Below are 57,671 nucleotides of genomic sequence, written 5' to 3' on the forward strand. Positions count from 1 at the left end.
GGAGGCGACCGTACGGATCTTGGTCCACTCGGAGTTGAGGACGGCGGGGAAAGCGGACATGGTCACTTTCCGCCCTTGCGCGTCGCCTCGAACCCGGCGCCCCAGGCGGGGACGTCGGCCGGCCGGGCCGGATTGTCGGCCGCCATTCCCGCGGGCACGCCGGTGGTGCCCGGAGCGTGGGCGTGGTACTCGACGGAGTCCGCCGTCATGCGCATGAACGCTTCCTCCAGTGAGGCCCGTTGCGGGCTGAGTTCGTGGAGCACGATCTGGTGCCGGGCGGCCAGCTCCCCGAGCCGCTCGGCGGCCACGCCGTCGATCTCCAGGGTGCCGGTGGCCGGGACGCTGATGGCGTCGATTCCCTCCGCGTGCAGCACTCCCTTCAGCCGCTCCAGCTGCGGGGAGCGAACGCGCACGTAACTGCGGGAGTTCCGCTGGATGAAATCGGCCATCGACAAGTCGGCGAGCAGCTTTCCCTGACCGATCACGACCAAATGGTCTGCGGTCAGTGCCATTTCGCTCATCAGGTGAGACGAAACGAAGATCGTCCTTCCCTCTCCTGCCAGCCCTTTCATGAGATTCCTGATCCAGAGAATTCCCTCGGGATCCAGACCATTGACGGGTTCGTCGAACATGAGGATCTCCGGATCACCGAGCAGTGCGGCGGCGATTCCCAGCCGCTGCCCCATGCCGAGCGAAAATCTTTTCGACTTCTGCCGGGCCACGGCCGTCAGACCGACCAGGTCCAGCACCTCGTCGACCCGGCGCGCGGGGATGCGGTTCGCCTGGGCGAGGCAGAGCAGGTTGTTGTACGCGCTGCGGCCGCCGTGCATGGCCTTCGCGTCCAGCAGCGCCCCGATGTACTTCAGGGGCTCCGGCAGGTCCCGGTAGTGCTTCCCGTCGATCCTGACGGTGCCGCTGGTCGGGTTGTCGAGGTCCAGCATCATGCGCATGGTCGTGGACTTGCCGGCCCCGTTGGGGCCGAGGAAGCCGGTGACCACCCCTGGCCGGACCTGGAAGCTGAGGTCGTCCACGGCGAGCTTGGCGCCGAATCGCTTGGTAAGTCCCTCAAGCTCGATCATTGGCTCACGCTAGAACGCCCGAGGGCCCCACGCCACCGCACAACGGGTGGCACGGGGCCCTCGGGCACACTGTTCCGCCGCCGTTCCCCTACCGGAGAGCAGGCACGGCTCGTACGGCTCGAACGACTAGCGGCTCTGCTGCGCCGGAACGCCGCGGGTGACCGGCTCGTCGTCGACGATCGGGTTGGCGGCGGCGACGGCCGCGCCCGTCAGCGTCGCCAGCATCTCGCGGACGTTGGTCAGCTGGGCGTTGATCGAGTCGCGGCGGTTGGTGAGCGCCGCCAGCTCGCGCTCGGACTCGCTGCGGATCCGGTCGGCCTTGGCGTTGGCGTCGGCCACGATGTCCTCGGCCTGGCGCTGCGCGGTCTCCACGGTCTGGCGGGCCCGGCGCTCGGCGTCCGTACGCAGCTTCTCGGCCTCCAGGCGCAGCTGCTCGGCGCGGTGCTCGATCTCCGCGAGGCGCTTCTCGGCCTTGGCCTGGCGGGAGGCGAGGTCACGCTCGGACTGCTCGCGGCGCTTGGCCAGGTTGGTCTCGAAGTCCGCGGCGGCCTGGGCGGCCTTGGCGCGGGTCTCCTCGAAGAGCGCGTCCGCCTCCTCGCGCTTGGAGGCCGCGTCCTTCTGGGCCTCGGAGCGCAGGGTGGCCGAATCGGCCTTGGCCTTCTCGACAATACGGACGCCCTCGTCCTCCGCCTTCGACTTGCGGTCGGCGGCGAACGACTCGGCGTCGTTGCGCACCTGCTGGGCGGCCGACTCGGCGAGCTCACGGTGCTGCTCGGCCGCGCGACGGGCCTCCTCGCGCAGGTCCTTCGCCTCCTCCTCGGCCAGGCGCAGGATCTTCTCGACCCGGGCGCCGAGGCCGGCGTACGACGGCTCGGCGTCGCTCACCTGGGCCTGGGCGTTCTGCGTCTCGAGGTGCAGTTCCTCGATCCGCTTTTCCAGAGAGTTGATACGGCCAAGTGCGCTGTCGCGGTCGGACACCAGCTTGGTAATGCGGTCGTCCACCTGACCGCGGTCGTAACCACGCCGCACGAGCTCGAAGCCGAAGGGGGAGTGAGAGTCGCTCATGGGGTTCCTGTCGAATGAGACCGGTGAGGTGCTACGTGAGGTGTTAGGGGAATCCTAGGCGCCCAGACGGCGTGTCATCGAGTCAATCCCCGTTTGATCTGGACAATGACACCCCTTTTGAGTGGCAAGGCGGCGGAATGCTTGTCACCCGTTCGTGTGAACCTTCATCAGGCGCACACAATCACGGGTCTCGACTAGCCCTCTGACGCCTTACCACCCGAACGAGTGGAACCCGCTGTCGCGCCGGCCTTCACGCCCCCCGCGCCCTGGCCGCCGACTCCGGGCTTCGCGCCACCCGAAGGCGCCTCGAATGATTCCAACGCCTCAAGAACGTCCTGGACACGGGAGATCTCCGCCTGAATGTCCTCGCGCCTGCGCACCAGGACCTCCAGCTCACGCCGCCCCTCCTCGACGAGCCGCTCCGCCTCCGCCCTGGCCTCCGCCAGCGTCGACTCGACCTCGCGGACCACGCCGGCCTTCTTCTGCTCGGCCTCCTTCAGCAGCGTCTCCGCCTTGCGGACCGCCGCGATGCGGACCTTGCTCGCCTCGCTGCTCGCGTCCGACACCAGCGCCTTGGCCTTCGCCTCGGCCTCCACGCTCTGCTCGGTCGCCGCGCGCACGAGCTTGTCCACGCGCTCGCCGGCCGACTTCATCTGCTCGGCCGACTCCCGGCGCGCACGCTCGTGCAGCTCCTCGACCTCGCCCTCGACGCGGGCGCGCAGCTCCTCCGCCCGCTCTCTTATGGCCGACGCGTCCGTCCGCGCGCCGACCAGCAGCTCGTCCGCGTCCGTACGGGCCTTCTCCACCAGGGAGTTGCCCTCGATCGTCGCCTCCGAGGTGATCCGCGCGGCCTCCTTGCGCGCCGCGTCGACCATCGCGTCCGCCTGCTCCTCGGCCGCCGTGGTGGCGGCGAGGGCCTGCTGCTGCGCGTCGGAGGTCAGCTTCTCGGCCTCCGCCGAGGCCTCGGTGATGAGCCGGTCCACCTGCTCCGCGGCCTCGGTACGGCGCTTGTTGGCCGCCTCGCGCGCCTCGTCCAGCATCCGCTCGGACTCGGTACGGGCCTGCGTACGGGTGCGCTCCGCCTCGCTCGCGGCCGCCGCCTTGACCCGCTCGGCCTCCGACCGGGTACGGGTCGCGTGCTCCTGCGCCGAGGCCAGGGCCTCCGACGCCTCCGCGCGCAGCCGCTCCGCCTCGGTGGCGGCCTCGCCGACCGTGCGCTCGTTGTCCTTGCGGGTCTGCTCGACGAGCTTGTCCGCCTCGGACGCCGCCTCGGTGATGAGCCGGTCCGCCTGCTCGGCGGCCTCGCTGCGCAGCCGGTTCGCCGCCTCGCGCGCCTCGTCGAGGGTCTGCTCGGACTCCCGCTCGGCGCTCTCCAGCGTCTCGCTCGCCGCGACCGTGACCCGCTCGGCCTCCGCGGTGGCCTCGCCGATGATCCGGCCGCCCTCCGCGCGGGCCTCGTCCAGGGACCGGGCCGCCTCCGTGCGCAGCCGCTCGGCCTCCGCCGCCGCCTCGCCGACCGTGGCCTCGTTGGCCACGCGCGTCTCGTCGACCAGCCGGTCGCCCTCGGTACGGGCGTCGACCAGGATCCGCGCCGCGTCCCGCTCGGCCGCGGCCATCGTCTCGGCCGCCTGCTTCGTGAGCCGCTCGGCCTTCGCCGTCGCCTCGCCGACCGTGGCCTCGTTCGCGGCGCGCGTCTCCTGCGTGAGCCGCTCGGCCTCGGACGCGGCCTCGGTGATGAGCCGGTCCGCCTGCTCGGCGGCCTCGCTGCGCAGCCGGTTGGCCTCGGAGCGCGCCTCGTCCAGGGTGCCCGCCGCCTCGGCGCGGGTGGCGTCGGCCGCCAGGGCCGCCTCGGTGGTCAGCCGCTCGGCCTCCGCCGCCGCCTCGCCGACCGTCACCGCGTTCGCGGCCTCGGTCTCGTCGGTCAGCCGCTTGGCCTCCGCCGTCGCCTCGGCGACGATCCGGCCGCCCTCCGAGCGGGAGGCCTCCAGGGACTCCGCCGCCTCGCCGCGGATGCGGTTCGCGTCGTCCCGGGCGTCCGCGCGGGTACGGGTCGCGTCGCGCTCGGCCGCGGCCAGCGCGTCCGTCGCCTCGGTACGCACCCGCTGCGCGTACTCCGCGGTGTCGGTGCGCAGCTGCTCCGCCTCGGCGATCGCGTCGCCGACCGTGCGCTCGGCCAGCGCCTTCGCCGCGTCCGTCTCGGCCCGCGCCTCGGCGCGGATCCGGTTGGCGTCCCCGGTGGCGCGCTCGCGCTCGTCGTAGGCGTCCGCGCGGACGCGGGCGGCCTCGGCCTCCGCCTCCGTCGTCGTACGCTCCGCCGCGTGCTCGGCGGCGCTGCGCAGCCCGGCGATCTCCTCCTCGGCCTGCTCGTGCAGCCCGGCCACGGAGTCCCGCACCTGCTGCGCGGTGGCCTCGGCCGCCGACACGACCTCCGACGCGCGCCGCTCGGCCTCCTCGGTCAGCCAGACCGCCTCGGCCTGCGCCTCCTCGGAGCGCTTGCGGGCCTGCGCCAGCAGTTCCTCGCTCTGCTCACGGGCCTGCGCCCGCTCGTTGCCCGCGTCCGTGCGGGCCGCGGCCAGCGTCTCCTCGGCCTCGCGGCGGCGCCGGGCGGCCTCCTCCTGGGCGGCGGCCAGCGCCTCCGCGGCCTCCGCGGAGACCCGCTCCGCGGCGGCCTTCGCCTCCGCGCGCAGCCGGTCCGCCGTCTCCTGGGCCTCGGAGCGCACCCGCTCCGCCTCGGCCTCGGCCTCGCCGCGCAGCCGTACGGCCACCTGCTCGGCCTCGGCGCGCACCCGGCCGGCGTCCTGCGCCGCCTCGGTGCGCAGTTGGTCGGCCTCCGCCTCCGACTGCGTCTGGAGGGTGCGGATCCGCTCCGCCGACTCGGCACGCAGCCGGTCGTTCTCCTCGGTCGTCTCCCGGCGGATGTTCTCCGCCGCCGCGCGGGCGTCGCGCAGCGTCTGCTCGGCGGTGGACAGCCGGCCCTCGGCGTCGGTGTGCAGCCGCACGAGCTCCTCGTCGGCCTCCGCCCGCTTCGCGGCCAGCGCCTGCTCGGTCTGCTCGCGCCGCTCGCGCGCCGCCGCGTCGGCCTCGGCCCGGACTGCCTCCGCCTGCTCCTCGGCCTCCGCGCGCAGCCGCTCGGCCTCGGCGCGGGTGCGCTCCAGGGTCTCCTCGGCCTGCCGGCGCAGCGTGGTGGCCCGCTCGACGGCCTCGGCGCGGACCCGCTCGCTCTCGGCGCTCGCCCCGCCGCGCAGCTCGTCCGCGTCCGCCTTGGCCTTGCCCAGCAGCTCCTCGGCGGTCTTGGCCGCCTCCTCGATCTGCTGGACCGCCTCGCGGCGGGCCTCGCCCCGGATCCGCTCGCCCTCGGCGACGGCCTCGGCGCGCAGCTGCTCGGCCTCGCCGCGCAGCCGCCGGGCCTCCTCCTGGAGTTCGACCGTGCGGGCCCGGTACTCCTCGGTGTCGTCCTTCGCGGCGCCCTTGAGCTCGTCGGCTGTGGCCGCCGCCTGGGCGCGCAGCCGCTCCGCCTCGGACTCCGCCTCGCGGCGGATCCGCTCGGCCTCCTCGGACGCGGCGCGGGTCGTCGCCCGGGCGTCCTCCGAGGCCTTGTTCAGTACGTCCTCGGCCGTGCGGGCCGCCTTCGCCAGCTGCGCCGCGGTGTCCTCGGCGGCCGCGGCACGCGCCTGCTCGCCGGCCTCGGTGCGCATCCGCTCCACGGCGGCGCGGGCGTCGGCCAGGGTCTGCTCGGCCTCCGCCTTGAGGACCTCGGCATCCTTGGTGGCCTCGCCGACCAGCCGGGCGACCTGCTCCTTGGCGGTCCGGGTGCGCTGCTCGTTGACGGACTCGGCCGAGGACAGCTGCCGGGCGGCGCTCTCCTTGGCGTCCGCGAGCAGCTTCTCGGCCTCGGCGCGGGCCGTGCGCAGCGCCCCGTCGGCCTCTTGGACGCGGGCCTCGGCCACCCGGCCGAGGTCCAGGGTCTGCTGCCGGGTCTGCTCGGCCTCGGCGGAGGTGGTGGAACGCAGCCGCTCCGCGTGCTCGCTGGCCTCCTGGGCCTGCGAGGACGCGGCGGTGAGCAGCCGCTCGGCCTCCTTGCGGGCGCGCAGCAGCGTGTTCTCGGCCTCGGCGCGGGCGGCCTCGGCGTCGGAGGTCAGCCGGCGGCGGGCCTCCTCGGCGAGCCGGGCGGCCTCGGAGCGGGCGGCGTTCAGCGCCTGCTCGGACTCGGCCCGGGACTCCTCCATGAGCCGGCGCGCCTGCGCCTCGGTACGGGCGCGCAGCTGCTCGGCCCACGCCACGTTCTCGTTGACGTGCGCCTCGACGGTCTGGCGGCGCTCGTTGAGCTCCTGGTCCAGCCGCTGGCGCCGGTTTACGGCCTCGGTGTGCAGCTCGGCCTGCAGGCGCGCCTGGTGCTCGGCGTGCTCCTGCAGGATGCGCTGGGTCTGCGCCCGGGCGTCGCGCAGTTCGCGCTCGGCGTCGGAGCGCATCTGGTCGGCCTGGATCTGGGCATTGCGGAGCAGCTGCTCCGCCTGGTAGCCCATGTCCGCACTGTCGTAGGCCGGACGGGACGCCAGGCTGCGGCGTACCTCGTGGAGCTTGGCCCGCAACACCTCGACCTGGTACCCCAGGTCCTCGGCGTGCTGGACGGCCTTCCCGCGCTCCTTCTTCAGCCGCTCCATCTCGGCTTCGAAGCGCGAGAGATGGTCGGCTTCAGCCTGATGGCTCTCCTGGCTTTCGTAGCCCCGCACAGCGCGGTCCCATCCGTCCCCTGGTCGCAAGCTCACTCCCAATTGAGCATCGCTCGCCCGCTGAACGACGCCCCCGGGGGAATGGTGTCAGATGGGGGCAGGGTCCACAGGCCCCGACCCCGTCTCCGCACCGAACCCCGGCCGAGCCACGGCCACTCTACCGGCCGGGGAATCGGGCCATCAGTGATCCGTCAGTGCTCGGGGTTGGAGGTGACCAGTTCGGTGAGGACTCCGTGGCAGTCCTTGGGGTGGAGGAAGGTGATGGAAGAGCCCATGGAACCGGTGCGCGGCTGGTCGTACAGGACCCGGACGCCCTTGCCGCGGATGGCCTCCGAGTCGCCCTGGACGTCCTCGGTGCCGAACGCGATGTGGTGGACCCCCTCACCGTTCTTGGCCAGCCACTTGCCGACCGCGGAGTCCTCGCGGGTGGGCTCCAGGAGCTGGAGGTACGAGGCCCCGCCGTCGGAGGTCTCGTTGATCTTGAGCATGGCCTCGCGGACGCCCTGCTCCTCGTTGACCTCGGAGTGGAACACCTCGAACCCGTAGGTGGCACGGTAGAACTCGACAGTCTTGTCCAGGTCGAAGCAGGCGATCCCGATGTGGTCGATTCTTGTCAGCATGGGACCAGTGCACCGCCGAGGAGGGTGGTCACGCAACGTGCCAGCGATCACACCGACTGCCGGGTGACGGGGCGGGTACCGCTCAGTACATTCAGGTAAACCCTCGTTCACTCCTCATCTGCAAGGGGCTGTGCCTCATGTCCGGAACGAACAACACCACGTCAGTGATCGTCGCAGGGGCCCGCACGCCCATGGGGCGGCTGCTCGGCTCGCTGAAGTCCTTCTCGGGCGCCGACCTCGGCGGCTTCGCCATCAAGTCCGCGCTGGAGCGGGCCGGGATCTCCGGCGACCAGGTCCAGTACGTGATCATGGGCCAGGTGCTCCAGGCCGGCGCGGGCCAGATCCCCGCCCGCCAGGCCGCGGTCAAGGCCGGCATCCCCATGAACGTGCCCGCGCTCACCGTGAACAAGGTGTGCCTCTCGGGCCTGGACGCCATCGCGCTGGCCGACCAGCTGATCCGCGCCGGTGAGTTCGACATCGTGGTCGCCGGCGGCCAGGAGTCCATGACCAACGCCCCGCACCTGCTCCCGAAGTCCCGCGAGGGCTACAAGTACGGCGCCATCGAGATGCTCGACGCCATGGCGTACGACGGTCTCACCGACGCGTTCGAGAACATCCCGATGGGGCTGTCCACCGAGCACCACAACACCCTCCTCGGCATCGAGCGCGCCCCGCAGGACGAGTTCTCGGCGCTCTCGCACCAGAAGGCCGCCGCGGCGCAGAAGAACGGCGTCTTCGACGCCGAGATCACCCCCGTCGAGATCCCGCAGCGCAAGGGCGACCCGGTCGTCTTCGCGCACGACGAGGGCGTCCGCCCGGAGACCACGGCCGAGTCCCTGGCCAAGCTGCGCCCGGCCTTCACCAAGGACGGCACCATCACCGCCGGAAGCTCCTCCCAGATCAGCGACGGCGCCGCCGCCGTGGTCGTGATGAGCAAGGCGAAGGCCGAGGAGCTGGGCCTGGAGTGGCTCGCCGAGATCGGAGCCCACGGCAACGTGGCCGGCCCGGACAACTCGCTGCACCCGCAGCCGACGAACGCCATCCTGCACGCCCTGAAGAAGGACGGCCTGGAGGTCGGTGACCTGGACCTCATCGAGATCAACGAGGCCTTCGCGGCGGTCGCCGTCCAGTCGGTCAAGGACCTCGGCGTGTCCCCGGAAAAGGTGAACGTCAACGGTGGCGCCATCGCGCTGGGCCACCCGATCGGCATGTCCGGCGCCCGCGTGGTGCTGCACCTGGCGCTGGAGCTCAAGCGCCGCGGCGGCGGCATCGGCGCGGCCGCGCTGTGCGGCGGCGGCGGCCAGGGCGACGCGCTGATCGTCCGCGTGCCCGGCAACGGCGCGAAGGCGTAGGTGCTGCTCGGATGACGACGGTGGACGTCCCCACGCTGGTGGCGCAGGCCCGCGAGGGCCGGCCGCGGGCCGTGGCCCGGCTGATCTCACTGGTCGAGGGGGCGTCCCCGCAACTGCGCGAGGTGATGGCGGCCCTGGCCCCGCTGACCGGCGGGGCGTACGTGGTGGGCCTGACCGGCTCCCCGGGCGTGGGCAAGTCCACGTCCACCTCGGCGCTGGTGTCGGCCTACCGCAAGGCCGGCAAGCGCGTCGGCGTGCTCGCCGTGGACCCGTCCTCGCCGTTCAGCGGGGGCGCGCTCCTCGGCGACCGGGTGCGGATGTCGGACCACGCCTCGGACCCGGGGGTCTACATCCGCTCCATGGCCACCCGCGGCCACCTGGGCGGCCTCGCGTGGGCCGCCCCGCAGGCGATCCGGGTGCTGGACGCGGCCGGCTGCGAGGTGATCCTGGTCGAGACGGTCGGGGTCGGGCAGTCGGAGGTGGAGATCGCCTCGCAGGCCGACACCTCGGTGGTGCTGCTGGCCCCCGGGATGGGCGACGGGATCCAGGCCGCGAAGGCGGGCATCCTGGAGATCGGCGACGTGTACGTGGTGAACAAGGCGGACCGGGACGGCGCGGACGCCACCGCCCGGGAGCTGAACCACATGCTGGGCCTGGGCGAGGCCCGGGGCCGGGACGACTGGCGGCCGCCGATCGTCAAGACGGTCGCAGCGCGCGGGCAGGGCATCGACGAGCTGGTCGAGGCGCTGGAGAAGCACCGGGAGTGGATGGACAAGCGCGGGGTGCTGGCCGAGCGCCGCACGGCCCGGGCGGCCCGCGAGGTCGAGACCATCGCTGTGACGGCCCTGCGGGCCCGGATGGCCGATCTGCACGGCGACGCGCACCTCGACGCGCTGGCCGCCCGGGTCGCGACGGGCGAGCTGGACCCGTACGCGGCCTCGGACGCGCTGCTGGCGACGCTGACGGAGGCCTGAGCGGCCCCTGGGCACACGCGAGCGCCGCGCCCCGGTTCCTTCCCGGGGCGCGGCGCTCGCGTGTCCGTACGGCGCAGCGGTCAGGCGTTGGGACGCTTGCCGTGGTTCGCCTTCTTCTTCTTGCGTGCTCGCTTCTTGTTGCCGCGCTTGGCCATGACGCCACTCCCTCGAAGATCGGGGTAATCCGGGCGTTCGCCAGTCTAGGGGCGCCGGGTCCGCCGCGCAGGCTCAGTTGTCGTTCTCGTCGTCGTCGTTCTCGTCGTTGTCCGAGTCCGACGAGGACACGGTGGCCTTGCCGGTCGTGGGATCGACGTGGACGTTCTTGGTGTCGCCGTTGGCGGACTTGATCTCCACGTTCCAGTAGTCGGAGCCGCCGTTGCCGTCGTCGTCCCAGTCCACCGACTGGACCTGGCCGGGATGGGCCTTGACGGCCGCCTTGATCGCCTGCTGGGCGGTGACCTTCGCGGCGAGCAGTTGCTTCTGCTCACCGGAGTCGTCGTCACCGTCGTCGTCCGCGTTCTCGGTGAAGACCTTGCCGCTGCGGGTGTCGACCGTCAGCTCGGCGTGCGTACCGTTCTTGCCGATCACGTCGACGTGCCAGACCGGGCCGTCCTTGTCGAGGGACTCGACGGTGCCGGGATAGTGCTTCACGGCCGCCGCGGCCGCTCCCGCGGCGTCGACGTCGACGCGCGCCGCCGCGGCGGAGCCGGTTCTGGCCGCGTCGGAGGGGGACGCGGCGACGGCCGCGGCCGGGCCCCCCACCATCAGGACCACGGCCGCGGCCGTCGAGATGTACGCGTTGCGCTGCATGGCTGACCTCCTCGGGCCGGCCGGGGCGCTTACGGTTGCTCGGCGGGCGGCCGGCGAGTGGGCGATACGGCCCATTCTCCGGGAAACCCGCACGGACGGCGCGCGGTCAGCCCTTGCCGCGGTTGGTCCGCAGGTGGTCGGCCACCGGGTTCAGCGACTCCCGCAGCGCCGCGAGGGCCTCCGGGGACAGCAGGTCGATGAAGTGCCGGCGGACGGACGCCACGTGGTGCGGGGCGACCTTCCGCATGAGCTCCATGCCCTCGTCGGTGAGCACCGCGAACAGGCCGCGGCGGTCGGACTCGCAGTTCACCCGGCGGACGAGGCCGGCCGCCTCCATCCGGGTGATCTGGTGGGACAGCCGGCTCTTGGACTGCAGCGTCGACGTCGCGAGGTCGCTCATCCGCATCCGCAGTCCCTCGGACTCCGAAAGGTTCACGAGGATCTCGTAGTCGTTATTGGTGAGTCCGAAGGGCTGGAGATCCTTTTCCAGCTGGTGCATCAGCAGTCTGCTGACGTCCAGATGGGTGCGCCAGGCGCACTGCTCGGCGTCGGTCAGCCAGCGCGTGGCCGTCTCGGTCTCCATGGTCTCCATGAATGAACTCTACCTAAGAAGTTGAATTACGTACAAAAACAGGAAGATCTGCGGTCGCTCCCGCGGGCGCTCACAGGCCGAGGCGCCGCTGCAGGTCACCCAGCTGTCCGGGCATCCGCGGAACGCCCAGCTGGCCACCCTGGCCACCCTGGCCGCCGTGGCCACCGCCGTACCCGGCACCCGGGACCCCGGCGGACTCCGCGCCCCCGACGGCGCCGATCGCCTGCTCCGCCATCAGCATCTCCGAGGACTGGAGCAGGACCGTCCCCGCGCCCACGAACTCGAACTGGTGCTCCTCGCCCGAGTTGCCGCCGATGCCCGTCAGCGAGCGCAGGCCGCCCATCACTCCCGTCATGTAGCCGTGGTCGTAGTGGTGGCACGGCGAAGGGCAGTCGGCCCAGCCCACCAGCGCCTGCGGGTCCACGCGCAGCGGAGGCTCCATGAACACCACTGGTCCGTTGGACGCCGCCACGAACTTTCCGGTTCCGATCAGCGTCAGGAAGCCCGGCACGATGGACTGCTTCAGCGCCAGCGTCGGCTGGTAGGCCAGCAGGTTGCCCGACCGGATCGTCAGGTTCCCATTGTCCAGGTCGTACGAGTTCACGTCGAACGCGCGGTCGGCCAGCAGCATCTTGCCCTGGCCCTCGGCCACCACCCAGTCGGCGGCGTGCATCGGCGAGTGGAAGCTGGTGCGCAGCAGCCGGTCGAAGCGGCCGTTGCCCACGCCGTTGAACTCGATGCGCCCGTAGTACGAGATCATCTTGCCCTTCTGCAGGAACCACTGGCTCCCCTTGAGCTCCACGCAGAAGGTGTACGGGTTCACGTTGTCGTCGGAGGGCAGGGAGTACGGGTCGAACACGGTCGGGCCGCCAGGCCCACCGGGCACGGGTCCAAAATTCACAGCTTCTCCTCCGAGGCCTGCACGTACACGGCGCCCTGGCCGGACAGCTCCAGCTGGAACGCCTCACCCGAACCGCGTCCCACCATGTCCCGCCAGCCGAGCGCGGCGGAGAGCTTGTTGCGGACCTCGCCGTGGTGGGCGACGTACGCCTGCGGGTCCACGTGCACCGGGCGCTGGGGGGTGATGGGGAGTTCGATGACCCCGCCGTGGGCCATCACGGCGACCGAGCCGTGGCCCTTGAGGGTCGTGGTGAACAGGCCCTGGCCGGTCACCTGGCCACGCACCATGCCCATGACACCGCCCTGCGAGCCCATGAACATCGTGCCCTGCTGGAGGGTGCCGTCGAAGGCCAGCAGCCGGTCGGCCTCGACGTAGAGCGTCTCGCCGGTCAGGCTGATCACCTGGATGTGGTGGCCGCCGTGGCCGAACATCACGGTGCCGCTGCCCTCGACCGTCATCAGCGGGGTCTGCTCGTTCGCCACCCGGCGGCCGATCATGCCCATCACCCCGCCCTGACCGCCCGTCAGGCTCGGGGTGAAGGAGACGTCGCCGCGGTACGCGAGCATCGCGCCGCGCTGGCTGTACATCTTCTGCCCCGGGATCACCTGGGCCTCGACCATTTTGGAGTTGATCTCGCGGAACGGCATCAGACGTCGCCCCCGATGGTGTTGCGCTCGCTGGGCTGCACGTACACCAGGCCCTCGCCCTCGAAGCGGATCTGGAACGCCTCGCCGGAGCCCTCGCCGATCAGCGTGCGGAAGTTCACGCCGGACTGGAAGGACTGCTGGAGGTTGCCGGTGTGCGCGATGTACGCCCCCGGGTCGACGGAGAGCGGGTACTGGGCGCTGACGCGCAGCACCACCGCCGGGCCGTCCGACATGATCGCCGCCTGCCCGGTGCCCTCGACGGTCGTGGTGAACAGGCCGTTGCCCGTCGCCCCGCCGCGCAGGCCGGTGAAGGTGGTGCCGGTGCGCAGCCCCGCGTCGGTGCACAGCAGGTTGCTGGACTCCACGTAGAGCTTCTCGCCGCGCAGGTCGACGAGGTTGATCTCGCTCGCGCGGTCGGCGAAGAAGCAGGTGCCGTGCCCCTGCACTTCCATCACGGTCATCTGCTCGCCGGTCAGCCGGCGGGTCACCATGCCGCGGAGGCCTTCGCCACCGCCGGTCATCTTCTTGAAGGCCATCTGTCCGTCGTACGCGACCATGGAGCCGTTCTTCGCTTTCACGGCGTCCCCGGTCAGGTCGACGGCGAGCACCTTGCTGCCTTTAAGTCGGAACTGAGCCACGGGATGACGTTATCGGCAGCGGGCGGCCCCGAACAGGGCCTCGTGGCCGATATGCGCCACACTCGGGCACCAACGGCCGTGCCGGGCCCCCTTCCGCGGCCCCGCCGGCCACCGCGCGCGCCGACCGGGACCCGGGTCAAGATCCCGCAAAGCGGCTGAGACACTGGAACGGACCTCCAGCCCCGTCCCGAAGGTTCCACGTGGACATCAAGACCGCCTCCGCCCTGCACCGGCTGCGCCTCATCTCCGTTCCGGAGGCGCTCTCCTTCCCGGCCCTGCTGATCTTCGGTTCGCTGCTGAGCCGGATCTCGGACGTCGACTACCTGATGATGCCGCTGGGGGCCCTGCACGGGGTCCTGTTCGTCATCTACGTGGTCTTCCTGCTGGATGTCTGGAACCGGGCCAAGTGGCCGCTGAAGAAGGCGGCCCTGTTCTTCGTCCTGGCGCTGGTGCCGTTCGGCGGCCTCTACGGCGACAAGCTGCTCAAGCGCGAAGAGGCGGACAGCGTCATCGCGGCCCGCGCGCGCGAGGCGGCCGAAGCGTGATCGTCGCGTTCTCGGTGACCCCGCTGGGGGTCGGTGAAGAGGTCGGCGAGTACGTGGCCGCCGCGGTCCGCGTCGTGCGCGAGTCGGGTCTCCCGAACCGCACCGACGCCATGTTCACCACGATCGAGGGCGAGTGGGACGAGGTGATGGACGTGGTCAAGCGTGCCGTCGCCGCGGTGGAGGAGCGCGCGCCGCGGGTCTCCTTCATCCTGAAGGCGGACATCCGCCCGGGCGTCTCCGACGGCATGACGTCCAAGATCGAGACGGTCGAACGCCACCTGGCCGGAGGCTGACGCAGTCACGGCACGCCGGCCGGGCGCCGTCCCTCACGCCGGCAACACCCACGCCGCCGCGAGGGCCGGCCCGAAGGCGCCGCCCAGTTGGTAGCAGAGCGTGAAGAGGCCGATCGCGGTGGGGCGCCCGCCCTCGGGCGCGGTCGACGCGGCGTGCGTCGAGAGGACGGCGTTCGCCGCGGCCGCGGTGAAGACCCCCGTGGCGAGGGCGGCGAGCAGCAGCGGGCCCGACGAGACGAACGCCGCGAGCAGCGCGGCCAGCGTGCCCGCGCCGACCAGGACCGTCCGTACGGCCACCCGACCGATCCGCGCCGAGGCCGCGGCCAGCAGCCAGGACAGCGCGGACCCGGCGAGCAGCGCCAGCAGTTGGCCCGCCCCGGCCGCGCCGCGCTCCCAGCCCGCGCGGTCGGCGAGCAGCCGTGACACGGAGAACAGCACGGTGAAGTAGGACGTCGACAGGGTCAGGGCCAGCAGCGCGGAGCCGACGAACAGCGGCGTACGGAGCAGCCCGGCGGGGACGAACCCCTCGGGCCTCCTGCGTACGTGCAGCGCGAGCGCCGTCGCGGTGACGGCGGCCCCGCCGAGCGCGGGCAGCGGCGCCGCCGGCAGCAGGACCAGGGCCGTGGCCAGCGCGGTCAGCAACCCGGCGCCCCGTACGTCGAACCGGCCCTCGGCGGGCAGCGGCGCCTTCGCGTACCGGCTCACCGCCGGGACCGCGAGCAGCGCGAGCACCGACACCGCGAGCGCGAGCCGCCAGGAGGCGGCCTGTGACAGCCGCGCCCCGAGCAGCGGGCCGACCGCGCCGACCATGCCGAACCCGGCGGTGATGACGCCCATCCGGCGGGCGGTGCCGGCGAGGCTCATCGCGCAGGCGGCCAGCCCGGCGCCACCCGCGGCCTGCCCGGCCCGGCCGGCGAGGGTGAGCGGCAGCCACGGGGAGACGGCGACCAGCGCCGTGCCCGCCAGGACCAACGCGGTGCACAGCCGCAGCGTGGTCCGCAGGCCGCGCCGCCTCAGCAGCCCGGCGAGCAGCGGGGTGCTGACGGCGACGGCCCAGCCGAAGGCGGTGACCAGCCAGCCCGCCGCGGCGGCGCCCGCCCCGAACGAGCGGGCCATGTCCGGGAGGATCAGCACCGGCGCGTTGGCCCCGGCGGCGAGCGGGGTGGCGAGCAGGGCCAGCCAGTGGACGGGGACGGGGCCCGGCCGCGCGGCGACGGGCCGGGTGCTCGCGCGGACGGCACTGATCGTGGGCAGGGGCATGCGGCGTCGCTCCGATTCATCTCAGAACTCAGAATCTCAACGTTGAGATAAAACAACGCCATTACCTCAACGTCAAGTGTCTTAACGTTGAGGTAATCTTCGTGAGGTCGGCGGGCACGCGTACGGAACGGGAGTGGTGAGCCGGATGAGCGACATGGTGGAGGCGATCCTCGGCCAGTGGACGGCCGAGCGTCCCGATCTGACCGAGGACCTGTGGCCCATCGAGACGCTGGCCCGCGTGCAGCGGATGAACCGGATCATCGAGAAGGGGCTCAAGGCCTTCGCCGCCGAACGCGGCCTGGAGGTCGGGGAGTTCGACGTACTGGCCACCCTGCGCCGGTCGGGTCCCCCGTACGCCCTCACCGCGGGCGCCCTCATCGGCGCCGCCATGGTCACCTCCGGCGCGATCACCCATCGCATCGACCGCATGGAGGCCAAGGGCCTGGTCGAGCGGGTCCGCGACGAGGGCGACCGGCGCTCGGTGCTGATCCGGCTGACGGATCGCGGCCGCGAGGTCATGGAGGAGCTGATGGACGCGCACCTGCGCCACTACGCCGAACTCCTCGCCCCGCTCGACCGCGAGACCTGCGCCACCGTCGCCACCGCCCTGCGCACCCTGCTGGAGGCGCACGGCGACAAGCCGTAGCCCCGGGGGCTCTGCCGCGCGGGGCTACGGCTCGAAGGTCCCCGTCGTCAGTGCGATCGCCAGCGGAGTGCGCTCGTAGTGGATCTGGTGCCCGTGCCGGGCCGAGATGAGCAGGCCCGCCCCGTGCAGGGCCTTCAGGTGTGCCGACACCGTGGACGGGGCCAGCCCCAGCCGGTGCGCGAGGGCCGTCGTCGAGGCCGGCTCCGTCAGGGCGCACAGCACGTCGGCGCGGGCCCGCCCCAGCAGCCGGGCCAGCGCCTGCGGGGTCGGGCCGGCCGAGGCCGTCCACAGCGCGCCGATGCCCCGGGCCGGGTAGACGAGCGTCGGCTGCCAGGGCGGGTCGTAGCCGCCGACCACCTCCGGCCAGACGAACGCGCTCGGCATCAGCAGCAACCCCTGCCCGTCCAGGGAGCGGTCGTGGTGGGTCGGGCGCCGGATGGTCAGCGTGCCGTCGCACCAGCCGAGGTCCGGGTGGAGGCCGTCGAACAGCGCCTCCAGGCCGCCCGCCGCCAGCCGGCGCGAGTGGAACAGGACGTCCGCCTCCAGCAGCCCGCGCAGCCGCGGCCAGTGCGGGGCGATCAGGGCGGCCCACGCCTGCTCGTACAGGTCGGCCAACTCCCGTACCGCACGGGCCGGATCCGCGAGCATCCGCTGCCCGATGTCGCTCTCCAGGGCGCCCGGGGTGCACACGAGCGCGCGCCGCAGGTCCTCGCGCACGGCCTCCGGATCGGCGGCGCAGGCGCCCCGTACCCGGGTCAGCTCCTCCTCCAGCGTGACCGAGGGCCCCAGCGGCGGCGGGCTCAGGAAGTCCGGGTTGTGCCCGCTGCGCGGCATCAGCAGCCACAGCGGTCGCAGGTCCAGCCCGTCGGCGGCCGCCCGGATCTGCCGCAGCCAGGGCAGGTGGTACGCCTGCCGGTGCGGGCGCTGGAGGGTCCGCACCGCCTCCTGGGTCTCCCAGCGCGGGGAGATGGCGAACCGGCAGCGCAGCAGGTCACCCGGCCCGAACCGGAAGTGGAACCCCATCGGCGCGCGCTCCCCGCTCTCCCGCCGTCCGGATGATTCGGACCTGGCCGAATCTCTGTCGCCCGCCACCGTAGCCCGCCCAGGCTGTGCGGCATGTCAACCGTCAACCAGGCGCAGGACCAGGTGCAGGCGCAGACCCAAGCCCCCGGCGCCGCCGGCTACCGCACGGTGTTCCGGATCCGGGAGTTCCGGGCCGTCTTCGCCGCGCACCTGCTGTCCGTACTCGGCGTCGTCATCGCCGAGATCTCCCTCACCGTCCTCGTCTACCGCCTCACCGGCTCACCCCTGATGAGCGCGCTCACCTTCGCCCTCGGCTTCCTCCCCTACGCCCTCGGCGGCACCCTGCTCGCAGGGATCGCCGACCGGTACCCCGCCCGCCGCGTGCTCGTCACCTGCGACCTCGTCTGCGCCGCCTGCGCCGCCGCGATGGTCCTGCCGGGCACCCCGGTCGCGGGGATCCTCGTCCTGCGGTGCGCCATGGCCTTCGTCGCCCCGCTGTTCCAGGGCACCCGCGCCGCCTCCCTCGCCGACATCCTCGGCTCCGGCGACCCCTTCGTCCTCGGCCGCTCGCTGCTGCGCATGGTGGCCCAGAGCGCCCAGCTCATCGGCTTCGGGCTCGGCGGACTGCTGCTCACCGTCCTCGCACCGCGCGGAGCGATCGCCCTCACCGCCGCCGGATTCCTCGGCTCCGCGCTGCTGCTGAGGCTCGGCACCCGGGCCCGGCCCGCCCGGGTGGTGGCGGCCGCCGCCCGGATGTCCGTACGGACGGGCTTGCGGGCCGTGCTCGGGGACCGCCGGATGCGGGCGCTCACCCTGCTGTTCTGGCTGCCGCCCCTCTTCGTCGTCGTCCCGGAGGCGCTGCTCGCCCCGTACGCCGACGGCATCGGCGCCGGCACCGTCGCGCTCGGGCTGCTGATGTGCGCGCAGCCCGTCGGCGCCATCGCGGGTGAACTCTGGGCGGGATCCGCGCTCACCGCCCGAACGCGTACACGGATCGTGATCCCGCTCGCCACCGCCGGACTGCTGCCGCTGCTCGTCTACGCGGTCCGGCCGGGGGTGCCGGTCCTGCTCGGCACGCTGCTGGTCACGGGGCTCGCCCACGCGTACACCCTCGGGCTCGACCAGATGTACGTGGACGCCGTCCCCGAGGAACTGCGCGGCCGGGCGATGACCCTGCTCAGCACCGGCCTGATGACCTTCCAGGGCGTCGGCATGGCGCTGGCGGGCCTCGCCGCCGAGTTCGTCCCCGTCCACGTGGTCGTCACGGCGGCCGCGCTCCTCGGCACGGCGGTCGTCGCGCTGCTGTTCACCGAACTGCGGATCGCGGCCCGGCGGTCGCCCGATTCGAGGGATGAGACGGGGCTCCCCGCCAAATGACCGCCCGGTAGGGTCTGATGCGTGCCCAAGCCGCTCAGTCTCCCCTTCGACCCCATCGCCCGCGCCGACGAGCTCTGGCAGCAGCGCTGGGGGCCGGTGCCCTCGATGGCCGCCATCACCTCGATCATGCGCGCGCACCAGATCCTGCTCGCCGAGGTCGACGCGGTCGTCAAACCGTACGGACTGACCTTCGCGCGGTACGAGGCGCTGGTGCTGCTCACCTTCTCCAAGGCCGGTGAGCTGCCGATGTCGAAGATCGGCGAGCGCCTGATGGTGCACCCGACCTCGGTGACGAACACGGTGGACCGGCTGGTCCGCTCCGGCCTCGTCGACAAGCGCCCCAACCCGAACGACGGGCGCGGCACCCTGGCCTCCATCACGGACAAGGGCCGCGAGGTGGTCGAGGCGGCCACCAAGGACCTGATGGAGATCGACTTCGGGCTCGGTGCGTACGACGAGGAGGAGTGCGCGGAGATCTTCGCGCTCCTGCGCCCCCTGCGGGTGGCCGCCGCCGACTTCGAGGAGAAGTAGCGGGAGCGGGAGAGGTGGGGGAGCGGCCGAGCAGCCGAAGTCACCCGGCCCCACGTCAAGATCGCGCAAAACGGACGGCTAGGCTCGTTCGCATGAAACGAAGCGTGCTGACCCGCTACCGCGTCATGGCCTACGTGACGGCGGTCATGCTCCTGATCCTCTGTGCCTGCATGGTGGCGAAGTACGGCTTCGACACCGGCGCCGACCTGACCTTCGCGGTCTCGCAGGCCCACGGTGTGCTGTTCATGATCTACCTGGTGTTCGCCTTCGACCTGGGCTCCAAGGCGAAGTGGCCGTTCGGCAAGCTCCTGTGGGTCCTCCTGTCGGGCACGATCCCGCTGGCCGCCTTCTTCGTCGAGCGCACGATCCGCGCCGAGGTCGAGCCGCTCGTCGAGGGCGGCCTGGCCACCGCCAAGGCCTGACCCCTCAGCCCTCCCCGGGCACTCCCACCCGAAGCCCGTCGCAGCAGCGGCGGGCTTCGTCGTGTTCGAGCTCAGCAGGGCTGGACGGCTTGGGCCAGGACCGGATTCGGCCAGTGGGAAGGCCTGGATCCGCCCCCGATCGACGGCGAAGATCTTCACATCGGCAGCGAGGAGCGGCCGAGGGAACCGGGACCGGCGCCACCGCGGGGCGCCCCTGGATCCGTGGTCCGGGGCACGTGTGACCGGGCCGCTCGGGGCTCCGTAGAGCCCACCGCTCCGCCTTCCCACCACTCGTGCTCAACCTTCGGGGGTTCCTCATGCCTGCTTTCGGGCGCCTGGCCGCACTGACGGCCGCCGCGGCGGTCAGTTCTTCCGTCATCGTCTTCGCCGGCTCCACGTCCGCCACCGCGGCCAGTGTCGCCACCTGGGACAAGGTCGCCCAGTGCGAGAGCTCGGGGAACTGGGCGATCAACACGGGCAACGGCTACTACGGCGGTCTGCAGTTCTCCCTCTCCACCTGGCGGGCGTACGGCGGCTCGACGTACGCCTCCTACCCGCACCAGGCCACGAAGAAGGAGCAGATCCTCACCGCGGAGAAGGTGCTGGCCGGTCAGGGCCCCGGGGCCTGGCCCAGCTGCGGGCGCTCGGCCGGGCTCGGCAGTGACCACGCCAACCCCTACCCCGAGGCGCCGAAGCCGCAGACGCCGGCCGCGTCCTGGAAGTCGCAGGTGCTGGTCGAATCCGGTGGCGGGCTGTTCCACGCGACGCGGTTCGACAACGGGACGTGGACGCGGTTCGGCAACGTCCTCGGCGAGACGACCGTACCGGGCGGGGTGCGGTCGATCTCCGAGGCGGGCATCGACGGGGACACCCACGTCCTGGCGGTCGGCAACGACGGGAAGCTCTTCCACAGCGTCAGGTCCGCCGACCGGACCTGGACCGCTTTCGGCAACGTCCACACGGCGGCGGGCGCCCTGACGAACGTCACCCAGGTGACGTCGGCGTCGATCGGCGGCGACCTGCACGTGGCCGTGGTGGCGGACGGCTCGGTCTACCACACGGTCCGGTACGCGAACGGTACGTGGGCGCCGTTCGGCAAGGTCGACCAGCCCGGCGGCGGCGCGGTCACCAAGGTGGCGATCGCCCGTACCGGCAACGACCTCCAGGTCGTGGCCCTGAGAGGCGGGGTGCTCCAGCACACCGTCCGCACCTCGGACGGGAACTGGACGGCGTGGGGCAACGCCTCGGCCGAGTCGGGCGCGGCGGCGGCCGGGATCACGTCGATCGACGACGTCGCGGTGGCCGGCACCGGTGCCGGTGACCTCCAGCTGGTGGTGACCGCGAACGGCGGCACGAAGCAGTTCCACGGCGCCCGCTACGGCAACGGCACCTGGACCGGCTTCAACGACCTGGGTTCCGTGTTCCCGGGCGTCACCGTCACCGACGTCGCGGCAGCGGCGGTCAACAACGAGATGCAGGCGGCGTTCGTGACGACCGACGGCCGGGTCCTGCACACGATCCGCCACACCGACGCCACCTGGACGGCCGCGGGCTCCGTGGACCTGGCCGGTGTCAGCGGCGACCACACCGGCATCGCCATCACCGCCACCTACAACTGACCGGCTCGCACACCACACGCTTCGGGGGGAATCCCATGTCCGTCACCACCCTCACCACCGTCAGCCGTCGAGCCGTGTCGTCCGCGACCGGTCTGGTACTCGCGGCCACCGGCCTCGTCGCCTTCGCGGCGTCCCCTTCCTACGCCGCGGGGCCCACGTACCAAATGCCCTTCGGCTGCGGCCAGTCGTGGCTCGGCAGCACCCGCGCCGGGCACAGCCCCTCCACGCTGGCGATCGACTGGACGCACGGCGGGAGCACCCACGGCCAGCCGGTGCTCGCCAGCGCCGACGGCACCATCAGCATCGCGGACACGCTGACCAACTCCGACGGTTCGTACCGCAGTTACGGCAAGTACGTCGTGATCGACCACGGCGGCGGCTGGAAGACCCTGTACGCCCACCTCGACGACTACAACGTCACGGAGGGCGCGCGGATCTCCCGCGGCCAGCAGATCGGCCACGTCGGCAACACCGGCAACTCCAGCGGAGCGCACCTGCACTACGAGCAGAAGTACGACGGGCAGGTCAAGCAGGCCACCTTCAACGGCAGCCCCTTCAACACGGGGAACCTGACCAGCAAGAACTGCGACACCGCGCCGGAGCAGCCGCCGGCCGCGCCGAAGCAGTGGCGGGCCCAGGTCGCGGTGGAGTCCGGCGGCGGGATCTACCACGGCGTCCGCAATGCCGACCGTACGTGGACCGCGTTCGGCGACGTGGAATCGCAGGGCGGGGAAGTCCCCACCGGGGTGCGGTCGATCTCCGAGTCGGGCATCGACGGGGACACCCACGTCCTGGCGGTCAGCAACGAGGGCAAGCTCTACCACACCATCCGGTTCGCCGATCAGTCGTGGGGCGGCTTCCGCGATGTACACGCCGTCGCGGGGCCGTTGACGAACGTCACGCAGGTGACGTCGGCGTCGATCGGCGGTGATCTGCACGTCGCGGTGGTGGCGGACGGCTCGGTCTACCACACCATCCGGTACGCGAACGGTACGTGGGCGCTGTTCGGGAAGGTCGACCAGCCGGCCGGGGGTGCGGTCACGAAGGTGGCGATCGCCGGTTCGGGCTCGAACCTCCAGATGGCCGCGCTGACCGGCGGGGTGCTCCAGCACACCGTCCGCAAGGCGGACGGCAGCTGGACGGCGTGGGGCAACGTCTCCGTCGAGACGGGCGCCGCGGCGGCCGGGATCACCTCCATCGACGACGTCGCCCTCGCCTCGACCGGTGCCGGTGACCTCCAGCTGGTGGTGGCCGCGAACGGCGGCACCAAGCAGTTCCACGGCGCCCGCTACGGAAACGGCACCTGGACCGGCTTCAACGACCTGGGCTCCGTGGTCTCCGGCGTGACCGTGACCGACGTCGCCGCGGCGCAGGTGGACGGCGAGATGCAGGCCGCGTTCGTCGCCACCGACGGCCGGATCCTGCACACGATCCGCCACACCGACGGCACCTGGTCGGCCGCGGGCTCCGTGGACCTGACCGGCGTCAGCGGCGACCACACCGGCATCGCGATCACCGGCACCTACAACTGACCGATCAGCCGATGAGGGCCCGGGACGAAAATCCGTCCCGGGCCCTTTGTGCTGGTCAGGGCGGTGCGCACGGGCCGGCGGCGGACTGCCGGAGGTTTGCCATCGACATTTACTAGGACGTCCTAGTAAATTCGAAGCATGGATGCTGACGCCATCGAGGAGGGCCGCCGCCGCTGGCAGGCCCGTTACGACAAGGCCCGCAAGCGTGAGGCCGACTTCACCACTCTCTCCGGCGATGCCGTCGATCCGGTCTACGGGCCCCGGCCCGGCGACGCGTACGAGGGCTTCGAGCGCATCGGGTGGCCGGGTGAGTACCCGTACACCCGAGGGCTGCACGCCACCGGCTACCGGGGGCGGACCTGGACCATCCGGCAGTTCGCCGGGTTCGGGAACGCCGAGCAGACCAACGAGCGCTACAAGATGATCCTGGCCGCCGGCGGTGGCGGGCTCTCCGTCGCCTTCGACATGCCGACCCTCATGGGGCGCGACTCCGACGACCCCCGCTCGCTCGGCGAGGTCGGCCACTGCGGGGTCGCCATCGACTCCGCCGCCGACATGGAGGTCCTGTTCAAGGACATCCCGCTCGGTGACGTGACCACCTCGATGACGATCTCCGGGCCCGCCGTGCCCGCCTTCTGCATGTACCTGGTCGCCGCCGAGCGGCAGGGCGTGGACCCGGCCGTGCTGAACGGCACGCTCCAGACCGACATCTTCAAGGAGTACATCGCCCAGAAGGAGTGGCTCTTCGAGCCCGAGCCGCACCTTCGCCTCATCGGCGACCTCATGGAGTACTGCGCCAAGGGCATCCCGGCGTACAAGCCGCTGTCCGTCTCCGGCTACCACATCCGCGAGGCCGGGGCCACGGCCGCGCAGGAGCTCGCGTACACCCTCGCCGACGGCTTCGGGTACGTCGAGCTCGGCCTCTCGCGCGGCATGGACGTGGACGTCTTCGCGCCCGGCCTGTCCTTCTTCTTCGACGCGCACCTCGACTTCTTCGAGGAGATCGCCAAGTTCCGCGCCGCCCGCCGGATCTGGGCGCGCTGGATGAAGGAGGTCTACGGGGCCAAGAGCGACAAGTCGATGTGGCTGCGCTTCCACACCCAGACCGCCGGCGTCTCGCTGACCGCGCAGCAGCCCTACAACAACGTCGTGCGCACCGCCGTCGAGGCGCTGGCGGCCGTCCTCGGAGGCACGAACTCGCTGCACACCAACGCCCTCGACGAGACCCTCGCGCTGCCGAGCGAGCAGGCGGCCGAGATCGCCCTGCGCACCCAGCAGGTGCTGATGGAGGAGACCGGCGTCGCCAACGTCGCCGACCCGCTGGGCGGCGCCTGGTACGTCGAGCAGCTCACCGACCGCATCGAGGCCGACGCCGAGAAGATCTTCGACCAGATCAAGGAGCGCGGCCTGCGCGCCCACCCGGACGGGCAGCACCCGATCGGGCCGATCACCTCGGGCATCCTGCGCGGCATCGAGGACGGCTGGTTCACCGGCGAGATCGCCGAGTCGGCCTTCCAGTACCAGCGTTCGCTGGAGAAGGGCGACAAGCGGGTCGTCGGCGTCAACGTCCACCACGGCTCGGTCACCGGCGACCTGGAGATCCTCCGGGTCAGCCACGAGGTGGAGACCGTACAGGTACGCGAACTCGCCGCCCGCAAGTCCCGGCGCGACGACGCGAAGGTCACGGCGTCGCTCAAGACCATGCTGGAGGCCGCGCGGGACGGGTCGAACATGATCCCGGCCATGCTGGACGCGGTCCGGGCCGAGGCGACCCTCGGCGAGATCTGCAACGTGCTGCGCGACGAGTGGGGCACGTACACGGAGCCGCCCGGCTTCTAGAGCCCGGCGGAACCGGCAACGGGGCGGGGCGTCCGCGCGGGAGGACCGCGCGGGCGCCCCGCCCCGTTGCCGTGCGCGGGGCGCGGTCAGGCCGGCCAGGCGCGGTCAGGCCGGCGGGGTGCCCTGGAGGCCGTGCATCAGGAGTGCCGTGAAGGTGGCGACCCAGAACTCGTCCACCGGCTCGGAGCTGACCAGCGCGCGGTGCACCACCGTGCCGGCGATCACATCGAAGATCAGGTCCGTGGTGTGGCCCGCGACGGAGTCGTCCTCCTCGTAAGGGAGTTCGCCGCGGGCCTGCGCCCGTTCGCGACCCAGTACGACGAGACGTTTCTGCCGGTCCACGATCGCCGACCGGATCCGGTCGCGCAGCGCCTCGTCCCGGGTGGACTCCGCGACCACCGCCATCAGGGCCGTACGGGCCTCCGGGCGGCGCAGCAGCTCCGCGAACTGGAGCACCACGTACTCGATGTCGGCTTCGAGGGAGCCCCGGTCGGGCAGTTCGAGGGAGTCGAAGAGCTCGGCGACGGCGTCCACGACCAGTTCGTTCTTGCCCGCCCAGCGCCGGTACAGGGTCGTCTTCGCGACGCCCGCGCGGGCCGACACGTCGCCCATCGTCAGCTTCGACCAGCCCAGCTCGACCAGTGCGTCCCTGGTGGCGGCGAGGATCGCCGCGTCCGCAGCGGCGCTGCGGGGGCGTCCGGTGCGGCCGGGTGGGGAGCTGATGCCGGGGCTGGGGTTGCGCATGGCGGTGACCATACCCGCCGGTAGGGGAACCGGCCCGGGCCTTGACGGTGTGGTTCAGATCACGGGGCGCGGCGGCCCGCGGGGAGTTACGCTACGGCTCGTAGCGTAAGAGCGACAACCACGCGAAGGCTACTGGCGCCAGGTGGGGACCCGGCGCCGCAAGGCAGCACTGGCAGGACCGTAGGACCAGCACAACCTGCACGACAAGAGGTGGGGCCGGATCGGGGCGGCAATTCGCGCGATCCTTTTCGTCGGCGCGCGCACTCGGGGGAGGATGTACGCATGCAGCCCAGAAACATGTCCATGAGCGGCGTCGTCGACCTCGCCGCGGTGAAAGCGGCCGGCGAGGCCAAGGCGAAGGCCGAGCAGGCGCGGGCCGAGTCGGCCCGGCAGGGCGGGGGCGGCGCGGGTTCCGCGGCCGCCGGCGCCGTGCCGCCGTCCGCGCTCGTCATCGACGTAGACGAGGCCGGCTTCGAACGCGACGTACTCCAGCTCTCCAACGAGGTCCCGGTCGTCCTCGACTTCTGGGCCGAGTGGTGCGAGCCCTGCAAGCAGCTCAGCCCGCTGCTGGAGCGCCTGACCTTCGAGGCGGCCGGCCGTGTCGTCCTCGCGAAGATCGACGTCGACGCCAACCAGATGCTGATGCAGCAGTTCGGCATCCAGGGCATCCCGGCCGTCTTCGCCGTGGTCGCGGGCCAGGTGCTGCCGCTGTTCCAGGGCGTGGTGCCCGAGCAGCAGATCCGCGAGACGCTCGCCCAGCTGGTCCAGGTCGCCGAGGAGCGCTTCGGCCTCGTCGGCCTCCAGGTCGACCCCGGCGCCGAGGGAGCCCCCGCCGCCGCGACCCCGGCCGCGCCCCAGGCCGGTCCGTACGACGCGCTGCTGGAGGCGGCCGTCGTGGCGCTGGACGCCGGTGACCTCGCCGGCGCGGTGCAGGCGTACAAGAACGTACTCGCCGACGACCCGGCGAACACCGAGGCGAAGCTGGGGCTGGCCCAGGCCGAGCTGCTCGCCCGGGTGCAGCACATGAACCCGCAGGCGGTGCGCGAGGCGGCCGCCGCCAATCCGCGCGATCCGCAGGCGCAGATCGCCGCGGCCGACCTGGATCTGGTCGGCGGGCACGTGGAGGACGCCTTCGGGCGCCTCGTCGACACGGTACGGGTGACGGCGGGCGACGACCGCGACGCCGTACGGGTCCGCCTGCTGGAACTGTTCGAGGTCATCGGGGCCGACGACCCGCGGGTGGCGAAGGCGCGCACGGCGCTCGCCCGCGTGCTGTTCTAGGACCCGCCGATTTATTGACACGTAGGTAAACAGCGGCCGCGTTTTGCCAAAACTTGGTAAATGCGGCCGCTGTTACTGCGAGTAAGACGAACCCCGTGAACTGTCCGGTTGGTTCACTCTTCCCCCGTTCTGTCGTGGCCTTGGGTGACACCCTGCGTGGCCCCTCGACGGCGGGGGGTCGCACTGTGGTTATCCACCCGTTACCCGCCAGTAACGAACCCCCTTGTGCCCCGGCCTGGAATGGACCACGATCGGCGACGCTCGGTCCTTCCCGCAGAGCCGCTCATCCGGAGCCGCGGTGGAGGGTCCCCACCGAGCCGGCCAGTGGCAGTGCCACCGGCCGTGGGACAGGGGGGTCTCTGCCACACCGGCAGGGCCTGTCCTCCAGGTTGCGCGAACGCGTGGCCCAGTGGTTGTCGCTCGGGGGTGAACGCCGGTGTATCGGACGCGGCTCGGCGCCGCGGCTCGGCCGCCTGCGCTCCTTCCCGAGGACGTAGCACTTCTCCCATCCCAGGACGGGTACGGCCCGGACCGGAGATGTACGTCCGAGAAGGAGGAACGAAAATGAGTTCTCAGGTTCGTGGCGGGACCAGATGGAAGCGCTTCGCGCTCGTCATGGTGCCGAGCATCGCGGCGACCGCCGCGGTCGGTGTGGGTCTGGCGCAGGGTGCCCTCGCGGCGTCCTTCAGCGTCTCCGGCCAGGACTTCAAGGTCTCGGCCGACAAGCTCGACGGTGACAACCTCATCCAGTACGGCGGCATTGCCGAGGGTCACGACCTCAAGGGCAACGCGGCGCACCACCCGGTGACCATCTCCGGGTTCAGCCACGCCGAGATCACCAACATGTGCCAGTCGCTGGTGACCCCGACTCCGCTGGGCAACATCACGCTGCAGCTGCGGACGGGCCACAAGGGCAAGCCGGCCGTCGCCGACAACATCTACCTGGATGTTGCCGAGCTCGACACCGACGCCGAGTTCAAGAACCTGGACATCGGTGTCGCCGTGGGCGACGCGAGCCACAAGACCAAGCCGCAGGCCGGTACGGTCGCGAGCCCGTACGCGTTCTCCCAGCGCGCCGACAAGGCGATTCTGACGAACGTGCGCCAGAAGGCGTGGGCGACGACGGCGGGCACGTTCAAGCTGCCCGACCTCAAGCTGCGCCTGCTCGGCGGCGACCAGCCGTGCTACCAGGACGAGAAGTAATCCGTCCCGGAGTGTGACCGGACGGGCGGTCGGCGGCGGCAGCGGCCGTCTCCTCCCGCCCGTCCGGGCTCCGAATAGTTCTCCGTACCACCGTTTCCAGGGAGCTGTAGTCCATGAACCACCAGGCCCCGGTCTACGTTCGCCGCTCTGATGATGCTCTGCTCACCGTGGCGTATTACCACTTCTACGCCTGGCGCGGCCGCCGTCCCTTCTGGGCAGGCCTGTTCATGATCTTCGGTGGTTTCCCGATCGCGTACTACCCGTACGCGGACGTCCGGTTGGGCAACATCACCCTTGCCATGGCCACGACGGCCGGCTCAGGTTCGCTGATCATCGGTGTCCTGCTGGCCGTGCTGGGGCTGGCGCTCTGGTTCCAGGCGAGCATCCGCGTCTTCGCCGGAGTCGCCTCGATCCTGCTCGCGCTGGTGTCGCTGCCGGTGTCGAACCTCGGCGGCTTCTTCGTGGGCTTCCTGTTCGCCATGGTCGGCGGCGCCCTGGCGCTGTCGTGGGTCCCGGGCAAGCCCGCCGACGCGGCGCAGACGACGGCGGAGGCGACGGCGCCCGCGCCGGCGCCGGAACCGGTGGTCGACATGAGCAAGGCCGACGCGATGGCGGGCGGCATCCAGGGCGTCCCGGCCCCCCGCGACTCGGAGACGGCACACGCGAGCGAGACGACTGCCCACGCCGATGGCGGGAGGAACAGTGCGGGGTGACGAGACGCAGCGGGGCGTGGCCCCAGGCGCAGAGTCCCGTGAAAGAAAGGGCCCGCGCCACGCGGCGCCCAGGAAGACGCTGCTGAACAAGATCCAGATACCCGTCGGCAAGACGATGGCGCTGGCGGCCATGCCGACCGCCGTCTTCGTCGGGATGGGCATGGCCCCCAAGCTGGCCGTGGCCGACGACAAGGAGATCCCCTTCGCGCCCGGGCCGTGCGTGACGCGGTCCGACGAACCCGCGGAGTCCGCGTCCCCGTCGCCCTCCACGTCGGCTTCGCCGAGTACGTCGCCCAGCGCGACCCCCTCGCCGAGCGCGTCCGCGTCGAAGCCGAAGCCGGGCGTGAGCCCGTCGGCGCCGAAGCCGTCCGCGAGCACGTCGGTGTCGAAGCCGCCGGCCAAGCCGGCCGATCCGCCGCCGGCGGCGAAGCAGACGACCCCGACCCCGTCGGCCTCGGCGTCCGCGTCCAAGCAGGCGAACCCGCTGGACCCGCTGGGGCTCGGCGACAAGCTCAAGGGCCTCGTCGACGAGCTCGGCCGGCCGCTGACGGACGCGAAGGCGACGGCCACCCCGACGCCCACGCCGTCCACCACCGCCCCCGTCAAGGACCCGGCCGCGGACGCGATCCGCGAGGCGGCGAAGAAGGCGGGCGTCCCGGTCTCGGAGCTTTCCAAGGACGTCAAGGACACCGCCAAGACCCCGAAGGACGAGACGGGCAAGGACGCGGCGAAGCCGAAGACGGACAAGGACGCCACGTCCGACAAGGACAAGGACGCCAAGGACGGCGACGAGGACCCGAAGGCCACGCCCGAGGCGACGAAGGACGCGGACGGGAAGGAACCCTTCCCCTGCCCGACCTACGACGCCAAGGCGCTCGCCGACGCCGAGCTGGAGGCGGGGATCCCGCTCCTCCCGGACGAGCCCTGGTACCTCGACAGCTCGCTGCTGACCCTCTACGGCCTCGACTACGAGGGCATCGTCGAGGTGAAGACGGCGGGCGGCAAGGTCAAGAAGGTCCTCAAGTTCACCGCGGACTCGCTGGACATCAAGGACCTGTACCAGACGGTCGGCAAGAGCGGGAACGTCGCCCACCTGAAGTCGCGCCCGGGCTCCACGTCCAAGATCCGCGGCGGCAAGGTGACGATGTACACCGAGAGCCTCAAGGGCAACCTCTTCGGTCTGATCCCGATCGAGTTCGCCCCGAACAGCCCGCCGCCCCTGAACGTCCCGTTCGCCTTCTTCACGAACGTCAAGGTCGTCCAGGCCGGCCAGTTCGGCGGCACCCTCACGGTCCCGGGCCTCAAGAACTACATCGGCCCGCCGGAGTAACCGCTCACGCGCGCGCCACGCACCGAGGGCGGCACCGAGGATCCCTTCCGGGATCCCGGTGCCGCCCTCGGTCTCTGTGCGGCAGAGTGTCGGTCAGGCCTGGGGGGTGTCGCCGCCCAGGTGGTGGACGCGGACCATGTTGGTCGTGCCCGGGACGCCGGGGGGCGAGCCGGCGGTGATGACCATGGTGTCGCCCTGGTTGTAGCGGTTCAGCTTGAGCAGCTCGCCGTCCACCAGGTCGACCATCGCGTCGGTGGTGTCCACGTGCGGGACGATGTAGGAATCGACGCCCCAGCTCAGGGTGAGCTGGTTGCGGGTGTTGACGTCGGTGGTGAAGGCCAGGATCGGCTGGGTCACGCGGTAGCGCGACAGACGGCGGGCCGTGTCACCGGACTGGGTGAACGCGATGAGCGCCTGGCCGTCGAGGAAGTCCGCGATCTCGCACGCCGCACGGGCGACGGAGCCACCCTGGGTACGCGGCTTCTTGCCCGGCACCAGCGGCTGGAGGCCCTTGGAGAGGAGCTCCTCCTCGGCCGCCGTGACGATCTTCGACATCGTCTTGACGGTCTCGATCGGGTAGGCGCCGACCGAGGACTCGGCCGACAGCATGACCGCGTCGGCCCCGTCCAGGATCGCGTTGGCGACGTCGGACGCCTCCGCGCGCGTCGGGCGGGAGTTGGTGATCATCGACTCCATCATCTGGGTCGCGACGATCACCGGCTTGGCGTTGCGGCGGCACATCTCGATGAGCCGCTTCTGGACCATCGGGACCTTTTCGAGCGGGTACTCGACGGCCAGGTCGCCGCGGGCCACCATGACCGCGTCGAACGCGGCGACGACGGCCGCCATGTTCTCGACGGCCTGCGGCTTCTCCACCTTGGCGATGACGGGGACCCGGCGGCCCTCCTCGTCCATGACCTTGTGGACGTCCTTGACGTCGTTGGCGTCGCGGACGAAGGACAGGGCGACCATGTCGCAGCCCATCCGCAGGGCGAAGCGGAGGTCGTCGACGTCCTTCTCCGACAGCGCGGGGACGTTCACGGCGGCACCCGGCAGGTTGATGCCCTTGTGGTCCGAGATGACACCGCCCTCGATGACGATGGTCTTGACCCGCGGGCCCTCGACCCCGGTCACCCGGAGCTCGACGTTGCCGTCGTTGATCAGGATCTGGTCACCCTTGGCGACATCGCCGGGCAGGCCCTTGTACGTGGTGCCGCAGATGGACTTGTCACCCGGGACGTCCTCGGTGGTGATGGTGAACTCGTCACCGCGCACCAGCTCGACGGGACCCTCGGCGAAGGTCTCCAGACGGATCTTCGGGCCCTGGAGGTCGGCGAGGACGCCGACGGCGCGCCCGGTGTCCTCGGAGACCTTCCGGACGCGGTCGTACCGCTCCTGGTGTTCTGCCTGGGATCCGTGGCTGAAGTTGAATCGGGCCACGTTCATGCCTGCCTCGATGAGCGCTTTCAGCTGCTCATACGAGTCGACGGCGGGGCCCAGCGTGCAGACGATTTTGGAACGGCGCATGGAGCGGATCCTATCGGTTTGTTTCGTAGCGGAATATTCCGTCTGGTGGAAAGTCCAAAGTGACTACCCGGTAACCAGCGCGTAGGCCTGTGTGGCGATCTCCAGTTCCTCATCCGTCGGCACCACGGCCACCGCGACCCGCGCCGCCGGCGTGGAGATCAGCCGGGCCTGCGGCGAGCGCACCGCGTTCGCGTCCGGATCCAGCTCCAGGCCCAGCCCGGCCAGCCCGGCCACGGCGGCCGCCCGGACCTGGTGGGCGTTCTCGCCGACCCCGGCCGTGAACGCGACCGCGTCGACCCGGCCCAGGACCGCCGTGTAGGCGCCGATGTACTTCTTCAGGCGGTGGACGTACGCGTCGAAGGCGACGGTCGCCGCCTCGTCTCCCTCGCCCGCGCGCCGCAGTACCTCGCGCATGTCGTTGTCGCCGCACATGCCCAGCAGACCGCTCTTCTTGTTCAGGAGCGAATCGATCTCATCCACTGAGAGGCCGCCCACCCGCGCCAGGTGGAAGACGACCGCCGGGTCCAGGTCGCCCGACCGGGTCCCCATGACCAGCCCCTCCAGCGGGGTCAGGCCCATCGAGGTCTCCACGCAGACCCCGCCGCGCACCGCCGAGGCCGAGGCGCCGTTGCCCAGGTGGAGCACGATCACGTTCACGTCCGCCACCGGCCGTCCGAGCAGCTCGGCCGTGGCCCGCGAGACGTAGGCGTGGGACGTGCCGTGGAAGCCGTACCGCCGGATGGCGTACTTCTCCGCCGTCGCGGCGTCGATCGCGTACCGCGCCACGTACTCCGGCATCGTCGAGTGGAAGGCCGTGTCGAAGACCGCCACCTGCGGCAGGTCGGCGCGCAGCGTACGGGCCACCTCGATGCCGGTCACGTTCGCCGGGTTGTGCAGCGGGGCCAGCGGGATCAGGCTCCGGATCTCCGCCAGCACCTCGTCGGTGATGACCGTCGGCCGCGTGAACCGCGTCCCGCCGTGCACCACCCGGTGCCCCACCGCGGCCAGTTCGGGGGAGTCCAGGCCCAGCCCGTCGGCGGCGAGCTCCGCCGCGACGGCTCCCAGGGCGGCCTCGTGGTCGGCGATCGGGCCGAGCCGCTCGCGCCTGCCGCCCTCGCCCGGCGTCTCGTGCACGAGGCGGGAGGTCTCTTCCCCGATGCGCTCGACCAGGCCGACGGCGAGACGGGAGGAGTCCGCCATGTCGAGCAGCTGGTACTTCACCGACGAGGAGCCGGAGTTGAGGACGAGTACGCGCGATGCGGTCACGGTGGGTCTTTCCTTCTCGGTGTGGTGTGGCCGGGGGAGGAGGCCGGTCTGACGGTGGGCCTGTCAGGCGGCGGGGCCGGTCAGGCGGTGGGGGCCGGCGCGCCCTGCGCCTGGATCGCGGTGATCGCCACGGTCGTGACGATGTCCTGGACGAGCGCGCCGCGCGAGAGGTCGTTGACCGGCTTGCGCAGACCCTGGAGGACCGGGCCGACCGCGACGGCGCCCGCCGAACGTTGCACGGCCTTGTACGTGTTGTTGCCCGTGTTGAGGTCGGGGAAGATCAGCACCGTCGCCCGGCCGGCCACCTCGGACCCCGGCAGCTTGGTCGCGGCGACCGAGGGCTCCACGGCCGCGTCGTACTGGATCGGCCCCTCGATCAGCAGGTCGGGACGCTGCGCCCGGACGAGCTCGGTGGCCTTGCGGACCTTGTCCACGTCCGCCCCGCTGCCCGAGGTGCCCGTCGAGTACGAGAGCATCGCGATCCGCGGCTCGACGCCGAAGGCCGCCGCCGTGGCCGCCGACTGGACGGCGATGTCCGCGAGCTGCTCGGCGTCCGGGTCCGGGTTGACCGCGCAGTCCCCGTAGACGAGGACCCGGTCGGCCAGGCACATGAAGAAGACCGAGGAGACGATCGAGGCCTCCGGCTTGGTCTTGATGATCTCGAAGGCCGGGCGGATGGTGGCGGCGGTGGAGTGCACCGAGCCGGAGACCATGCCGTCGGCCAGCCCCTGCTGGACCATCAGGGTGCCGAAGTAGTTGACGTCGGTGACGACGTCGTTGGCCAGCTCGACGGTCATGCCCTTGTGGGCGCGGGCCTGCGCGTAGTACTCGGCGAAACGTTCCCGCAGCGGGGAGGTCGCCGGGTCGATCAGCTGCGCCCCCGAGATGTCGATCCCGAGGTCGGCGGCCTTCTTCAGGATCGCCGGGGTGTCGCCGAGCAGGGTCAGCTCGCAGACCCCCCGGCGCAGCACCACGTCCGCGGCGCGCAGCACGCGCTCCTCGGTGCCCTCGGGCAGCACCACGCGGCGGCGCTCGGAGCGGGCCCGCTCCAGCAGCTCGTGCTCGAACATCATCGGCGTGACCCGCTCCGAGCGGGCCACCGACAGCAGGTCGCGCAGCTCGGCGGTGTCCACGTGCCGCTCGAACAGGCCGAGCGCCGTCTCCAGCTTGCGCGGGGTCGCGGCGTTCAACCGGCTCTGCAGCGAGAAGAGTTCGGCGGCGGTCGGGAAGCTGTTGCCGGCCACCGAGACCACCGGGGTGCCCGGCGCCAGCTTCGAGGCCAGCGTCAGGATGTCCTGGCCCGGGCGCTCGTTCAGGGTCAGCAGCACGCCGGCGATCGGCGGGGTGCCGGAGGTGTGCGCGGCCAGCGCGCCGATGACCAGGTCGGAGCGGTCGCCGGGGGTCACGACCAGGCAGCCGGGGGTCAGCGCGCCCAGGAAGTTCGGCAGCATGGCGCCGCCGAAGACGAAGTCCAGGGCGTCCCGCGCCAGCCCGGCCTCGTCGCCCAGCAGCACCTCGCCGCCGAGCGCGGCGGTGATCTGGGAGACGGTCGGCGCCGAGAGCGACTTGTTCTCCGGCAGGACGTAGCAGGGCACCGGGAGGCGGGCGGCGAGCCGCTCGGCTATGCCGTCACGGTCCTCGGCGGCCACCCGGTTGACCACCATCGCGACGACGTGACAGCCCAGGCTCTCGTACGCCCGGTAGGCGTTGCGGGTCTCGGCGCGCACCGACTCGGCCGGCCGCTTCGTGCCGCCGACGACGGGCACGACGACGGCCCCCAGCTCGTTGGCGAGGCGGGCGTTCAGCGCCAGCTCGTCGGGCAGGTTCGTCTCGGCGTAGTCGGTGCCGAGCACCAGCATGACCTCGTAGTCGCGGGCCACCCGGTGGAAGCGGTCCACGAGCCGGGAGACCAGTTCGTCGGTACCCTTTTCCGCCAGGATCGCCGAGGCCTCGTCGTACTCCATGCCGTAGGCGGTCGACGCGTCCTGCTCGATCCGGTAGCGCGCCTTGAGGAGCTCGAAGAGCCGGTCCGGCGCGTCGTGCAGCAGCGGACGGTAGACGCCGACCCGGCCCGTCCGGCGGGTCAGCAGCTCCATGATTCCGAGCTCGACGACCTGCCGGCCGTCACCCCGCTCGATGCCGGTCACGTACACGCTGCGCGTCACGCGTGCTCTCCGTCCGTCTATGGCTTGATTTTTCCCGTTGCTGTGGGCTTGACCTCTTGACAATACCTCGGCGGCCGGATAGGGCGCCCGCCGGGAAAGGCCCGGGGAAGGCCCGGGAAAGGGCCTGTACGGAGGGCCGAAAGACCCGGTCCCCCGAGCAGCGCGGAGCGCGCCCCACCCCCGCCCCGTGGAACAATCGGACGGGGCTTCCTCCATAAGCCCGACATGTGTACGGCTGTCCGCCCGCACGCGAACGGCCGGGTACGACCAGGAGCAGGAGACACAGCACGATGCGCATCGGAGTTCTCACCGCAGGCGGCGACTGCCCGGGACTGAACGCTGTCATCCGGTCGGTCGTACACCGCGCCCTGGTCGGGCACGGGGACGAGGTGATCGGTTTCGAGGACGGCTTCAAGGGCCTCCTCGACGGCCACTACCGGCCCCTCGACATCAACGCCGTCAGCGGCATCCTCGCCCGCGGCGGCACCATCCTCGGCTCCGCCCGCATGGAACGCGCCCGCCTGCACGAAGCCGCCGAGAACGCGCAGGAACTGGCCACGCGCTACGGCCTCGACGCGCTCATCCCGATCGGCGGCGAGGGCACCCTGACCGCCGCCCGGATGCTGTCGGACGCCGGGATGCCCGTCGTCGGCGTGCCGAAGACCATCGACAACGACATCTCCTCCACCGACCGCACCTTCGGCTTCGACACCGCCGTCATGGTCGCCACCGAGGCCATCGACCGCCTCAAGACCACCGCCGAATCGCACCAGCGTGTGATGGTCGTCGAGGTCATGGGCCGCCACGCGGGCTGGATCGCCCTGGAGTCCGGCATGGCCGGCGGCGCCCACGGCATCTGCCTGCCGGAGCGGCCCTTCGAGGTGGAAGCCCTCGTGAAGATGGTGGAAGAACGATTCGCCCGCGGCAAGAAGTTCGCCGTCATCTGCGTCGCCGAGGGCGCGCACCCGGCCGAGGGCTCCATGCCGTACGAGAAGGGCGAGATCGACGCCTACGGCCACGAGCGCTTCGCCGGCATCGGCAACCGCCTCGCCGTGGAGCTGGAGCGGCGCCTGGGCAAGGAGGCCCGCCCGGTCATCCTCGGCCACGTCCAGCGCGGTGGCACCCCGACCGCCTACGACCGCGTCCTCGCGACCCGCTTCGGCTGGCACGCCGTCGAGGCCGTCCACCGCGGCGACTACGGCAACATGACCGCGCTGCGCGGCACCGACATCGTGATGGCCCCGCTGGCCCACGCGGTCACCGAGCTGAAGACCGTCCCGGAGAAGCGCATGTACGAGGCCGAGTCGGTCTTCTGACCACGTCGGTCTTCCCGAACGGCCCCGAGCGTGCCCCTCCGCGGACGCCCTCGGGGCCGTTTCGTGCTGTCGGGGTCTCAGTGGTCTTGGAGGTCTTACCGGGAGCCGCCCGCGATCGCCCAGAACCGGTCCACGATCTCCGCGAGGTACTCCCGCCCCGAGTCGCCGGTCCCCGCCGCGCCCCCGCCGCCGCCCCAGCTGAGGGTGGCCACCATCCGCGACTGGTACTCGCCGTAGAGCTGCTCCAACACCCGCTCCAGATGCTCCTTCGGCACCGGCAGCAGCTTGGACAGCGGCTTGACGTAGGCCTGCCAGCGCGTGGTCACCGCACTGCGCAGGAGCTCGGCGAGCTCCTCCTGCTTGCCGGTGGCGGCCACGAACTGGGCCGGCGTCAGCCCCAGGGTCGTCGACAGGGAGACGGACTGGCGCTCGTTGCCCTTCCAGCGACCGGTGTCCTCCATCCTCTGGTACGAGTTCTCGTCCAGCCCGATCCGCCGCGACAGCTCCTCGGCCGTCATCCCCCGCGCGAGACGGTGCTCCCGCAGGGTGACCGGCTCGGCGAGCAGCTCCCCGGGCGAGCACCAGAGCACCCCGGCGAGGGCCGTGAGCTCGGTGGAAGTAGGCGATATCTCGCCGCGCTCCCACGCCATCACGGTTTCGGGCGCGACAAGCAGTCCGTACTGGGCGCGCAGGCCATAGGCGACATGACCGGGAGCCATGCCCAGGGCCGCGCGCAGACGCCGCGCGGCGGGGGCATTGAAAGGAGGGCTGGAGTGCACGCCCACACCGTAGAAGTGGCCAAGGTCCTACGACTACGGACCAAACAAACAAGCCCAGAACTCGTAGGAAAGTCCTACTGAGTTCCGGTGATTTGCCGGGTTTCCCTGCGACTGTCCGGTAATCGGATCGCGGAAGATCCAATTTCAAGGGTACGGATTCGGCCAGCGAAATTCCGGAGTACCGGCGGACCGGTCACGTGACCCCCGTCACCTTGCCCTGACGTCGACGTCAAGCCGTACGGTCGGGGCCATGCGCATCGGCGAACTGGCGGAGCTGGCCGGAACCAGCACACGGACCCTGCGGTACTACGAGTCCCGCGGGCTGCTGCCCGCGCGACGCGACGAGCACGGCCACCGCACCTACGACGAGGGCGACCTCCGGATGCTCCGGCAGATCCGGATGCTCCGGGACTTCGGCTTCGAGCTGGAGGAGACCCGCCCCTTCGTGGACTGCCTGCGCGCCGGGCACCCGGCCGGGGACTCCTGTCCGTCCTCGCTCGCCGTCTACCGGCGCAAGCTCGCCGAACTCGACGGGCTCATCGGCCAGCTGGCCGACGTGCGCGAGCAGGTCGCGCGGCAGCTGTCCGCCGCCGAGGAGGCCGCCGGGGAGGCGGCGGTACCGCGCTGTGAGATGACCGGTTGAGAGTCGAGAGAGGGGAAAACACATGATCCACGCCAAGGGCGTCGCGGAAGTGACCGACGGGGACTTCGAGGCCGAGGTGCTCGGTGAGCGCGGCCGGCCCGTGCTGGTCGAGTTCACCGCCGACTGGTGCGGGCCGTGCCGCCAGCTCGCGCCCGTGCTGTCCGCGGTCGCCGCCGAGGAGGCGGGCCGCCTCAAGGTGGTCCAGATCGACGCGGACACCAACCCCGCCACCGTCACGCGGTACGGGGTGCTGTCCATGCCGACCCTGCTCGTCTTCCGCGACGGCGAGCCCGTCCGGCAGCTGGTCGGGGCCCGCGCCAAGCGCAGGCTGCTCCAGGAACTGGAGGAGCACCTGGCGCCGGCGCCGGCCCCGGCCGCCGCCCGCGCTACGGCCTGAGCCAGACCGTAGCCATCGGCGGGAGCGTCATCCGCAGGCTCACCGCCCGCCCCTGGGCCGGTACCGGCTCGGGGCGCAGCGGCTGCAGGTGGCGCACCCCGCTGCCCCCGTACCGCTCGTCGTCCGTGTTGAGGACCTCCCGCCACTGCGGGACCTCCTGCGGCACCCCGATCCGGTACCCGTGCCGCACCACCGGCGAGAAGTTCGAGACCGCCAGCAGCTGCGAGCCGTCCTGCGCGTACCGCAGGAACGCGAACACGTTGTCCTCCGCCGCGTCCGCCTCGACCCACGCGAAGCCCTCCGGCACGCTGTCCCGCTCCCACAGCGCGGGCGCCGCCGCGTACGCCCGGTTCAGGTCGCCCACCAGCGTCCGTACGCCCCGGTGGTCGGCGGCGGCGGAGTACGAGGAGTCCAGCAGCCACCAGTCCGGCCCGTGCGCCTCCGACCACTCCGAACCCTGCGCGAACTCCTGCCCCATGAACAGCAGTTGCTTGCCGGGATGGGCCCACATGAAGCCCAGGTACGCCCGGTGCCCGGCCCGCCGCTGCCACCAGTCGTGCCCCGGGATCTTCGACACCAGCGAGCCCTTGCCGTGCACCACCTCGTCGTGCGAGATCGGCAGCACGTAGTTCTCGCTGAACGCGTAGACCATGCCGAAGGTCATGTCGTTGTGGTGGTACTTGCGGTGCACCGGCTCCTTCGACATGTAGCGCAGGGTGTCGTGCATCCAGCCCATGTTCCACTTCAGCCCGAAGCCCAGCCCGCCCGCGTCCGTCGGCCGGGTCACCCCGTCCCAGGCCGTGGACTCCTCCGCGATCGTCACCACGCCCGGGCAGCGCCGGTACACCGTCGCGTTCATCTCCTGGAGCAGCGCCACCGCGTCCAGGTTCTCCCGGCCGCCGTGCTCGTTCGGCGCCCACTCGCCCTCGCCGCGCGAGTAGTCCAGGTAGAGCATCGAGGCCACCGCGTCCACGCGCAGCCCGTCGACGTGGAACTCCTGGCACCAGTACACCGCGTTGGCCACCAGGAAGTTGCGGACCTCCTTGCGGCCGTAGTCGAACTCCAGCGTCCCCCAGTCCGGGTGCGCGGCCCGGCGCGGGTCCTGGTGCTCGTACAGCGGGCGGCCGTCGAACTCCGCGAGCGCCCACTCGTCGCGCGGGAAGTGCGCCGGCACCCAGTCGACGATCACCCCGATCCCGGCCTGGTGCAGCGCGTCCACGAGGTACCGGAAGTCGTCCGGGGTGCCCATCCGGGAGGTCGGCGCGTAGTAGCCGGTCACCTGGTAGCCCCAGGAGCCGCCGAAGGGGTGCTCGGCGACCGGCATCAGCTCCACGTGCGTGAAGCCGAGCTCCTTCACGTACGCGGGCAGCTGCTCGGCCAGCTGCCGGTACGAGAGCCCCGGCCGCCAGGAGGCCAGGTGCAGCTCGTACACCGAGAACGGCGCCTGATGGGCCGGGCGGGCGCCGCGCGACGCCATCCACTGGGCGTCGCGCCACACGTGCCGCGAGGCGGTGACCACCGAGGCGTTGGCCGGCGGCACCTCCGCCGATCTCGCCATCGGGTCGGCGCGCACGGTGTGGCTGCCGTCCGGGCGCGTGATGTCGTACTTGTACAGCGTTCCCTCGCCGACGCCCGGCAGGAACAGCTCCCACACGCCGCTCGCGCCGAGCGAGCGCATCGGGAAGGCCGCCGAGTCCCAGTACGAGAAGTCCCCGGTGACCCGGACGCCCTGGGCGTTCGGCGCCCACACCGTGAACCGGGTGCCGGCCACGCCCTGGAGCTCCATGGGCTGGGCGCCGAGCGCCGTCCACAGCTCCTCGTGGCGGCCCTCCCCGATCAGGTGCAGGTCCAGCTCGCCGAGCGCCGGCAGGAACCGGTACGGGTCGTGGATCTCGATCTCGTCGCTGTCGTACGCCACCAGCAGCCGGTACTCCGGCACCTCGGTCAGCGGCAGCAGCCCGGAGAACAGCCCGTCGCCTTCGTCGAACAGCTCCGCCCGCAGCCCCTTGGCCACGACGGTGACCGCCTTGGCGTACGGGCGCAGCACCCGGAAGGCCACGCCGCCGCGCTGGATACGGGCGCCCAGCACCGCGTGCGGATCGTGGTGGCGGCCCTCCAGCAGCCGGGCCCTCTCCTCCCCGCCGAGCGCCGGCGCCGGGCGGACCCCGCGCGGTGGCGTGGTCCGGCGGGCCCGGGGCGCCCGGGCCTTGCGCGCGGGCTCCTGAGCCGGGGCCGGGGCCGGGGCCGGAGCGGTCGCGGTCGCGGCTTCGGCGCGGACGGGCGGTGACGGCTGGCGTGCGGCGCTCACGGGAGCGGCCTCCTCGGGGGCTTCGGGTGGGGTTGCGGGTGGGGGTGGTTCGGGTGCGGGGTGAGGGAACCGGGGGCCGGCGGGGCGGGCGGGGTGGGCGGGACCCGGTGCGTGGTGGGCCGCTGGGGTTCGGAGAGCCGGCGGATCGCCGCCATCGGGACGTGCAGCCAGTCGGGACGGTGGCGGGACTCGTAACGGGCCTCGTACACCGCCTTGTCGGTCTCGTAGGCGCGCAGCAGTACGGGGTCCTCGCGCGGATCCCGCCCGGTCGTGCGGGCGTAGCCCTCGCAGAACGCGGCCCGGCAGTCGTCCGCCCAGGCGGGCGCGAACGGCCGGTGCGAGCGGGCGGCGTAGTCGAACGAACGCAGTATCCCGGCGATGTCGCGCACCGCCGGTTCCGGGCGGCGGCGGTCCGCCAGAGGCCGGGCCGGCTCGCCCTCGAAGTCGATCAGCGCCCAGCTGCCGTCGGCGGTGCGCAGCGTCTGGCCCAGGTGCAGGTCCCCGTGGATCCGCTGGGCGGGCACCCCGGCCCCGCGGGAGGCGGCCAGCGCGTCGAACGCCCCGCGCAGCCCCGCCTCGTAGGGCCGCAGCCCCGGCACCTCGCGGGCGGTGGCCGCCAGGCGGGCCGTCATCCCGGCGGCCAGCCGGGCCGTCTGCTCCGGGTCGAGCGCGAGGGTGGGCAGGGCGCCGGCCAGCGCGCTGTGCACCTCGGCGGTGGCCCGGCCCAGCGCGTGCGCCTCGGCTGTGAAGTCTGCTCCGGCGCCGAGCCGGCGCAGTGCCAGCTGCCAGCCGTCGTCGGAGCCGCGCAGGTACGGCTGGAGCACCCCGAGCGTCAGCGGCTCGGCGCCGGGCAGCTCGGCCTCGTACCAGGCGACCGGCGCCGGCACCCGGGCGCAGCCGGCGGCCGCCAGGGCTCTGGGCAGCTCCAGGTCCGGGTTGACGCCGGGGCCGACCCGGCGGAACACCTTCAGGATGTACGAATCCCCGTAGATCAGGGAGGAGTTGGTCTGCTCTCCGGCCAGCGGCCGGGGCGTGGGCGAGGCCGGGATCAGCGCCGCCGGATCCCGGTCGAAGCGGAGCGGGCCGAGGGCGCCTGGGGAGCGCAACCGTTCCAGCAGCAGCGCCGCGAGCCGCGGATCACCGAGGCCCTCGTACACGGCCTGCCCGGCGTACGGGCCCTGATCGGCGTACCCGATCAGTGCGGGCGCGAGCGCCGGGGGCAGGTTCGGGCGTACCCCCAGCAGCAGCTGGTAGCAGTCCGAACTGCCGTCGGCGTCGACCCCGACGAGCAGGTGGAGCAGCCCGGGCGAGGCCTCGGGCGGCAGCAGTTCGACCGCCGAGACCAGCCGCAGCCGGTTGATCGCGCGCCCTTTGCCGGCGAACCAGCGCTGCCTCGGCAGCCAGGCTCGCAGCATGGGCTCCAGCGGTCCGAGCGGGACCGCGCCCAGGCTGCCCTGGCGGCTCCGGGCGGATGCAGCCTCCGACATGGCGTCGAGTCCTTTCCCCGGGCCGTCACAGAATGCGCAGAGTGTCCCGGATGGCGAGGGTTGCTGTCCGGTGATGGGAGAGTGTCGGGTCAGGATGGTCCGTACAGGGGCGGGCGATTGACCCATTCGCGCGCCCGCCCCGTACTGCCGTACTGCCATCGAAAAGCGGTACTGCCGAAAAGCGGTGCTGCCGTGCGGTGTTGCCCACCGCGGTAGTGCCGGCGGCGGTGTTACCGGCCGCGGTGCGAGTCCCCGCGGTGTGACTCGGTGCGCAGGCGGAACCAGTAGAAGCCGTGGCCCGCGAGGGTGAGCAGGTACGGCCACTCGCCGATCGGCGGGAAGCGCACGTCGCCCGTGAGCTCCACCGGGACCCGCCCGTTGAACGACCGCAGATCCAGCTCGGTGGGCTGCGCGAAACGCGAGAAGTTGTGCACGCACAGCACCAGGTCGTCCCCGTACTCGCGGAGGAACGCGAGCACCGCCGGGTTCGACGACGGCAGTTCGGTGTACGAGCCCAGTCCGAAGGCGGGGTTCGCCTTGCGGACCTCGATCAGCCGGCGGGTCCAGTGCAGCAGTGAGGAGGGCGATGCCATCGCGGCCTCGACATTGGTGACCTGGTACCCGTAGACCGGGTCCATGATGACCGGCAGGTTCAGCCTGCCCGGATCGCACGAGGAGAAACCGGCGTTGCGGTCCGGGGTCCACTGCATGGGCGTGCGGACGCCGTCGCGGTCGCCCAGCCAGATGTTGTCGCCCATCCCGATCTCGTCGCCGTAGTACAGCACCGGCGAGCCCGGCAGCGACAGCAGCAGGGCCGTGAACAGCTCCATCTGGTTGCGGTCGTTGTCCAGGAGCGGGGCGAGCCGGCGCCGGATGCCGATGTTGGCCCGCATCCGCGGGTCCTTGGCGTACTCGGCGTACATGTAGTCGCGCTCTTCGTCCGTGACCATTTCGAGGGTGAGCTCGTCGTGGTTGCGCAGGAAGATGCCCCACTGGCAGCGGTCCGGGATCGCCGGGGTCTTGGCCAGGATTTCGGAGACGGGGTAGCGCGACTCACGGCGCACGGCCATGAAGATGCGGGGCATGACGGGGAAGTGGAACGCCATGTGGCACTCGTCGCCGCCCTTGGCGAAGTCCCCGAAGTAGTCGACGACGTCCTCGGGCCACTGGTTGGCCTCGGCGAGCAGGACGGTGTCCGGGTAGTGCGCGTCGATCTCGGCCCGGACCCGTTTGAGCAGCTCGTGGGTGCGGGGCAGGTTCTCGCAGTTGGTGCCCTCCTCGGCGTACAGGTACGGCACCGCGTCGAGCCGGAAGCCGTCGATGCCCAGGTCGAGCCAGAACCGCAGGGCGGAGACGATCTCCTCCTGCACGGCCGGGTTCTCGAAGTTCAGGTCCGGCTGGTGCGAGAAGAAGCGGTGCCAGTAGTACTGCTTGCGCACCGGGTCGTACGTCCAGTTGGACGTCTCGGTGTCGATGAAGATGATGCGGGCGTCCTGGTACTGCTTGTCGTTGTCGGCCCACATGTAGTAGTCGCCGTACGGGCCGTCCGGGTCCTTGCGCGACTGCTGGAACCACTCGTGCTGGTCGCTCGTGTGGTTCATCACGAAGTCGATGATCACCCGCATGCCACGCTGGTGGGCGGCGTCGACGAACTCCACGAAGTCGGCGAGGTCGCCGAACTCGGGGAGCACCGAGGTGTAGTCGGAGACGTCGTAGCCCCCGTCGCGCAGGGGTGAGGCGAAGAACGGCGGCAGCCAGAGACAGTCGACGCCGAGCCACTGGAGGTAGTCCAGCTTCGCGGTGAGCCCCTTGAGGTCACCCACGCCGTCGCCGTTGCTGTCGTGGAAGGACCGGACGAGGACCTCGTAGAAGACCGCCCGCTTGAACCAGTCGGGATCGCGGTCCTTCGCGGGGGTGTCCTCGAACGTGTCGTGGACGGGATCGTTGATCATCATGTGGTGGGTGACCCTCCGGTGGGCGGGGACGGTCGCAGAGCCGCCAGTACGTGCGCGGGCGCGCGGCCCGGCTCTAGACGCACGTAGTTGGCCCTGCCCCAGTGGTAGGTCTCGCCGGTGAGCTCGTCGCGCACCGCGAGGGACCCGTGCCAGTCGAGGCCGAGTACCGGCATGTCCAACGAGACCGTCGCCTCCTGGGTGTGGTGCGGATCGAGGTTGACGACCACCAGTACGGAATTGGCTCCCGCGTGCTTTGAATAGGCGATCACCTGGTCGTTGTCGGTCGAGTGGAAGTGGATGTCGCGCAGCTGCTGGAGCGCCGGGTTGCGGCGGCGCAGCCGGTTCAGGGAGGTGATGAGCGGGGCGATGCTGCGGCCCTCGCGCTCGGCGGCGGCCCAGTCGCGTGGCCGGAACTCGTACTTCTCGGAGTTCAGGTACTCCTCGCTGCCCTCCTTGACCGGCTCGTTCTCGCAGAGCTCGTAGCCGGCGTAGACGCCCCAGGTGGGGGAGAGGGTGGCGGCGAGCACGGCCCGCACCTCGAAGGCCGGTCGGCCCCCGTGCTGGAGGTACTCGGGCAGGATGTCGGGCGTGTTGACGAAGAAATTCGGCCGCATCACGGAGGCCGACCGGGTGTCGGCGAGCTCGGTCAGGTACTCCGTCAGCTCGGCCTTGGTGTTGCGCCAGGTGAAGTACGTGTACGACTGCTGGAAGCCGACGGCGGCGAGCGCGCGCATCATGGCGGGGCGGGTGAAGGCCTCGGCCAGGAAGATCACGTCGGGGTCGGACTTGTTGATGTCCGCGATCACCTTCTGCCAGAACACGACCGGCTTGGTGTGCGGATTGTCCACCCGGAAGATGCGGACGCCGTGGTCCATCCAGTGGCGCAGGATCCGGACCGTCTCCTCGACGATGCCGGCCATGTCGGTGTCGAAGTGCACCGGGTAGATGTCCTGGTACTTCTTCGGCGGGTTCTCGGCGTACGCGATCGTCCCGTCGGCGCGGTGGCGGAACCACTCCGGGTGCTTCTCCACCCAGGGGTGGTCCGGGGAGCACTGGAGGGCGAAGTCGAGGGCGATCTCCAGGTGCAGCTCGCGGGCCCGGGCCACGAAGGCGTCGAAGTCCTCGATCGTGCCGAGGTCGGGGTGCACGGCGTCGTGGCCGCCCTCGGTGGAACCGATGGCCCACGGCACGCCCGGGTCCCAACTACCGGCCGAGAGCGTGTTGTTCGGGCCCTTGCGGTAGGTGCTGCCGATGGGGTGGACCGGTGGCAGGTACACCACGTCGAAGCCCATCGCGGCGATCGCCGGCAGCCGCTCGGCGGCGGTCCGCAGCGTTCCGCTCACCGGCTCCCGGCCCGGCTCGACGACGGCCCCCTCGGAGCGGGGGAACATCTCGTACCAGGAACCGAAGAGGGCCCGCTTGCGCTCGACCAGGAGCGGCAGCGCCTTGGAGGCGGTGACCAGCTCCCGGTACGGCTTGCGCGCGAGCGCCGCCTCGACGGGGGCCGCGAGCGCGGCCGCGTACCGGACGGAGACCTCCCGGTCCTCGTCGCGCAGCGCCTCGGCGGCGGCCAGCACGTGCTGGCGGCCGTCCTTCTTCGGGATCTTCGCGGCGGCCCGGGCGTAGAGCTCGGCGCCCTCCATGAGGGTGAGGCCGACGTCGATCCCGGCCGGGATCTTGATCGCCGCGTGGGCCCGCCAGGTGGCCACGGGGTCGCTCCACGCCTCGACGGTGTACGTCCACCTCCCCTCGGCCTCGGCGAAGACGCGGGCCCCCCACCGGTCGGTGCCGGGAGCGAGTTCGCGCATCGGCACGGGGGGCCGGAGCCGCCCGCTGGGGTCTCGGAGCACGACATGGGCGGCTACGGCGTCGTGTCCCTCGCGGAACACGGTGGCGGAGATCTCGAAGACCTCGTCGACGACCGCCTTGGCGGGTCTGACGCCGCAGTCGACGGCGGGGCGGACGTCCAGCACGGGAATGCGACCGATCATGATGGGATCACCTGGGGGCAGTTCGCAGGGCTCGGTGACAACAGGCCAGCCGGAAGAGGGGCTGGTAGTGCACGCTCTGTTCGCTCTGTTTCTAGCCGCTCCGTGGACGGCTGGGCTGCGGGCATGGCCGCTCCTGTCCGCGTTCACTCGGGTGGCGGGAGAGGTACGGGTGCGGGTTTGCCGTGCGTGTACCCGGGGAGCCCTTCCCACTCTCATGCCGCCCAATCCGGGTGCTTGGTTAACTACTCGTACGTAGTGGCACGGGCAATACCAAGGCTCCGGTCGACATCCGCCGAGGCTCCGTCAAGTCGGCCGGGACTACCCGATGTGCACCGACACAACCCCCGTCGCACCCGCCTCACCGACCCCTCGCGCCAGGCTGTTCCCGTACGTCGGACCACCGGAGTTGGCGACGATGCCTCGTGTTGACGCTCCCGGCTGACCGGTCCGATCGACGGCTGATCCGACGGGGTGAATCCGGCCCGGTCCGACGCCGCAACGGGCGGGGGCGGGAGGGCGTCCGAAGCCGGGGGAGACGGAGGCGGGATGGTTCGGGGGCGGGGGCGGGGATAGCCTTCCGGGGGTTGATGCGCGGGTGCACAGCGTGGTGCGGCCGCTCCGATCCGTAATCCCCTGCGAAGGTGGAACACGTGAAGGCTATCCGTCGATTCACCGTGCGCCCCGTCCTCCCGGAACCTCTGATGCCGCTCGCCGATCTCGCGCGCAACCTGCGCTGGTCTTGGCATGCGGAAACCCGCGAACTCTTTCAATCCGTCGACCCCGACGGCTGGCAGGCCGCCGGTGGCGATCCCGTCCGGCTGCTCGGCGCCGTGTCCGCCGCCCGGCTGGCGGAGCTCGCCGGCGACCGGCGCTTCCTGCGCCGGCTCGCCGTCGTCACCGCCGACCTCGATGACTACGTCAATGGCGGGAGGTGGTACCAGAGCCACGAGAACGGCGCGGAACTCCCCGCCGCGATCGCCTACTTCTCCCCCGAATTCGGTATCACCGCCGCCCTGCCCCAGTACTCCGGCGGCCTCGGGATCCTCGCCGGGGACCACCTCAAGGCCGCCAGCGACCTCGGCGTCCCCCTCATCGGCGTGGGACTGCTCTACCGGCACGGATACTTCCGCCAGTCGCTCTCCCGCGACGGCTGGCAGCAGGAGCACTACCCCGTCCTCGACCCGAACGAGCTCCCCGTCTCCCTCCTGCGGGAGGCGGACGGCACCCCCGCCCGCGTCTCCCTGAGCCTCCCCGGCAACCGCGCGTTGCACGCGCACATCTGGCAGGCCCGCGTCGGCCGGGTCCCGCTGCTGCTCCTCGACTCCGACGTCGAGGACAACGACGCCACCGCCCGCGAGGTGACCGACCGGCTCTACGGCGGCGGCAGCGACCACCGCCTCCTCCAGGAGATGCTGCTCGGCATCGGCGGCGTGCGCGCGGTGCGGACGTACTGCGCCATGACCGGTCATCCCGCGCCCGAGGTGTTCCACACGAACGAGGGACACGCCGGCTTCCTCGGTCTCGAACGCATAAGGGAACTGGAAGGGGAGCAGGGCCTCGGCTTCGACGCCGCCGTCGAGGCCGTCCGCGCCGGAACCGTGTTCACCACGCACACCCCCGTCCCCGCCGGCATCGACCGCTTCGAGCGCTCCTTGGTCGCCCGGCACTTCGGCGAGGGCGGCGAACTCCCCGGCGTCCCCGTCGACCGGATCCTGGAACTCGGCGCCGAGTCCTACCCCGGCGGCGACCCCGGGGTGTTCAACATGGCCGTCATGGGGCTGCGCCTCGCCCAGCGCGCCAACGGGGTCTCCACCCTGCACGGGGCCGTCAGCCGGGGCATGTTCGCCGGGCTCTGGCCGGGATTCGACCCCGGCGACGTCCCCATCACCTCCGTCACCAACGGGGTGCACGCCCCGACCTGGGTGGCCCCCGAGGTGGTCCGGCTCGGTGTGCGCCAGATCGGCCCCGGCCGCACCGAGGACGCGCTGTCCGTCGGCGGCTCCCAGCGCTGGGACGCCGTCGCCGACATCCCCGACCAGGACATCTGGGACCTGCGCCGGGTCCTGCGCGAGCAGCTGGTGCAGGAGGTCCGCGACCGGCTGCGCGCCTCCTGGCTCCAGCGCGGGGCCGCCGACGCCGAACTCGGCTGGGTGGACTCCGTACTCGACCCGGACGTCCTCACCATCGGGTTCGCCCGGCGCGTGCCCTCGTACAAGCGGCTGACGCTGATGCTGCGCGACCCCGAGCGGCTGCGCAGGCTGCTGCTGGACCCGGACCGCCCGGTGCAGATCGTCGTCGCGGGCAAGGCGCACCCGGCGGACGACGGCGGGAAGCGGCTCGTCCAGGAACTGGTCCGGTTCGCGGACGACCCGCGGGTGCGCCACCGCATCGTGTTCCTCCCCGACTACGGCATGGCGATGGCGCAGAAGCTCTACCCGGGCTGCGACGTCTGGCTGAACAACCCGCTCCGCCCGCTGGAGGCGTGTGGCACCAGCGGGATGAAGGCCGCGCTCAACGGCTGCCTCAACCTCTCGGTGCTCGACGGCTGGTGGGACGAGTGGTTCGAGCCCGACTTCGGCTGGGCCATCCCCACCGCCGACGGCGTCGGCACGGACGAGGAGCGCCGCGACGACCTGGAGGCGAACGCCCTCTACGAGCTGATCGAGGGCCGGGTCGCCCCCCGCTTCTACGACCGGGCCGGCCGCGTCGGACTGCCCGTGCGGTGGATCGAGATGGTCCGGCGCACCCTCGTCTCGCTGGGGCCGAAGGTGCTCGCGGGGCGGATGGTACGGGAGTACGTGGAGCGGCTGTACGCCCCGGCCGCGCTCGCGCACCGGGCACTGACCCCGGACGCCGCGCGGGACCTCGCCTGGTGGAAGGGCCGGGTCCGGGCGGCCTGGCCGCGCGTCGGCGTCGAGCACGTGGAGGCGCTCGCCGCGGCTCCCGTGGGCGGCACCGCCGAACTGGGGGCCACCCTCACGCTCCGGGTGCAGGTGTCGCTGGACGCGCTGACCCCGGAGGACGTGGAGGTGCAGGCGGTCGCCGGGCGGGTGGACGCGCAGGACGTCATCCAGGGCGGACGGACCTTCCCGCTCAAGCCGTCCGCCGGGCCGGACCTCGAAGGGCGCTGGGTGTACGAGGGCCCCCTCGCGCTGGACCGGACGGGTCCGTTCGGCTACACCGTACGGATCCTGCCCGCGCACCCGCTGCTGGCGACCCCGGCGGAACTGGGCCTCCTCGCGAGCCCGTCCGACGGCGACGCGGGAACGGGCCCCGGGGTCCTGCTGCGGTAGCCCCCGCGGGTCAGGAGGCGGGCGGCGGGTCGACCAGCCGCCCGTCCTCCACGAACATCCCGGCCCGCTTCACGCTGCGCAGGGTCGGGATCACCTCCACCTGCCGGACACCGGCCACCGCGCCGACGCGCTCGGTCAGGTACGTGTAGAGCGCGTCGGTGTCCCGGCACACCACCACCGCCAGCACATTGGCCGCGCCGGTCACCACCGCCGCGTACGGCACCTCCGGATGGCCGCCGAGCGCCGCGCCCACCTCCGCCAGTTGCGCCGGGGCCGCGGTCAGCAACAGCGTCGCCTCCGCCTCGTACCCCAGCGCCGCCGGGACGAGCTCCACGTCGAAGTAGACCGCCCCCAGCTCCCGCAGCCGGTCGAGCCGGCGGCGCGCCGTGGACTCCGAGAGCCCGGAGGCCGCCGCCAGTTCCGGGTACCCGGCCCGGCCGTCGCGGCCCAGTACGGAGAGCAGGGCCAGCTCCGCCTCGTCCAGGCCGTACCGCTCCGGCGGCGGCGGGCCCTCGGGAGCCGGCCGCTCCAGCGCCGCCGCCTGCTCCGGACGCAGGGCCTCCAGGCCGAACCAGCGGTCCGGGCCGCCCGTGAACGTCCGCAGGATGGTGTGCGCGCTGACCCCGGTCACCCGGCGGGTGCGCGGCAGCTTGTCCAGCAGCAGCACGTCGCGGTCCTGCCGGGTCCGCGCCTTCGTCATGCAGTGGATCTCCGTGCCGCCCGAGCCGAGCTTCACCCAGGCGATGTCCGGCCGCCGGGCCAGCGCCTCCGCCACCGCGAGGGCCGCGTCCGGCGCGCACTGCACCCGCAGCCACGACTCGAAGAGGCCGACCCGGCGCCCCAGCGGCAGCCCCACCACCCGCAGCAGGCCAGCGCCGCGCATGCGGCGGTAGCGCCGCACCACCGTCTGGTCGGAGACCCCCAGCACCTCGGCGAGCCGGCTGAAGGGCGCCCGGCCGTCGATCATCAGCGCCTCGATCAGCTCCCGGTCGAGGCGGTCCGGCACGAGGTCCTGCTTGGCTCCGGTCATCGGTATCCATCATCCCAGGGGATCGTGTGACCGGAATCCGGCGGACCCCGGCCTCCGGCTGAAGGAACCGCCCGCCCGCCTGTCACCGTGGCGCCTTCGAACGACGAAGGAGAAACCCATGCGCAAGTGGCTGCCGCTGACCGCGGTCTGCCTCGGGGCGTTCATGCTGCTGGTCGACGTCACGATCGTCACCGTCGCACTGCCCGACATGGCAGCCGACATGCACAGCGCGTTCGCCGGCCTCCAGTGGGTGATGGACGTCTACGCCCTGGCCCTCGCCGCGCTGCTGCTCGGCGCCGGCGCGCTGGCCGACCGGATCGGCCGCCGCCGCGTCTACCTCGGCGGCCTCGCCCTGTTCGCCGTCGCCTCGCTCGCCTGCGGGCTGGCCACCGGGCCCGGTCAGCTGATCGCCTTCCGCGCCCTCCAGGGCGTCGGCGGCGCGGCCATGTTCGCCACCACCATGGCCCTGCTCAGCGCGGCCTACCAGGGGCGCGACCGGGGCGTCGCCTTCGGCGTCTGGGGCGCGGTCAACGGCGCGGCCGCGGCCGCCGGGCCGATCATCGGGGGCGTCCTCACCGAGCAGTTCGGCTGGCGCTGGATCTTCTTCATCAACCTGCCGGTCTCCGCGCTCGCGGTGTACGTCACCCTCCGCGCGGTCGGCGAGTCCCGTGACCCGCGCGCCAAGGGGCTGGACCTGACGGGCATGGCCACCTTCACGGCCGGCGCCGCCACCCTGACGTACGCGCTGATCCGGGGCGGCGAGGACGGCTGGACCTCGGGCGTCACCCTCGGGCTGTTCGGGCTCGCGGCCCTCGCCTTCGCCGCCTTCGTGGCGGCCGAACTGCGCGGCGCCCACCCGATGCTGGACCTGTCGCTGCTGCGCTCCCCGGCCTTCACCGGCATCATGGCGGGCGCGCTGCTGCTCTCCGGCGCGGCCTTCTCGTACCTCATGTACACCTCGCTGTGGCTCCAGTCGGCCGAGGGCCTGGGGCCGGTCGGCGCGGGGCTGGTGCTGGTGCCGCTGAGCCTCGCCTCGTTCGCGGTCTCCGCCGCGGCCGGCCGGCGGCTGCACGGGCTGCCGGCCCGGCTCACCGTGGGCGGCGGGCTGCTGCTGATCGGCGTCGGGGCGCTGCTCCAGGCGCTGCTGCTGGACGCGGGCGACGGCTGGCCGGCGCTGGTGCCGGGGCTGGTCGTGACCGGTGTCGGCGTGGGCGCGGCGACGCCGGCGCTGGCCGCGGCCGCGATGGCGGCGGTGGCTCCGGCCCGGGCGGGCATGGCGGGCGGGGCGCTCAACACCGCGCGGCAGCTGGGCAACGCGCTGGGGATCGCGGTCCTGGGCGCCGTCTTCCACGCGGGGTTGCGGTCCGGCCTCGGCGGCGGCGGGGCGCGGGAGACGGCGGAGACGGCCGAGGCCCTGGCCTCCGGCCAGGCGGGCCGGCTGATCGGCGCGGCCCCGACGGGTCCGGCGCGGGAGTCGACGGCCCACCTGGTGGACCTGGCCTTCGCGAGCGGCCTGCGGGAGACCTTCGCGGTCGCCGGCGCGATGGGCCTCCTGGGCGCGCTCCTGGTCCTGCTCCTCGTCCGCACGCCGCGCGCGGCGGCCGCACCCCCGACCGCCCTCCCGGCAACCCGCCCGACCCCCACCACGCCGGCGCCGGCCCGGACGGAAGCGAGCTGACCAAAGGCCCCGACCGCGGGCGCGGCCGGGCCGGGAAGGACCCCGACCGCGGGCGCGGCCGGGCCGGACGGCCGGTAGGAGCGGCCCTCACGGGTGAACCTTCGAACACGCTGAGCCCGATGAATCGTTTCAGCAGGCGCGTCCGCTCCTACGCTTCCCGCGGATGCCACCGGACCGGCATCCGCGGAACCCGAGAAACGGACTCCCCACATGCGTGTTCGCACCACCGCCGCCGCGCTCCTCGGCGCCCTCGCGATCGTCCTGCCCACCGCCGGCCCGTCGCTGGCCACCGACCACGACGGCCGCGACGGCCGCACCCTCGGCGAGCTGCACTACCGGTTCGTCGACGAGAACGGCTACGAGCGCCAGGCGCAGCTGCAGCCCGCCGACAACGACACCTGCTACCGGCTGACGCACACGTCGGAGAGCGACCCGGCCTACCAGGTGCGCAACGAGACCCGCTCCCTCGCGATCCTCTTCGACAACGCCACCTGCAGCGGCCGGGAAGTCGAGACGCTCGCCCCGGGCCAGCGCTCGCGCGGGAACCTGGAGGTCGCCTCCGTCCTCTTCGTCCCGACCGAGGACGACGAGTACCACGGCCGCCCGGACAACCAGGGCGGCGGGAACGGCAACTGGCAGCACGACGCGGACGAGGAAGAGGACCTCATGCGGACCGTCCTGCGCTCCATCGGCTGACCGGCAGGCACCCGCGGTCAATGGAACAGGGCCGCCCGGGGAGGTTTCCTCCCGGGCGGCCCCGTGCTTTCAGCGGTTCAGCCGTGGTTCACGTCCTGCCCCGGTGGGGTCAGAAGGTGAGCTTCCAGCTGTTGATGTAGCCGGTGTCCAGGCTGGCCTGGTCCGCCACCCGGAGCTTCCAGGTGCCCTGCGCCACCTCGGACGAGGCGTTGACGGTGAAGGACTGGACGATGTTGTCCGCGCTGCCGCCGGTGCGGTTGCGCAGGTTGTAGACGGTGCCGTCGGGGGCGACGAGGTCGACCTTCAGGTCACCGACGTAGGTGTGGACGATGTTCACGTCCACCTTGAGGGTGCTCGGGGCGTTGCCCGTGCGGGTCACGGCGATCGGCGACTCGACGGTCGCGTTGTCCGCGATCTGGTAGTCGTTCGTGTTCTCGAACACGTTCTGCTGCGACGTGCCGACGGTCCAGGTGAAGGACGTCGTAGCCGTCTTGCTCGCCGAGTCCGTCACCGTCACGGTCACGTTGGACGTGCCCGCGGTGGTCGGCGTACCGGAGATCAGACCGGTCGAGGAGTTGATCGACAGGCCGGCCGGCAGGCCGGTCGCCGCGTAGCTCAGCGCACCCGGGTTGGTGCTGGTCGCCTGGACCTGAAGGCTCACGGCGGTGTTGATCTGGGTGGTCTGGTTGGCGATCGGGGTCACCGAGACGCCGGACTGCGGCGGCCGGGCGCCGACACCGATGGCCGCCCAGGCGTTGGCCACGTTGTTGTAGGTGACCGAGTTGGCGCCGTACAGGTCGGCGGCGGCCTGCAGGGTCGCCGTACGGGCGGCCGCGTAGTTCGTGTTCGACTTGAACAGACCGGTGGTCAGTGCGCGGAACCAGATCTTCGACGCGGCATCACGGCCGATGGCGGTGACCGGCAGGCCGTCGGAGGTCGGCGAGTTGTAGCTCACGCCGTTGATGACCTTGGCGCCGGAGCCCTCGGAGGCCAGGTAGTACCAGTGGTTGGCCGGGCCCGAGGAGTAGTGGACGTCGATGCCGCCGAGGCCGGAGTACCAGGAGTCCTTGGACGCGCCGTCCTTGCTCGGCTTGTCCATGTAGCGCAGCGGGGTGCCGTCGCCGTTGATGTCGATCTTCTCGCCGACCAGGTAGTCGCCGACGTCCTGCGGGTTGTTGGCGTAGAACTCGACCGCCGCCGCCATGATGTCGGAGGTGGCCTCGTTCAGACCGCCGGGCTCACCGCTGTAGGTCATGTTGCCGGTGACCGAGGTCAGACCGTGGGTCATCTCGTGCGCGGCCACGTCGGTGGAGGTGAGCGGCTTGTTGTTGCCCTCGCCGTCGCCGTACGTCATGCAGAAGCAGGAGTCGTCCCAGAAGGCGTTCACGTACGCGTTGCCGTAGTGGACCCGGCTGTAGGGCGCGACGCCGTCGTTGCGCAGGCCGTTGCGGCCGTGCACGTTCTTGTAGTAGTCCCACGTGACGGCCGCGCCGTAGTGGGCGTCCGCGGCGGCGGTCTCCAGGTTGGAGGCCGCGCCGTTGCCCCAGATGTCGTCCGGGCCGGAGAAGAGCGTGCCGGTGCCGGAGGAGCCGCGGTTGAGGTTGTACGTCTTGTGGTTGCCGCGGCCGGTGTCGGTCAGCGTGTAGTTGCTGCCCGACTGCGCGGTCCCGAGGGTCACCTGGCCGCTGTACATGGTGTTGCCGGTGCCGGTCTCGATGGCCTGCCACTCGGTGATCTTCGCGCCGGTCTTGGCGTCGGTGACCACGTGCAGCTCGCTCGGGGTGCCGTCGTCCTGGAGGCCGCCGACGACGGTCTCGAACGCCAGGACCGGAGCGCCCTCGGCCGCCCAGACCACCTTGCGGGCGTTCTTGGAGGCCTTCGCCTCCTTGCCGCCCTGGGACTTGGCGGCGGAGATGGCCTGGCTCTCGGCGGCCGCGGGGGTGACCGAGGCGCTGGTGTCGACCTTGATCTCGTGGTTCGTCGCCTTGGTGACGCTCTTGGTCACGCCGTTCTTGGCGTGGACCGTGAGGTCGCCGCCGAGCACGGGCAGACCGTCGTAGGTGCGCTCGTACGTCGTGTGCGTCGTGCCGTCCGCATCCTGGACGACATCGCGGACGACGAGCTTCTCCTTGCCACCGAGACCGAGGGCCTTCGCGGCCTGCACGGTGGTGGAGTTGGCGCCGGCCAGGAGCGTCGCACGCTCCGAGGCGCTCAGGGCCTTGGGGGCCGCGCCCGGGTTGGACTGGACGGCCTTGGCCCCTGAGGACGCGGTGGCGTCTGCGGTGGCTGTACCTGCCTGAATGCCTACGGCGAGCATCGCGGCGGCGGCTATGAGCGCGCCGATGGCGGTGGAACGCCTGTGGGGGGTGGGACTCAACGCAGACTCCTTCTGCAAGGGGGGTTCCGGACGGCTGGGTGGGCCTCCGGGCAGAGCAGGCTGGTGCGATGAACGGATCGAAGAGTGCCAGTTACCGCACGCAATGTCAGGGCCGCGTCAAAAGGTTGGCTGGAAACGGTTCGTTGTCCGAGGAGACGTATCCGGTATCCGAACCATTCACCTTTGTGTGGGAGGGCGGAGGACGCCCCTTGGAATGACTGGTACCGGTTGTCATCTCTTGAGCAAGAAGCGCTCTCGTTAACCCGAACGGCACCTACCGTACGGGTGTTTGTCGTACTGTTTCCCGGTGCGACAGTCGCCCGTCGTTTGGGGAAGCCACGGGCACGCGCCACTGCCATAGACCACGTGCCAGGGGGGCCCTGTGAGGCATGTCCATTTTCCTGCGCAAACCGTGGCCGGTGCGGCCGCCGAGCCGGCTGGACCCTACACCGTGCCCGCGCGCCGCCTCGGGGACAAGGCGCGGTGGTACCTGCCCGCCGCCGTCACGGCCGACTTCCTCGGTACGGCAGTCCCCGTCGGGCTCGTCTTCGACGCGGCGCAGCAGGTCCGGCCCGTGTACTGCGCCGTCGGCGCCGCGCTGGCGTGGACCGGGGTGCAAGCGCTGCGGCGGCGTTACGCGGCCCGGGCGCTCGGAGAATCGCGCGGCGTGCTCACCGTCCTCCATGACTGGCTGATTCTGATCGGTGTCCTCGCCGTCGCCCGGGTGATCACCGACGAGAGCACCCCCCGACTGGCCGCCCTCGGGGCGCTGTTGCCCGCCCTGCTCGTCACCGTCGCCTGCCACAAGCTGACCTACCGCCACCTCTCCGCTGCACGCCGCGAGGCGCAGGCGGTCAGCCGGGTGCTGGTGGTGGGTGAGCCCGGGGCCGCCGAGGACGTCATCGCGCACCTGGCCGCGCGGACCGACCACCCGTACGTCGTCGTCGGCGTGATGCCGGTCGGCGCGGGCGCCCTGGAGAGCGGGGTGCCCGTCGCGGGCCGGCTGGCCCCGGGGGTGCCGGACGCGCCGAACGAGGACCAGGCCGCCGTGCTCGGCGCCGTCCGCGCCCACCACGCGGACCTCGTGCTGGTGGCGCCCGGGGCGCGGATCGCGGGGGAGCGGCTGCGCAGGGTGGCCTGGGCGCTGCACGACGCCGGGCTCGAACTGGCGGTGTTCCCGGGGCTGGTCGAGGTGTCAGTCAAGCGGCTGGAGACCCTGTCGGCCGGGGGGCTCGCCGTGCTGCGGGTCGCGCCGCCGGTGCGGCGCGGGGTGCAGACCCTGCTCAAGTCGGTGCTGGACCGCGTCGGGGCGGGGCTCGGGCTGCTGGCGCTGTCCCCGTTCTTCCTCGCGGTCGTGCTGGCGATACGTTTCTCCTCGCGTGGCCCAGCCTTCTACAACCAGCGCCGGATCGGCCGCGACGGGGTCCCGTTCGTCATGTGGAAGTTCCGCACCATGGTCGTGGACGCCGACCGGCTCAAGGCCGAGCTCTCCGGGGCCAACGAGAACGACGGCCTGATGTTCAAGATGCGGCGCGACCCCCGGGTGACCCGGGTGGGCCGACTGCTGCGCCGCACATCGATGGACGAACTGCCGCAGCTGTTCAACGTACTGACGGGCAGTATGTCGCTGGTCGGCCCGCGCCCGCCGCTGCCGGAGGAGGTGGCCCAGTACGACGAGGTCGAGCTGCGCCGGCTCACGGTGCGGCCCGGGATGACGGGGCTGTGGCAGATCAGCGGGCGGTCGGACCTCTCCTGGGACGAAACGATTCAGCTTGATCTCCAGTACGTCGACAACTGGTCCTTCACCAGCGATGTCGACGTCATGGGCCGTACGCTCCGCGCCGTCGTCGACGGTCGCGGGGCGTACTGAGGGGCCGGGTCCCGTGCGTCCGGCCCGGCCAGTCCGGTCAGCCCTGCTGGAGCCACCACTTGTACGTGGCGGCGATGCCGTCCCGCAGCGGGATGTCCGGCTGCCAGCCCAGCGAGGTCAGGCGCGACACGTCGAGCAGCTTGCGCGGGGTCCCGTCCGGCTTCGAGGTGTCCCAGGCGAGCCGGCCCTGGAAGCCGGTCACCTCGGCGACGGTCTCGGCCAGCGCCTTGATGGTGAGGTCCTCGCCGCAGCCGATGTTGACGGGCTCGTCGCCGTCGTAGGTGTTCAGCAGCACGGCGCAGGCGGCCGCGAGGTCGTCCACGTGGAGGAACTCCCGGCGCGGGGTGCCCGATCCCCACAGGGTGACCTCGTCCCGGCCCTCGGCCGCGGCCTCGTGGAACCGCCGGATCAGCGCGGGCAGCACGTGCGAGGACTCCAGGTCGAAGTTGTCGCCCGGGCCGTAGAGATTCGTCGGCATGGCGCAGATGTACGAGGCCCCGTACTGCTTGCGGTACGACTGGACCTGGACGACGCCGGCGATCTTGGCGAGGGCGTAGGCCTCGTTGGTGGGCTCCAGCGGGCCGGTCAGCAGCGCGTCCTCGCGGATGGGCTGCGGGGCCAGCTTGGGGTAGATGCAGGAGGAGCCCAGGAACAGCAGGCGCTCCACCCCGGCGGCGTGCGCCCCGGCGATGACGCTGAGCTGGATCCTGAGGTTGTCCTCCAGGAACTGCACCGGGTAGGTGCTGTTGGCCATGATGCCGCCGACCTTGGCGGCGGCCAGCACGACGGCGTCCGGGCGGACGTCCTTCAGGTACGCACCGGTCGCGGCGGCGTCCCGCAGGTCGAGCTCGGCCCGGCCGCGGGTGAGCACCTCGTGGCCGTCGGCGGTGAGCCGCCGGACGACCGCGGACCCGACGAGACCGCGGTGCCCCGCGACGAAGACGCGGGCGTGCGGGGGCAGAAGCGGCAGCGAACTTGTCATACCGCCGATGATGCCAGTCCACCGCCGCGGGTTTCGGGGGGAGTCCGGATCCCGCGTCCGCATCCGGCGGGTGCGCACCCCGGGCCCGGCCGCGCGGATCCGGCGCCGCCGCCGGACCGGGCGCGCCATGTACGGTACGCATCCA

The 57,671-nt window shown here is 71.8% G+C and carries 46 protein-coding genes (1 of these 46 only partly in view); 22 read left to right on the forward strand and 24 right to left on the reverse strand.

The annotated features are described in order from the left end of the window. The 5 genes from OG982_RS21090 to mce all read right to left on the reverse strand — a co-directional run. Window positions 1–60: the beginning of an ABC transporter permease subunit gene (locus OG982_RS21090; protein WP_266784456.1), read on the reverse strand. It extends 720 nt beyond the left edge of the window; only the first 60 of its 780 coding nucleotides appear in the window; its start codon is at window positions 58–60; the stop codon falls past the left edge of the window. Between the two features lie 2 nt (window positions 61–62). Continuing rightward, on the reverse strand, window positions 63–1,079 hold the full coding sequence (locus tag OG982_RS21095) for an ABC transporter ATP-binding protein (protein WP_266784454.1): 1,017 nt from the start codon (window positions 1,077–1,079) through the stop codon (window positions 63–65). A 126-nt stretch (window positions 1,080–1,205) separates the two neighbouring features. Next, entirely contained in the window at window positions 1,206–2,144 is a 939-nt protein-coding gene (locus tag OG982_RS21100) for a cellulose-binding protein (protein ID WP_008738235.1), read from the reverse strand. Between the two features lie 194 nt (window positions 2,145–2,338). Further along, window positions 2,339–6,874 carry a polarized growth protein Scy gene (gene scy / locus OG982_RS21105; RefSeq protein ID WP_266784451.1) on the reverse strand — a complete coding sequence of 1,512 codons (4,536 nt, stop codon included), beginning with the start codon at window positions 6,872–6,874 and terminating at the stop codon, window positions 2,339–2,341. 191 nt (window positions 6,875–7,065) lie between these two features. After that, window positions 7,066–7,494 carry a methylmalonyl-CoA epimerase gene (gene mce, locus OG982_RS21110; protein ID WP_008738238.1) on the reverse strand — a complete coding sequence of 143 codons (429 nt, stop codon included), beginning with the start codon at window positions 7,492–7,494 and terminating at the stop codon, window positions 7,066–7,068. A 137-nt stretch (window positions 7,495–7,631) separates the two neighbouring features. On the opposite strand from mce, the gene OG982_RS21115 reads away from it, so the two are divergent. Both OG982_RS21115 and meaB read left to right on the forward strand, forming a co-directional pair. Then, window positions 7,632–8,846 (forward strand): acetyl-CoA C-acetyltransferase, encoded by a 1,215-nt coding sequence (locus OG982_RS21115; protein WP_266784449.1) that lies wholly within the window; start codon window positions 7,632–7,634, stop codon window positions 8,844–8,846. Between the two features lie 11 nt (window positions 8,847–8,857). Then, the gene (meaB, locus tag OG982_RS21120) at window positions 8,858–9,820 is read left to right on the forward strand and encodes a methylmalonyl Co-A mutase-associated GTPase MeaB (RefSeq protein ID WP_266784447.1); all 963 of its coding nucleotides are present in this window, start codon (window positions 8,858–8,860) and stop codon (window positions 9,818–9,820) included. Window positions 9,821–10,048: 228 nt separating this feature from the next. Here meaB and OG982_RS21125 read toward each other — a convergent pair whose 3' ends face one another. The 5 genes from OG982_RS21125 to OG982_RS21145 all read right to left on the reverse strand — a co-directional run bounded on the left by OG982_RS21125 (window position 10,049) and on the right by OG982_RS21145 (window position 13,408). Then, window positions 10,049–10,630 (reverse strand): PepSY domain-containing protein, encoded by a 582-nt coding sequence (locus tag OG982_RS21125; RefSeq protein WP_266949089.1) that lies wholly within the window; start codon window positions 10,628–10,630, stop codon window positions 10,049–10,051. 106 nt (window positions 10,631–10,736) lie between these two features. Next, window positions 10,737–11,213, reverse strand: coding sequence for a MarR family winged helix-turn-helix transcriptional regulator (locus OG982_RS21130; RefSeq protein WP_266791812.1), 477 nt, complete (start codon window positions 11,211–11,213; stop codon window positions 10,737–10,739). A gap of 79 nt (window positions 11,214–11,292) precedes the next feature. Further along, window positions 11,293–12,123, reverse strand: coding sequence for an AIM24 family protein (locus OG982_RS21135; protein ID WP_266949091.1), 831 nt, complete (start codon window positions 12,121–12,123; stop codon window positions 11,293–11,295). Further along, window positions 12,120–12,770 (reverse strand): AIM24 family protein, encoded by a 651-nt coding sequence (locus tag OG982_RS21140; RefSeq protein WP_266784441.1) that lies wholly within the window; start codon window positions 12,768–12,770, stop codon window positions 12,120–12,122. Before OG982_RS21140 ends, OG982_RS21135 begins: the two co-directional genes overlap by 4 nt. Continuing rightward, on the reverse strand, window positions 12,770–13,408 hold the full coding sequence (locus OG982_RS21145) for an AIM24 family protein (protein ID WP_266784439.1): 639 nt from the start codon (window positions 13,406–13,408) through the stop codon (window positions 12,770–12,772). The genes OG982_RS21140 and OG982_RS21145 overlap by 1 nt, the downstream gene beginning before the upstream one ends. A 200-nt stretch (window positions 13,409–13,608) precedes the next feature. Here OG982_RS21145 and OG982_RS21150 point away from each other — a divergent pair, with 200 nt between their 5' ends. Together OG982_RS21150 and OG982_RS21155 are read left to right on the forward strand one after the other, a co-directional pair. Next, the gene (locus OG982_RS21150; RefSeq protein ID WP_266784437.1) at window positions 13,609–13,953 is read left to right on the forward strand and encodes a DUF3817 domain-containing protein; all 345 of its coding nucleotides are present in this window, start codon (window positions 13,609–13,611) and stop codon (window positions 13,951–13,953) included. After that, window positions 13,950–14,246, forward strand: coding sequence for an MTH1187 family thiamine-binding protein (locus OG982_RS21155; protein WP_266784435.1), 297 nt, complete (start codon window positions 13,950–13,952; stop codon window positions 14,244–14,246). Before OG982_RS21150 ends, OG982_RS21155 begins: the two co-directional genes overlap by 4 nt. A 33-nt stretch (window positions 14,247–14,279) precedes the next feature. Here OG982_RS21155 and OG982_RS21160 read toward each other — a convergent pair whose 3' ends face one another. Continuing rightward, entirely contained in the window at window positions 14,280–15,506 is a 1,227-nt protein-coding gene (locus OG982_RS21160; protein WP_266949092.1) for an MFS transporter, read from the reverse strand. Between the two features lie 145 nt (window positions 15,507–15,651). On the opposite strand from OG982_RS21160, the gene OG982_RS21165 reads away from it, so the two are divergent. Further along, window positions 15,652–16,152 (forward strand): MarR family winged helix-turn-helix transcriptional regulator, encoded by a 501-nt coding sequence (locus OG982_RS21165; RefSeq protein WP_266784431.1) that lies wholly within the window; start codon window positions 15,652–15,654, stop codon window positions 16,150–16,152. Between the two features lie 24 nt (window positions 16,153–16,176). On the opposite strand, the gene OG982_RS21170 is transcribed toward OG982_RS21165, so the two are convergent. Beyond that, the gene (locus OG982_RS21170; protein ID WP_266784429.1) at window positions 16,177–17,175 is read right to left on the reverse strand and encodes a DUF5937 family protein; all 999 of its coding nucleotides are present in this window, start codon (window positions 17,173–17,175) and stop codon (window positions 16,177–16,179) included. Between the two features lie 93 nt (window positions 17,176–17,268). Here OG982_RS21170 and OG982_RS21175 point away from each other — a divergent pair, with 93 nt between their 5' ends. The 6 genes from OG982_RS21175 to OG982_RS21200 all read left to right on the forward strand — a co-directional run bounded on the left by OG982_RS21175 (window position 17,269) and on the right by OG982_RS21200 (window position 24,495). Next, window positions 17,269–18,552, forward strand: a complete 1,284-nt coding sequence (locus OG982_RS21175) for an MFS transporter (RefSeq protein ID WP_266949094.1) — start codon at window positions 17,269–17,271, stop codon at window positions 18,550–18,552. Between the two features lie 21 nt (window positions 18,553–18,573). Then, complete coding sequence (locus tag OG982_RS21180) at window positions 18,574–19,083, forward strand: MarR family winged helix-turn-helix transcriptional regulator (protein WP_266784425.1); 510 nt, start codon at window positions 18,574–18,576, stop codon at window positions 19,081–19,083. A 92-nt stretch (window positions 19,084–19,175) separates the two neighbouring features. After that, entirely contained in the window at window positions 19,176–19,505 is a 330-nt protein-coding gene (locus tag OG982_RS21185) for a DUF3817 domain-containing protein (RefSeq protein WP_266784423.1), read from the forward strand. A gap of 317 nt (window positions 19,506–19,822) precedes the next feature. Next, window positions 19,823–21,124 carry a transglycosylase family protein gene (locus tag OG982_RS30995; protein ID WP_323139270.1) on the forward strand — a complete coding sequence of 434 codons (1,302 nt, stop codon included), beginning with the start codon at window positions 19,823–19,825 and terminating at the stop codon, window positions 21,122–21,124. Between the two features lie 35 nt (window positions 21,125–21,159). After that, the gene (locus tag OG982_RS21195) at window positions 21,160–22,656 is read left to right on the forward strand and encodes a M23 family metallopeptidase (protein WP_266784421.1); all 1,497 of its coding nucleotides are present in this window, start codon (window positions 21,160–21,162) and stop codon (window positions 22,654–22,656) included. Between the two features lie 138 nt (window positions 22,657–22,794). Then, window positions 22,795–24,495: a methylmalonyl-CoA mutase gene (locus tag OG982_RS21200; protein WP_266784419.1), complete on the forward strand. Its 1,701-nt coding sequence runs from the start codon at window positions 22,795–22,797 to the stop codon at window positions 24,493–24,495. A gap of 105 nt (window positions 24,496–24,600) precedes the next feature. Here the strand turns inward: OG982_RS21200 and OG982_RS21205 are convergent, their stop codons facing one another. After that, on the reverse strand, window positions 24,601–25,239 hold the full coding sequence (locus OG982_RS21205) for a TetR/AcrR family transcriptional regulator (RefSeq protein ID WP_266784417.1): 639 nt from the start codon (window positions 25,237–25,239) through the stop codon (window positions 24,601–24,603). 282 nt (window positions 25,240–25,521) lie between these two features. Between OG982_RS21205 and OG982_RS21210 the strand changes: the two genes are divergently transcribed. The 4 genes from OG982_RS21210 (at window position 25,522) to OG982_RS21225 (ending at window position 29,766) form a co-directional block, all read left to right on the forward strand. Further along, complete coding sequence (locus tag OG982_RS21210) at window positions 25,522–26,520, forward strand: tetratricopeptide repeat protein (RefSeq protein ID WP_266784415.1); 999 nt, start codon at window positions 25,522–25,524, stop codon at window positions 26,518–26,520. Between the two features lie 564 nt (window positions 26,521–27,084). After that, window positions 27,085–27,723 (forward strand): DUF6230 family protein, encoded by a 639-nt coding sequence (locus tag OG982_RS21215; protein ID WP_266784413.1) that lies wholly within the window; start codon window positions 27,085–27,087, stop codon window positions 27,721–27,723. 113 nt (window positions 27,724–27,836) lie between these two features. Next, window positions 27,837–28,436, forward strand: a complete 600-nt coding sequence (locus OG982_RS21220; RefSeq protein WP_266784411.1) for a DUF6114 domain-containing protein — start codon at window positions 27,837–27,839, stop codon at window positions 28,434–28,436. Then, window positions 28,426–29,766, forward strand: coding sequence for a hypothetical protein (locus OG982_RS21225; protein ID WP_266949096.1), 1,341 nt, complete (start codon window positions 28,426–28,428; stop codon window positions 29,764–29,766). Before OG982_RS21220 ends, OG982_RS21225 begins: the two co-directional genes overlap by 11 nt. A gap of 93 nt (window positions 29,767–29,859) precedes the next feature. Here the strand turns inward: OG982_RS21225 and pyk are convergent, their stop codons facing one another. From pyk to pta, 3 genes are all read right to left on the reverse strand, one after another. Then, window positions 29,860–31,293, reverse strand: coding sequence for a pyruvate kinase (gene pyk / locus OG982_RS21230; protein ID WP_266784407.1), 1,434 nt, complete (start codon window positions 31,291–31,293; stop codon window positions 29,860–29,862). Between the two features lie 63 nt (window positions 31,294–31,356). Then, the gene (locus OG982_RS21235) at window positions 31,357–32,559 is read right to left on the reverse strand and encodes an acetate kinase (protein ID WP_266784405.1); all 1,203 of its coding nucleotides are present in this window, start codon (window positions 32,557–32,559) and stop codon (window positions 31,357–31,359) included. A gap of 80 nt (window positions 32,560–32,639) precedes the next feature. Continuing rightward, window positions 32,640–34,724, reverse strand: coding sequence for a phosphate acetyltransferase (gene pta, locus OG982_RS21240; protein ID WP_266784403.1), 2,085 nt, complete (start codon window positions 34,722–34,724; stop codon window positions 32,640–32,642). Between the two features lie 290 nt (window positions 34,725–35,014). Between pta and OG982_RS21245 the strand changes: the two genes are divergently transcribed. Then, window positions 35,015–36,040 carry an ATP-dependent 6-phosphofructokinase gene (locus OG982_RS21245; protein WP_266784401.1) on the forward strand — a complete coding sequence of 342 codons (1,026 nt, stop codon included), beginning with the start codon at window positions 35,015–35,017 and terminating at the stop codon, window positions 36,038–36,040. 95 nt (window positions 36,041–36,135) lie between these two features. Here OG982_RS21245 and OG982_RS21250 read toward each other — a convergent pair whose 3' ends face one another. Further along, on the reverse strand, window positions 36,136–36,825 hold the full coding sequence (locus tag OG982_RS21250; RefSeq protein WP_266784399.1) for a helix-turn-helix domain-containing protein: 690 nt from the start codon (window positions 36,823–36,825) through the stop codon (window positions 36,136–36,138). A 244-nt stretch (window positions 36,826–37,069) separates the two neighbouring features. Between OG982_RS21250 and OG982_RS21255 the strand changes: the two genes are divergently transcribed. After that, the gene (locus OG982_RS21255; protein WP_266784397.1) at window positions 37,070–37,462 is read left to right on the forward strand and encodes a MerR family transcriptional regulator; all 393 of its coding nucleotides are present in this window, start codon (window positions 37,070–37,072) and stop codon (window positions 37,460–37,462) included. A gap of 22 nt (window positions 37,463–37,484) precedes the next feature. Beyond that, on the forward strand, window positions 37,485–37,859 hold the full coding sequence (locus OG982_RS21260) for a co-chaperone YbbN (RefSeq protein ID WP_266784395.1): 375 nt from the start codon (window positions 37,485–37,487) through the stop codon (window positions 37,857–37,859). Here the strand turns inward: OG982_RS21260 and glgB are convergent. The 4 genes from glgB to OG982_RS21280 form a co-directional block, all read right to left on the reverse strand. Beyond that, window positions 37,849–40,167 carry a 1,4-alpha-glucan branching enzyme gene (glgB, locus tag OG982_RS21265; protein ID WP_266949098.1) on the reverse strand — a complete coding sequence of 773 codons (2,319 nt, stop codon included), beginning with the start codon at window positions 40,165–40,167 and terminating at the stop codon, window positions 37,849–37,851. The genes OG982_RS21260 and glgB overlap by 11 nt on opposite strands. After that, complete coding sequence (locus tag OG982_RS21270; protein ID WP_266949099.1) at window positions 40,164–41,654, reverse strand: phosphotransferase; 1,491 nt, start codon at window positions 41,652–41,654, stop codon at window positions 40,164–40,166. The genes glgB and OG982_RS21270 overlap by 4 nt, the downstream gene beginning before the upstream one ends. A 230-nt stretch (window positions 41,655–41,884) precedes the next feature. Further along, window positions 41,885–43,609 carry a maltose alpha-D-glucosyltransferase gene (treS, locus tag OG982_RS21275; RefSeq protein WP_266949101.1) on the reverse strand — a complete coding sequence of 575 codons (1,725 nt, stop codon included), beginning with the start codon at window positions 43,607–43,609 and terminating at the stop codon, window positions 41,885–41,887. Further along, entirely contained in the window at window positions 43,606–45,600 is a 1,995-nt protein-coding gene (locus tag OG982_RS21280) for an alpha-1,4-glucan--maltose-1-phosphate maltosyltransferase (protein WP_266949103.1), read from the reverse strand. Before OG982_RS21280 ends, treS begins: the two co-directional genes overlap by 4 nt. A 650-nt stretch (window positions 45,601–46,250) precedes the next feature. Between OG982_RS21280 and glgP the strand changes: the two genes are divergently transcribed. Further along, window positions 46,251–48,893 carry an alpha-glucan family phosphorylase gene (gene glgP / locus OG982_RS21285; RefSeq protein ID WP_266784385.1) on the forward strand — a complete coding sequence of 881 codons (2,643 nt, stop codon included), beginning with the start codon at window positions 46,251–46,253 and terminating at the stop codon, window positions 48,891–48,893. A gap of 10 nt (window positions 48,894–48,903) precedes the next feature. Here the strand turns inward: glgP and OG982_RS21290 are convergent, their stop codons facing one another. After that, complete coding sequence (locus tag OG982_RS21290) at window positions 48,904–49,923, reverse strand: Lrp/AsnC family transcriptional regulator (RefSeq protein WP_266784383.1); 1,020 nt, start codon at window positions 49,921–49,923, stop codon at window positions 48,904–48,906. A 118-nt stretch (window positions 49,924–50,041) separates the two neighbouring features. On the opposite strand from OG982_RS21290, the gene OG982_RS21295 reads away from it, so the two are divergent. Further along, window positions 50,042–51,601: an MFS transporter gene (locus tag OG982_RS21295; protein ID WP_266784380.1), complete on the forward strand. Its 1,560-nt coding sequence runs from the start codon at window positions 50,042–50,044 to the stop codon at window positions 51,599–51,601. A gap of 210 nt (window positions 51,602–51,811) precedes the next feature. Further along, window positions 51,812–52,297: a hypothetical protein gene (locus tag OG982_RS21300; protein ID WP_266784378.1), complete on the forward strand. Its 486-nt coding sequence runs from the start codon at window positions 51,812–51,814 to the stop codon at window positions 52,295–52,297. A gap of 109 nt (window positions 52,298–52,406) precedes the next feature. On the opposite strand, the gene OG982_RS21305 is transcribed toward OG982_RS21300, so the two are convergent. Next, a complete protein-coding gene (locus tag OG982_RS21305) occupies window positions 52,407–54,674 on the reverse strand; it encodes a M4 family metallopeptidase (RefSeq protein ID WP_266949105.1) in 2,268 nt (755 codons plus the stop codon). Window positions 54,675–55,125: 451 nt separating this feature from the next. Between OG982_RS21305 and OG982_RS21310 the strand changes: the two genes are divergently transcribed. Beyond that, on the forward strand, window positions 55,126–56,544 hold the full coding sequence (locus OG982_RS21310; RefSeq protein ID WP_266784374.1) for a sugar transferase: 1,419 nt from the start codon (window positions 55,126–55,128) through the stop codon (window positions 56,542–56,544). 37 nt (window positions 56,545–56,581) lie between these two features. Here the strand turns inward: OG982_RS21310 and OG982_RS21315 are convergent, their stop codons facing one another. Next, entirely contained in the window at window positions 56,582–57,526 is a 945-nt protein-coding gene (locus tag OG982_RS21315; protein WP_266949106.1) for a GDP-L-fucose synthase, read from the reverse strand. Between the last annotated feature and the right edge of the window lie 145 nt (window positions 57,527–57,671).

The sequence above is a fragment of the Streptomyces sp. NBC_01551 genome, from assembly GCF_026339935.1.
In the GTDB taxonomy this organism is placed as follows: domain Bacteria; phylum Actinomycetota; class Actinomycetes; order Streptomycetales; family Streptomycetaceae; genus Streptomyces.

What these genes read in the sequence shown, in the direction of transcription:
- OG982_RS21125 (WP_266949089.1), bottom strand. Translation starts at nt 10,630, where the DNA reads ATGCAGCGCAACGCGTACATCTCGACGGCCGCGGCCGTGGTCCTGATG.
- OG982_RS21315 (WP_266949106.1), bottom strand. Translation starts at nt 57,526, where the DNA reads ATGACAAGTTCGCTGCCGCTTCTGCCCCCGCACGCCCGCGTCTTCGTC.
- OG982_RS21220 (WP_266784411.1), top strand. Translation starts at nt 27,837, where the DNA reads ATGAACCACCAGGCCCCGGTCTACGTTCGCCGCTCTGATGATGCTCTG.
- meaB (WP_266784447.1), top strand. Translation starts at nt 8,858, where the DNA reads ATGACGACGGTGGACGTCCCCACGCTGGTGGCGCAGGCCCGCGAGGGC.
- OG982_RS21200 (WP_266784419.1), top strand. Translation starts at nt 22,795, where the DNA reads ATGGATGCTGACGCCATCGAGGAGGGCCGCCGCCGCTGGCAGGCCCGT.
- OG982_RS21140 (WP_266784441.1), bottom strand. Translation starts at nt 12,770, where the DNA reads ATGCCGTTCCGCGAGATCAACTCCAAAATGGTCGAGGCCCAGGTGATC.
- OG982_RS21215 (WP_266784413.1), top strand. Translation starts at nt 27,085, where the DNA reads ATGAGTTCTCAGGTTCGTGGCGGGACCAGATGGAAGCGCTTCGCGCTC.
- OG982_RS21295 (WP_266784380.1), top strand. Translation starts at nt 50,042, where the DNA reads ATGCGCAAGTGGCTGCCGCTGACCGCGGTCTGCCTCGGGGCGTTCATG.
- OG982_RS21260 (WP_266784395.1), top strand. Translation starts at nt 37,485, where the DNA reads ATGATCCACGCCAAGGGCGTCGCGGAAGTGACCGACGGGGACTTCGAG.
- OG982_RS21170 (WP_266784429.1), bottom strand. Translation starts at nt 17,175, where the DNA reads ATGGGGTTCCACTTCCGGTTCGGGCCGGGTGACCTGCTGCGCTGCCGG.
- OG982_RS21100 (WP_008738235.1), bottom strand. Translation starts at nt 2,144, where the DNA reads ATGAGCGACTCTCACTCCCCCTTCGGCTTCGAGCTCGTGCGGCGTGGT.
- OG982_RS21115 (WP_266784449.1), top strand. Translation starts at nt 7,632, where the DNA reads ATGTCCGGAACGAACAACACCACGTCAGTGATCGTCGCAGGGGCCCGC.
- OG982_RS21185 (WP_266784423.1), top strand. Translation starts at nt 19,176, where the DNA reads ATGAAACGAAGCGTGCTGACCCGCTACCGCGTCATGGCCTACGTGACG.
- treS (WP_266949101.1), bottom strand. Translation starts at nt 43,609, where the DNA reads ATGATGATCAACGATCCCGTCCACGACACGTTCGAGGACACCCCCGCG.
- OG982_RS21160 (WP_266949092.1), bottom strand. Translation starts at nt 15,506, where the DNA reads ATGCCCCTGCCCACGATCAGTGCCGTCCGCGCGAGCACCCGGCCCGTC.
- OG982_RS21175 (WP_266949094.1), top strand. Translation starts at nt 17,269, where the DNA reads ATGTCAACCGTCAACCAGGCGCAGGACCAGGTGCAGGCGCAGACCCAA.
- OG982_RS21195 (WP_266784421.1), top strand. Translation starts at nt 21,160, where the DNA reads ATGTCCGTCACCACCCTCACCACCGTCAGCCGTCGAGCCGTGTCGTCC.
- OG982_RS21270 (WP_266949099.1), bottom strand. Translation starts at nt 41,654, where the DNA reads ATGTCGGAGGCTGCATCCGCCCGGAGCCGCCAGGGCAGCCTGGGCGCG.
- OG982_RS21210 (WP_266784415.1), top strand. Translation starts at nt 25,522, where the DNA reads ATGCAGCCCAGAAACATGTCCATGAGCGGCGTCGTCGACCTCGCCGCG.
- OG982_RS21255 (WP_266784397.1), top strand. Translation starts at nt 37,070, where the DNA reads ATGCGCATCGGCGAACTGGCGGAGCTGGCCGGAACCAGCACACGGACC.
- OG982_RS21290 (WP_266784383.1), bottom strand. Translation starts at nt 49,923, where the DNA reads ATGACCGGAGCCAAGCAGGACCTCGTGCCGGACCGCCTCGACCGGGAG.
- pyk (WP_266784407.1), bottom strand. Translation starts at nt 31,293, where the DNA reads ATGCGCCGTTCCAAAATCGTCTGCACGCTGGGCCCCGCCGTCGACTCG.
- OG982_RS21130 (WP_266791812.1), bottom strand. Translation starts at nt 11,213, where the DNA reads ATGGAGACCGAGACGGCCACGCGCTGGCTGACCGACGCCGAGCAGTGC.
- OG982_RS21095 (WP_266784454.1), bottom strand. Translation starts at nt 1,079, where the DNA reads ATGATCGAGCTTGAGGGACTTACCAAGCGATTCGGCGCCAAGCTCGCC.
- OG982_RS21205 (WP_266784417.1), bottom strand. Translation starts at nt 25,239, where the DNA reads ATGCGCAACCCCAGCCCCGGCATCAGCTCCCCACCCGGCCGCACCGGA.
- OG982_RS21280 (WP_266949103.1), bottom strand. Translation starts at nt 45,600, where the DNA reads ATGATCGGTCGCATTCCCGTGCTGGACGTCCGCCCCGCCGTCGACTGC.
- OG982_RS21300 (WP_266784378.1), top strand. Translation starts at nt 51,812, where the DNA reads ATGCGTGTTCGCACCACCGCCGCCGCGCTCCTCGGCGCCCTCGCGATC.
- mce (WP_008738238.1), bottom strand. Translation starts at nt 7,494, where the DNA reads ATGCTGACAAGAATCGACCACATCGGGATCGCCTGCTTCGACCTGGAC.
- OG982_RS21245 (WP_266784401.1), top strand. Translation starts at nt 35,015, where the DNA reads ATGCGCATCGGAGTTCTCACCGCAGGCGGCGACTGCCCGGGACTGAAC.
- OG982_RS30995 (WP_323139270.1), top strand. Translation starts at nt 19,823, where the DNA reads ATGCCTGCTTTCGGGCGCCTGGCCGCACTGACGGCCGCCGCGGCGGTC.
- OG982_RS21165 (WP_266784431.1), top strand. Translation starts at nt 15,652, where the DNA reads ATGAGCGACATGGTGGAGGCGATCCTCGGCCAGTGGACGGCCGAGCGT.